General features: G+C 35.5%; 64 protein-coding genes and 1 other annotated feature (1 of these 65 running past the window's edge). Of the genes, 27 read left to right on the top strand and 37 right to left on the bottom strand.

The annotated features are described in order from the left end of the window. On the top strand, positions 1–273 hold the end of the coding sequence (locus GH741_RS12050; protein WP_153737041.1) for a YetF domain-containing protein. Its footprint begins 399 nt before the window's first position; the window shows 273 of its 672 coding nt (coding positions 400–672); its start codon lies beyond the left edge, outside the window; the stop codon is at positions 271–273. Positions 274–286: 13 nt separating this feature from the next. Here the strand turns inward: GH741_RS12050 and GH741_RS12045 are convergent, their stop codons facing one another. The 4 genes from GH741_RS12045 to GH741_RS12030 form a co-directional block, all read right to left on the bottom strand. Continuing rightward, the gene (locus tag GH741_RS12045; protein WP_153737040.1) at positions 287–1183 is read right to left on the bottom strand and encodes an MBL fold metallo-hydrolase; all 897 of its coding nucleotides are present in this window, start codon (positions 1181–1183) and stop codon (positions 287–289) included. Between the two features lie 28 nt (positions 1184–1211). Further along, complete coding sequence (locus GH741_RS12040; protein WP_153737039.1) at positions 1212–1469, bottom strand: hypothetical protein; 258 nt, start codon at positions 1467–1469, stop codon at positions 1212–1214. Between the two features lie 68 nt (positions 1470–1537). Next, positions 1538–1750: a hypothetical protein gene (locus GH741_RS12035; protein WP_240795485.1), complete on the bottom strand. Its 213-nt coding sequence runs from the start codon at positions 1748–1750 to the stop codon at positions 1538–1540. A 116-nt stretch (positions 1751–1866) separates the two neighbouring features. Further along, positions 1867–2085: a hypothetical protein gene (locus GH741_RS12030; RefSeq protein WP_153737038.1), complete on the bottom strand. Its 219-nt coding sequence runs from the start codon at positions 2083–2085 to the stop codon at positions 1867–1869. A 213-nt stretch (positions 2086–2298) separates the two neighbouring features. Here GH741_RS12030 and GH741_RS12025 point away from each other — a divergent pair, with 213 nt between their 5' ends. Then, the gene (locus GH741_RS12025; RefSeq protein ID WP_153737037.1) at positions 2299–2763 is read left to right on the top strand and encodes a CotY/CotZ family spore coat protein; all 465 of its coding nucleotides are present in this window, start codon (positions 2299–2301) and stop codon (positions 2761–2763) included. Between the two features lie 65 nt (positions 2764–2828). Here the strand turns inward: GH741_RS12025 and GH741_RS12020 are convergent, their stop codons facing one another. After that, positions 2829–3407 carry a CotO family spore coat protein gene (locus GH741_RS12020; RefSeq protein ID WP_170287623.1) on the bottom strand — a complete coding sequence of 193 codons (579 nt, stop codon included), beginning with the start codon at positions 3405–3407 and terminating at the stop codon, positions 2829–2831. A gap of 183 nt (positions 3408–3590) precedes the next feature. Here GH741_RS12020 and GH741_RS12015 point away from each other — a divergent pair, with 183 nt between their 5' ends. Next, positions 3591–4040 (top strand): GNAT family N-acetyltransferase, encoded by a 450-nt coding sequence (locus GH741_RS12015; protein ID WP_153737035.1) that lies wholly within the window; start codon positions 3591–3593, stop codon positions 4038–4040. A 54-nt stretch (positions 4041–4094) separates the two neighbouring features. On the opposite strand, the gene fabI is transcribed toward GH741_RS12015, so the two are convergent. From fabI to mgtE, 3 genes are all read right to left on the bottom strand, one after another. Continuing rightward, entirely contained in the window at positions 4095–4874 is a 780-nt protein-coding gene (gene fabI, locus GH741_RS12010) for an enoyl-ACP reductase FabI (RefSeq protein WP_153737034.1), read from the bottom strand. 127 nt (positions 4875–5001) lie between these two features. Further along, positions 5002–6849, bottom strand: coding sequence for a monovalent cation:proton antiporter family protein (locus tag GH741_RS12005; RefSeq protein ID WP_153737033.1), 1848 nt, complete (start codon positions 6847–6849; stop codon positions 5002–5004). Positions 6850–6861: 12 nt separating this feature from the next. Next, positions 6862–8229 (bottom strand): magnesium transporter, encoded by a 1368-nt coding sequence (mgtE, locus tag GH741_RS12000; RefSeq protein ID WP_153737032.1) that lies wholly within the window; start codon positions 8227–8229, stop codon positions 6862–6864. A 419-nt stretch (positions 8230–8648) separates the two neighbouring features. Here mgtE and GH741_RS11995 point away from each other — a divergent pair, with 419 nt between their 5' ends. Together GH741_RS11995 and prpE are read left to right on the top strand one after the other, a co-directional pair. Then, on the top strand, positions 8649–9830 hold the full coding sequence (locus GH741_RS11995; RefSeq protein WP_153737031.1) for an FtsW/RodA/SpoVE family cell cycle protein: 1182 nt from the start codon (positions 8649–8651) through the stop codon (positions 9828–9830). Between the two features lie 101 nt (positions 9831–9931). After that, entirely contained in the window at positions 9932–10672 is a 741-nt protein-coding gene (gene prpE / locus GH741_RS11990) for a bis(5'-nucleosyl)-tetraphosphatase PrpE (protein ID WP_153737030.1), read from the top strand. Between the two features lie 634 nt (positions 10673–11306). Here prpE and GH741_RS11985 read toward each other — a convergent pair. From GH741_RS11985 to yjbM, 3 genes are read right to left on the bottom strand one after another with little or no spacing between them, the layout of a single operon-like run. Further along, complete coding sequence (locus tag GH741_RS11985) at positions 11307–12182, bottom strand: RluA family pseudouridine synthase (protein WP_338079399.1); 876 nt, start codon at positions 12180–12182, stop codon at positions 11307–11309. A 39-nt stretch (positions 12183–12221) separates the two neighbouring features. Beyond that, positions 12222–13025 carry an NAD kinase gene (locus GH741_RS11980; RefSeq protein ID WP_153737029.1) on the bottom strand — a complete coding sequence of 268 codons (804 nt, stop codon included), beginning with the start codon at positions 13023–13025 and terminating at the stop codon, positions 12222–12224. A 14-nt stretch (positions 13026–13039) separates the two neighbouring features. Beyond that, positions 13040–13660: a GTP diphosphokinase gene (gene yjbM, locus GH741_RS11975; protein ID WP_338079398.1), complete on the bottom strand. Its 621-nt coding sequence runs from the start codon at positions 13658–13660 to the stop codon at positions 13040–13042. 241 nt (positions 13661–13901) lie between these two features. On the opposite strand from yjbM, the gene GH741_RS11970 reads away from it, so the two are divergent. From GH741_RS11970 to GH741_RS11960, 3 genes are all read left to right on the top strand, one after another. Then, positions 13902–14471: a CYTH domain-containing protein gene (locus GH741_RS11970; protein ID WP_153737028.1), complete on the top strand. Its 570-nt coding sequence runs from the start codon at positions 13902–13904 to the stop codon at positions 14469–14471. Between the two features lie 179 nt (positions 14472–14650). After that, complete coding sequence (locus GH741_RS11965) at positions 14651–15055, top strand: globin domain-containing protein (protein ID WP_153737027.1); 405 nt, start codon at positions 14651–14653, stop codon at positions 15053–15055. Next, a complete protein-coding gene (locus GH741_RS11960) occupies positions 15052–15960 on the top strand; it encodes a ClpXP adapter SpxH family protein (protein WP_338079397.1) in 909 nt (302 codons plus the stop codon). Before GH741_RS11965 ends, GH741_RS11960 begins: the two co-directional genes overlap by 4 nt. 662 nt (positions 15961–16622) lie before the next feature. Here the strand turns inward: GH741_RS11960 and pepF are convergent. The 11 genes from pepF to GH741_RS11905 all read right to left on the bottom strand — a co-directional run bounded on the left by pepF (position 16623) and on the right by GH741_RS11905 (position 29757). Next, on the bottom strand, positions 16623–18437 hold the full coding sequence (gene pepF, locus GH741_RS11955; protein ID WP_153737026.1) for an oligoendopeptidase F: 1815 nt from the start codon (positions 18435–18437) through the stop codon (positions 16623–16625). Positions 18438–18571: 134 nt separating this feature from the next. Further along, a complete protein-coding gene (locus GH741_RS11950) occupies positions 18572–19765 on the bottom strand; it encodes a competence protein CoiA (protein WP_153737025.1) in 1194 nt (397 codons plus the stop codon). A gap of 110 nt (positions 19766–19875) precedes the next feature. Further along, positions 19876–20565, bottom strand: coding sequence for an adaptor protein MecA (mecA, locus tag GH741_RS11945; RefSeq protein ID WP_153737024.1), 690 nt, complete (start codon positions 20563–20565; stop codon positions 19876–19878). A gap of 313 nt (positions 20566–20878) precedes the next feature. Then, the gene (gene spxA, locus GH741_RS11940) at positions 20879–21274 is read right to left on the bottom strand and encodes a transcriptional regulator SpxA (RefSeq protein ID WP_153737023.1); all 396 of its coding nucleotides are present in this window, start codon (positions 21272–21274) and stop codon (positions 20879–20881) included. Between the two features lie 307 nt (positions 21275–21581). Then, on the bottom strand, positions 21582–22187 hold the full coding sequence (locus GH741_RS11935) for a GNAT family N-acetyltransferase (RefSeq protein WP_153737022.1): 606 nt from the start codon (positions 22185–22187) through the stop codon (positions 21582–21584). Between the two features lie 212 nt (positions 22188–22399). After that, a complete protein-coding gene (locus GH741_RS11930; RefSeq protein WP_153737021.1) occupies positions 22400–23620 on the bottom strand; it encodes a putative glycoside hydrolase in 1221 nt (406 codons plus the stop codon). Positions 23621–23809: 189 nt separating this feature from the next. Beyond that, a complete protein-coding gene (locus tag GH741_RS11925) occupies positions 23810–24742 on the bottom strand; it encodes an ABC transporter ATP-binding protein (RefSeq protein WP_153737020.1) in 933 nt (310 codons plus the stop codon). Then, the gene (locus GH741_RS11920; protein WP_153737019.1) at positions 24739–25794 is read right to left on the bottom strand and encodes an ABC transporter ATP-binding protein; all 1056 of its coding nucleotides are present in this window, start codon (positions 25792–25794) and stop codon (positions 24739–24741) included. Before GH741_RS11920 ends, GH741_RS11925 begins: the two co-directional genes overlap by 4 nt. Positions 25795–25809: 15 nt before the next feature. Continuing rightward, the gene (gene opp3C / locus GH741_RS11915) at positions 25810–26958 is read right to left on the bottom strand and encodes an oligopeptide ABC transporter permease (RefSeq protein ID WP_153737018.1); all 1149 of its coding nucleotides are present in this window, start codon (positions 26956–26958) and stop codon (positions 25810–25812) included. Then, positions 26958–27887 (bottom strand): oligopeptide ABC transporter permease, encoded by a 930-nt coding sequence (gene opp3b, locus GH741_RS11910; protein ID WP_153737017.1) that lies wholly within the window; start codon positions 27885–27887, stop codon positions 26958–26960. The genes opp3C and opp3b overlap by 1 nt, the downstream gene beginning before the upstream one ends. A 160-nt stretch (positions 27888–28047) precedes the next feature. Then, positions 28048–29757 (bottom strand): peptide ABC transporter substrate-binding protein, encoded by a 1710-nt coding sequence (locus GH741_RS11905; protein ID WP_153737016.1) that lies wholly within the window; start codon positions 29755–29757, stop codon positions 28048–28050. A 398-nt stretch (positions 29758–30155) separates the two neighbouring features. Here GH741_RS11905 and GH741_RS11900 point away from each other — a divergent pair, with 398 nt between their 5' ends. Both GH741_RS11900 and trpS read left to right on the top strand, forming a co-directional pair. After that, positions 30156–30464 carry a DUF3899 domain-containing protein gene (locus GH741_RS11900; protein ID WP_170287622.1) on the top strand — a complete coding sequence of 103 codons (309 nt, stop codon included), beginning with the start codon at positions 30156–30158 and terminating at the stop codon, positions 30462–30464. 48 nt (positions 30465–30512) lie between these two features. Next, positions 30513–30809, top strand: a binding site (T-box leader). 87 nt (positions 30810–30896) lie between these two features. After that, a complete protein-coding gene (gene trpS / locus GH741_RS11895) occupies positions 30897–31892 on the top strand; it encodes a tryptophan--tRNA ligase (protein ID WP_153737014.1) in 996 nt (331 codons plus the stop codon). Positions 31893–31967: 75 nt separating this feature from the next. On the opposite strand, the gene GH741_RS11890 is transcribed toward trpS, so the two are convergent. The 4 genes from GH741_RS11890 to GH741_RS11880 all read right to left on the bottom strand — a co-directional run bounded on the left by GH741_RS11890 (position 31968) and on the right by GH741_RS11880 (position 35574). Continuing rightward, the gene (locus GH741_RS11890) at positions 31968–32735 is read right to left on the bottom strand and encodes a YjbA family protein (protein WP_153737013.1); all 768 of its coding nucleotides are present in this window, start codon (positions 32733–32735) and stop codon (positions 31968–31970) included. Positions 32736–32941: 206 nt separating this feature from the next. Further along, positions 32942–33163, bottom strand: coding sequence for a YuzI family membrane protein (locus GH741_RS22510; protein ID WP_476693045.1), 222 nt, complete (start codon positions 33161–33163; stop codon positions 32942–32944). A gap of 159 nt (positions 33164–33322) precedes the next feature. After that, complete coding sequence (gene fabF / locus GH741_RS11885) at positions 33323–34567, bottom strand: beta-ketoacyl-ACP synthase II (RefSeq protein WP_338079396.1); 1245 nt, start codon at positions 34565–34567, stop codon at positions 33323–33325. 71 nt (positions 34568–34638) lie between these two features. Continuing rightward, positions 34639–35574, bottom strand: a complete 936-nt coding sequence (locus GH741_RS11880) for a beta-ketoacyl-ACP synthase III (protein ID WP_153737011.1) — start codon at positions 35572–35574, stop codon at positions 34639–34641. 170 nt (positions 35575–35744) lie between these two features. Here GH741_RS11880 and GH741_RS11875 point away from each other — a divergent pair, with 170 nt between their 5' ends. Then, positions 35745–36056, top strand: coding sequence for a hypothetical protein (locus GH741_RS11875; RefSeq protein WP_153737010.1), 312 nt, complete (start codon positions 35745–35747; stop codon positions 36054–36056). A gap of 41 nt (positions 36057–36097) precedes the next feature. Here the strand turns inward: GH741_RS11875 and GH741_RS11870 are convergent, their stop codons facing one another. Together GH741_RS11870 and GH741_RS11865 are read right to left on the bottom strand one after the other, a co-directional pair. Beyond that, entirely contained in the window at positions 36098–37066 is a 969-nt protein-coding gene (locus tag GH741_RS11870) for a BMP family ABC transporter substrate-binding protein (RefSeq protein WP_240795483.1), read from the bottom strand. A 102-nt stretch (positions 37067–37168) separates the two neighbouring features. Then, positions 37169–37807: a hypothetical protein gene (locus tag GH741_RS11865; protein WP_153737009.1), complete on the bottom strand. Its 639-nt coding sequence runs from the start codon at positions 37805–37807 to the stop codon at positions 37169–37171. A gap of 266 nt (positions 37808–38073) precedes the next feature. Here GH741_RS11865 and GH741_RS11860 point away from each other — a divergent pair, with 266 nt between their 5' ends. Further along, a complete protein-coding gene (locus tag GH741_RS11860; RefSeq protein ID WP_338079395.1) occupies positions 38074–38250 on the top strand; it encodes a DUF2929 family protein in 177 nt (58 codons plus the stop codon). A 94-nt stretch (positions 38251–38344) separates the two neighbouring features. Here the strand turns inward: GH741_RS11860 and GH741_RS11855 are convergent, their stop codons facing one another. Beyond that, positions 38345–38671, bottom strand: coding sequence for a hypothetical protein (locus GH741_RS11855; protein ID WP_153737007.1), 327 nt, complete (start codon positions 38669–38671; stop codon positions 38345–38347). A gap of 104 nt (positions 38672–38775) precedes the next feature. On the opposite strand from GH741_RS11855, the gene GH741_RS11850 reads away from it, so the two are divergent. Beyond that, positions 38776–39597 carry an undecaprenyl-diphosphate phosphatase gene (locus GH741_RS11850; protein ID WP_153737006.1) on the top strand — a complete coding sequence of 274 codons (822 nt, stop codon included), beginning with the start codon at positions 38776–38778 and terminating at the stop codon, positions 39595–39597. A gap of 70 nt (positions 39598–39667) precedes the next feature. Then, the gene (locus GH741_RS11845) at positions 39668–40369 is read left to right on the top strand and encodes a Crp/Fnr family transcriptional regulator (RefSeq protein ID WP_153737005.1); all 702 of its coding nucleotides are present in this window, start codon (positions 39668–39670) and stop codon (positions 40367–40369) included. 170 nt (positions 40370–40539) lie between these two features. On the opposite strand, the gene GH741_RS11840 is transcribed toward GH741_RS11845, so the two are convergent. Together GH741_RS11840 and GH741_RS11835 are read right to left on the bottom strand one after the other, a co-directional pair. After that, positions 40540–41670, bottom strand: coding sequence for a TIGR04053 family radical SAM/SPASM domain-containing protein (locus tag GH741_RS11840; RefSeq protein ID WP_153737004.1), 1131 nt, complete (start codon positions 41668–41670; stop codon positions 40540–40542). A gap of 134 nt (positions 41671–41804) precedes the next feature. Beyond that, entirely contained in the window at positions 41805–42044 is a 240-nt protein-coding gene (locus GH741_RS11835) for a DUF2249 domain-containing protein (protein WP_153737003.1), read from the bottom strand. A 190-nt stretch (positions 42045–42234) separates the two neighbouring features. Between GH741_RS11835 and GH741_RS11830 the strand changes: the two genes are divergently transcribed. The 6 genes from GH741_RS11830 to GH741_RS11805 all read left to right on the top strand — a co-directional run bounded on the left by GH741_RS11830 (position 42235) and on the right by GH741_RS11805 (position 45743). Continuing rightward, entirely contained in the window at positions 42235–42927 is a 693-nt protein-coding gene (locus tag GH741_RS11830) for a Crp/Fnr family transcriptional regulator (RefSeq protein ID WP_153737002.1), read from the top strand. 153 nt (positions 42928–43080) lie between these two features. After that, complete coding sequence (locus tag GH741_RS11825) at positions 43081–43332, top strand: DUF2249 domain-containing protein (RefSeq protein ID WP_153737001.1); 252 nt, start codon at positions 43081–43083, stop codon at positions 43330–43332. After that, positions 43329–43544 carry a DUF2249 domain-containing protein gene (locus tag GH741_RS11820; protein ID WP_153737000.1) on the top strand — a complete coding sequence of 72 codons (216 nt, stop codon included), beginning with the start codon at positions 43329–43331 and terminating at the stop codon, positions 43542–43544. Before GH741_RS11825 ends, GH741_RS11820 begins: the two co-directional genes overlap by 4 nt. A 2-nt stretch (positions 43545–43546) precedes the next feature. After that, entirely contained in the window at positions 43547–44800 is a 1254-nt protein-coding gene (locus GH741_RS11815; protein ID WP_153736999.1) for a hypothetical protein, read from the top strand. 14 nt (positions 44801–44814) lie between these two features. Further along, the gene (locus GH741_RS11810; RefSeq protein WP_153736998.1) at positions 44815–45114 is read left to right on the top strand and encodes a metal-sulfur cluster assembly factor; all 300 of its coding nucleotides are present in this window, start codon (positions 44815–44817) and stop codon (positions 45112–45114) included. 419 nt (positions 45115–45533) lie between these two features. Further along, positions 45534–45743 (top strand): hypothetical protein, encoded by a 210-nt coding sequence (locus GH741_RS11805; RefSeq protein WP_170287621.1) that lies wholly within the window; start codon positions 45534–45536, stop codon positions 45741–45743. A gap of 66 nt (positions 45744–45809) precedes the next feature. Here GH741_RS11805 and GH741_RS11800 read toward each other — a convergent pair whose 3' ends face one another. Together GH741_RS11800 and GH741_RS11795 are read right to left on the bottom strand one after the other, a co-directional pair. Continuing rightward, on the bottom strand, positions 45810–46121 hold the full coding sequence (locus GH741_RS11800; protein ID WP_153736996.1) for a metal-sulfur cluster assembly factor: 312 nt from the start codon (positions 46119–46121) through the stop codon (positions 45810–45812). Positions 46122–46192: 71 nt separating this feature from the next. Next, positions 46193–46957: a prolyl oligopeptidase family serine peptidase gene (locus tag GH741_RS11795; RefSeq protein ID WP_153736995.1), complete on the bottom strand. Its 765-nt coding sequence runs from the start codon at positions 46955–46957 to the stop codon at positions 46193–46195. Between the two features lie 188 nt (positions 46958–47145). Between GH741_RS11795 and GH741_RS11790 the strand changes: the two genes are divergently transcribed. The 3 genes from GH741_RS11790 to GH741_RS11785 all read left to right on the top strand — a co-directional run bounded on the left by GH741_RS11790 (position 47146) and on the right by GH741_RS11785 (position 48448). Then, complete coding sequence (locus GH741_RS11790) at positions 47146–47982, top strand: Cof-type HAD-IIB family hydrolase (RefSeq protein ID WP_153736994.1); 837 nt, start codon at positions 47146–47148, stop codon at positions 47980–47982. A gap of 113 nt (positions 47983–48095) precedes the next feature. Further along, positions 48096–48245: a hypothetical protein gene (locus tag GH741_RS21615; RefSeq protein ID WP_170287620.1), complete on the top strand. Its 150-nt coding sequence runs from the start codon at positions 48096–48098 to the stop codon at positions 48243–48245. Positions 48246–48256: 11 nt separating this feature from the next. After that, the gene (locus tag GH741_RS11785) at positions 48257–48448 is read left to right on the top strand and encodes a DUF3813 domain-containing protein (protein ID WP_153737109.1); all 192 of its coding nucleotides are present in this window, start codon (positions 48257–48259) and stop codon (positions 48446–48448) included. Between the two features lie 30 nt (positions 48449–48478). On the opposite strand, the gene GH741_RS11780 is transcribed toward GH741_RS11785, so the two are convergent. The 3 genes from GH741_RS11780 to GH741_RS11770 are packed head-to-tail and all read right to left on the bottom strand — an operon-like array spanning position 48479 to position 53702. Next, positions 48479–51709: an ATP-binding protein gene (locus GH741_RS11780; protein ID WP_153736993.1), complete on the bottom strand. Its 3231-nt coding sequence runs from the start codon at positions 51707–51709 to the stop codon at positions 48479–48481. Continuing rightward, positions 51702–52064 (bottom strand): response regulator transcription factor, encoded by a 363-nt coding sequence (locus tag GH741_RS11775; protein ID WP_153736992.1) that lies wholly within the window; start codon positions 52062–52064, stop codon positions 51702–51704. The genes GH741_RS11780 and GH741_RS11775 overlap by 8 nt, the downstream gene beginning before the upstream one ends. Positions 52065–52079: 15 nt before the next feature. Continuing rightward, entirely contained in the window at positions 52080–53702 is a 1623-nt protein-coding gene (locus GH741_RS11770) for a diguanylate cyclase (protein WP_153736991.1), read from the bottom strand. A gap of 106 nt (positions 53703–53808) precedes the next feature. Here GH741_RS11770 and GH741_RS11765 point away from each other — a divergent pair, with 106 nt between their 5' ends. From GH741_RS11765 to GH741_RS11750, 4 genes are all read left to right on the top strand, one after another. Beyond that, a complete protein-coding gene (locus GH741_RS11765; protein WP_153736990.1) occupies positions 53809–54939 on the top strand; it encodes a hypothetical protein in 1131 nt (376 codons plus the stop codon). Positions 54940–55018: 79 nt separating this feature from the next. Further along, the gene (locus tag GH741_RS11760) at positions 55019–55186 is read left to right on the top strand and encodes a hypothetical protein (protein WP_153736989.1); all 168 of its coding nucleotides are present in this window, start codon (positions 55019–55021) and stop codon (positions 55184–55186) included. Between the two features lie 38 nt (positions 55187–55224). After that, positions 55225–56718, top strand: coding sequence for a hypothetical protein (locus GH741_RS11755; protein ID WP_153736988.1), 1494 nt, complete (start codon positions 55225–55227; stop codon positions 56716–56718). 55 nt (positions 56719–56773) lie between these two features. Beyond that, positions 56774–57007, top strand: coding sequence for a hypothetical protein (locus tag GH741_RS11750; RefSeq protein WP_153736987.1), 234 nt, complete (start codon positions 56774–56776; stop codon positions 57005–57007). Positions 57008–57109: 102 nt separating this feature from the next. Here GH741_RS11750 and GH741_RS22135 read toward each other — a convergent pair whose 3' ends face one another. Further along, positions 57110–57244, bottom strand: a complete 135-nt coding sequence (locus GH741_RS22135) for a hypothetical protein (RefSeq protein ID WP_276608231.1) — start codon at positions 57242–57244, stop codon at positions 57110–57112. Between the last annotated feature and the right edge of the window lie 427 nt (positions 57245–57671).

Genomic DNA, 57671 nt, shown 5'->3' with positions numbered 1-57671 from the left:
GCTATACTAGAAACCGATGGGTCCATTTCTGTTTTAAAGAAAACACTTGATCAATCTCCTAAGAGAAAAGATTTAAATCTAATGGCTGAAGACGTCATGCTTCCGATGATACTTGTTAATGACGGAGAACTCATTTGGGACAACTTGAGAGAAGCAAACCTTGATGAGAATTGGCTTGAAGCAGAGTTGAAGATGCAAAACATAACTTCATATAAAGATGTTCTTTATGCCGAATATAAAAAAGGAGAAGCTTTGTTTGTGCAAAAATACTAAGCTTCTCTTTTTTCTAGCATGCTTTGAACACCCAACGGGCTCGTTCAATTGTGTTTTTGACCATGTTGCGTTTTATTAATGCTAATAAATAACTCGTAATAGCTGTTCGGAACAATAAAAATTGAGATAGCTGAGGAGGATTCACCTGATAATGAGCACACATATCAGCTACTATTGTCTCATGAGTAATGCCTTCAGGTTTCGAAGAAATCTTATCATGCAACCAATCAATTAGCTCTTCATGGTATTCAATGTTATCGTCGACTGTTTGATGGAAACCTTCTTGGTACACTCCATGTCCAGGAATAGCGCCTTTACAGGGGATTTCTTTTAGTCTCTTTAAACTCAGAATTGCTTGATCGGCATCAGTCAAAAACGGTATTTTGTGTTTTTTCAATTGTTCCTCACTAAAATAGGCATCACCTGCATACAGTATGTCATTTATTCGAATTGCCAGTTGGTAATAGCTATGGCCTGGCAATAAATAGGTATCAAACAGAAAGTTATCAATTTTGTGCAATCCTTCTTTTACCACCTTATCTATTTGTATTGGGTTACCTTCTAAAAATTTATTTCGTAATTCGGGTAATGGATCATTCCCACCAAACAAATAGAGAGGCTCAAGGATTGGATACCGCATAATTGCTTCTTCTAAATAAGGAGCTATTGTAAATACACGATGTTGTTCCTGTAAATATTGAGCCCCGCCAAAATGATCGGAATGCGCATGGCTAATAAACAAATGTGTAACGGGTAGATTTTTGGCCAGTAGATGCTTCAATATCTTCTTCATAGTTGACTTATCAATGCCCGCATCAATTAGCATTCCTAATTCTCCATGATGTACATATCCAATATTGACTGGACCCCGAAAAGCATAACAAGATTCCTTTAACTGTTGAAATTCCATGATTATTCTTCTCCTTATTTTAGCTTACCTATATCTTTTCGTTAAAGTACCTTCCTAATCCTGTTAAATCCGCGTAAATTTTATCTGTAGCTGATTTGTGAATATTGCTGGGAACATACAAGTTCCTTCCACTGCTTTGCTGTTCTTGTTGCTTCATGCTATTGTACATCATACTTAGTTGAGTTTTATGCAATCTTTCAATTGGGAATGGATCCTGTTCTTGTTTAACCGAGCGTGTATGATACTGCTCATATTGATAGGTTGAGACTGGAAGTATGTAACCCATAAACCACCCCTCCTAATTTTACTTAATGGTTACCTATACCCCTTTTCAATTAAGACTAAGCGCTCGCACTATTTGTCTACTAGTTTATCAAATTCAATCATGGTTTTTTCTAATTCTTTGATACTATTAACAAATCCTTTATCCCACCGCTTCATTTCTTGTTCAAAGTGCCTCATCTTTTTTTCTGGACGTTGAAACCATTTTTCGTTTTTTCCTAGATGCTTCTCAATATCTCCTAAATGTTTCATCATTGATTGATTAGTTGCCTTTCTATTATTCATGTTAATATCACCCCTTTATTTCTTAAATTCAATACAATTATTATTCCTTTCCAACAGAAAGAAAAACGAGACAACCCTGGGAGCTGCCTCGTATCATTTCAAAAGTTGACTATTGTTTATTTATGTCCTTTATGATGATCATCAGAAGATGATTCAATATCTTCTATTTTTTCTTTATGATCAACGGATTCTTCAAATACTGGTTCTCTTCTAGGTCCGAAGAATGGATCGAAAGGACGTGGACGTGGCTGTGGTGCAGGTTGCTCAATCCGCACATTCTCTGCTTTTATTACTAGGTCTTTCACGTAAATCACTTTTCTCTTTTTTTCAGACATAAAGATTTTCACTCCCTTATTATGAGAACTTCATCGCTATATTCTATGTAAATGTCCTATGAAAGTTATGGACATCCGCCCGTTTTTCTGTTAATTTACATGATATTTATCTCAATTTTGCTCAAGAATGGTATCTGCCCACACAATGATTGCAGTAAAACATACTCTAGTAGAGACTAATAAGTCAACAAATACTGAAAGGGGTTAGATACAATGGCATGTGGAACTAAGAACGATTCAGGAAACTGTGTAGCAGATATCCTAAGAGAGATAGCCGATGCACAAACAGATATCATTGAAAATGGTTGTGTAACTAGCTGTGAACAATCAATCGCTGATTTACTAGGAGATACTTCACCTACAGCTAACAATTTAGACACTGTACCAGTACTACTTTACTGCAAAGGTAACTGTGAACCATTCAAGGGATTTGGTATTCCGGTCGATGACCTTGGAAACGCACAAGCAAGCTATTACTTCCGTGTTAAGTCTGTAGATGAAGACAACTGTGCAGTAGTAGAATTACTACGTGAAGAAAATGATGAAGCTAATCCAGACTCTCCAGTCGACCAAGATACTAGTGATTTAATGGTAACTGGGATCTGTATAACTGTAGATCTAGATTGTTTCTGTCACGTAACTTGTTTACCAGCAATTAGTGCTCTAGCTAACAGATAATTCATCTTAATCAAAAAGGTCTGCCTATCTTATGGGCAGACCTTTTTTGATTAATTAATTTGTTATTAAAAACTAATTAATCTTATATTACTAATTTGATTTATATCAACCTTTTTATTTCTAGGCCTTTTTACTGTTTCCATGTACACGAAGCCATCTCGATAATCAGTGATTACACCCCGATGGCGTTCTTCTTCAGTAACCACTTCACACCTCATCCTAGGTACCTGAGATGGTAGTCCAACGAAATAATTCACCTTTTCTTCATTACTCATATCCGCAAATTTTTTACGTTTGACTCTTGGTCCAGCCAATACATCCTGATTTTCCGATTCGATAACGTCCTCTAATTCATCATTTTTCTTTTCAGATTCATCATAGTGAGTACCATCAACTAGTTCCTCAATAATATCTTCTTGACTTCCATACACAATATCTTTTTCTTCTTTCTGTACTGGTTTTGATTTAGGTATTCTCTTTTTTATTTTGTTTGGTCTTTCTGTTAAATCCGGAATCACTTCGTTTTTTGTTTTTTTCTTTTTAGGTGTTCTATAATTTGATTGCATGGAAGCTTTTGGTCTTTTCAATTCGGGTTGTTGAATATAGAGCATTGGATTCTCGGCATCCGTTTTCCTTTTTTTCATAAATTGCATTCTCCCCTTTACTCAAAACTCTTCAAAACATTATATGTAACAGAATATGAATTGTGCCCATTGTTTCAATGTTTTCGAAGCCAAAAAATTCAGTTAATTTCTTATTTTTATTTCAAAATTTTAGTTTAAAACATAAGCTATCTTATCAACAATAAGCATGGTGGGGGAGATTTAATGATTTCAAAAGCAACAAGTAAAGAAATGAGCTTTATTTACTCTAAGATTGCTGAATCAGCTAGTGAAGGAGCTGCGATATTCAATTCGATAAGTATTGATAAGGCATATCAAATAGTTTTACCTGTATTAAACAACGGTGGCTATTATGTTGTTTATCGTAATCCAGAAAACTACATTCTTGGATGGATATTAATTGGAGAAAACTTTGATCTGTTGGAGGAGCAATGGCATGGTTTTATTTACGAGCTTTACGTTCTTCCCGAATATCGAAAAAGGGGTATCGGAAAGTTGTTATTACAACATAGTATTAAAAATTTAAAGCAACAAGGCTATCGTGAGGTTCGTCTAAACGTATATTCTGCAAATACGGCAAAACAAATATACGAAGGTCTAGGCTTTAAATATTTACAATCGGTCATGCAAATTAAAACAAAGGATATTGATTGAGAGGGAGAAAAAAACGCATAAAACGATTAATCGTTTTATGCGTCTTTCTGATTATTAAGACAAGCCTAAAATATTATACCCAGAATCTACATGGATAATTTCTCCTGTTACCCCACGAGATAAATCACTTAGTAGGTAGTAAGCTGTGTCTCCAACCTCTTCCTGGGAAACCGTACGACGAAGAGGTGCCTTTTCTTCAATTTGTTTAAGGACTGAATTAAAATCCCCAATACCTTTTGCAGAAAGAGTACGAATCGGTCCAGCTGAAATGGCATTTACTCGGATAGCGTGCTTGCCTAAGTCGTTAGCCAAGTATCTCATACTAGCATCTAAACTTGCCTTCGCAACACCCATCACATTATAGTTTTGCACAACCCGCTCACCACCAAGGTAAGTCAAGGTAACAATACCCCCGCCTTCTGTCATTAAAGGCTGTGCGGCTCTGGATACAGCAACAAGCGAGAATGCGCTTATGTTGTGGGCTAATAAATAACCATCACGACTTGTATCTTTAAACTCACCTTGCAGATCCTCTTTTTGTGCAAATGCTATACAATGAGCTAAACCATGAATTGTTCCTACATCTTGTTTTATTTGATCAAAAGTTGCTTGTACACCTTCATCACTTGTTACATCACATTCATAAAACAATGCATCCTGTCCATCCAATGTGCTAACTAAATCTTTTACTGGTTTTTCGAAACGTTCGGTTGCATAGGTGAAGATAAGACGTGCTCCCGCTTCATGTAATGAACGAGCTATTCCCCAAGCAATACTACGTTTATTTGCAACGCCCATAATCACATATGTACGACCTTCCAATGAAAAATTCATTTTTTCATCCTCCTAAGGTAAAAAGTTTATACTTGTTATTAGTACCTGATACTATTTTAGCCGATAAGTTAAATAAACTCAATTATTTAAAAAAATAATCCTGCAAATGAGCAGGATTATTATCTTATTAACTATATTCAAGTATAATTTGTAGTTCTTCCACGTACTCATGTGAACCAGTCACAATCAAGCGATCGTCTAGTTTTAATTCTGTATCGCCATGAGGAACAATTGAATCTTTACCTCTGAAAATCCTTACCATAATTACATCACCAGTAAATGGAAATTCTCGTAACATAATTCCGTCATAGCTCGCATTGTTCATATTAATTTCATATAATGCACTTTCTTGTTTCGTCAAAATGTCGACAACACTTGGCGCTTCTATTAGTGCTTTAAGTAGAGTTTTCGTTGAAAGTAGAACTGAGAAAACCTCTATTCCTTTTTCCTTCAATTCCAGATCAAGCTTTGGCGACTCTATTCGGGCTATTACTCGTTCGACACCTATTTGCTTGGCATAGGTTGCGATTTCAGCATTTTGAGACTCATCACCAGTAGATACTACAATTAAATCTACATCAAATACTCCAATTTCTACCATTTTCTCTAGATTGTAATCATTCAATTGGGTAATATCAAATACAGATCGAGTGATTTTCTCATCTATTTTATCCAACTTAGTATGGTAAAGATGTGACTCAAAAGACGAAGAGTCCAATTCACGGACAACTGGTAATGTCGCTTGATTCGAGCCTACAAACGAAACAATTTGCTTATGTCCCTCTTCCACTTGCTTTACATATAGCTTCTTAAAGAATGGTGGAGTTATTAAACAAGTTAAAACAGCAACTAAAATTAATGCACCTTCCATCTGGCTGTTGATTACGCCGATTCGTTCTCCAATCGTCGCAGCAGCAATAACCAGAGAGAGTGTAGACGTTAGAATCATCCCAGAAGCGATGACTGTTTTCCAGTCGTACCATTTTTTAAGTATTACAACTGGAACGAGTTTAGATAGTAATAGGGCAACAAATAATAAAGGAATAAGCGCTATTACCTTCGGATCGTCAAATAACGACCAGAGATCGATTTCCACCCCAACCATTACAAAGAAGATCGGGATTAAGAAACCATAACCAAAGCTATCCATCTTTTGAACAAGTTCTTGATTAGGTGATAGTAAGGATACTAATGCACCTGCTAAAAATGCTCCTAAGATGTTTTCGGCACCAACAGTTTCAGACAAAGCAACCAAGAAAATGATTAAAGTAAATACCGCTCGTGTGCCAATTTGAATCGTACCTTTAGACATTGTTTCAATAAACGTTTGATTTCTGTAGTACTTTCCAACGAAATAAAGTAATATCCCTGCACCAAACAAAATAAGTAGGAGCCACATGTTGCCTGATCCATCTCCATAAAATGAAACAAACACAGCTAGGAGAATCATCGTTGCAAGGTCAGCGATTACTGCAATTAATAATATTGTTTGCCCAATAGCAGTTTTCATTGCATGTGCTTCTTTAAGAGTTGGCACCACGACACCAAGAGAAATCGTTGAAATGATTAATGTCATCAAAAATACATTATCGATGAAGCCTACAAAAACAAAGAAATATGATAAAGCTAATGACAGTATAAAAATTCCTATAAAAACTACCGAGGCCAGTATTACCGGATTAGGAATTCCATTGCTTTTTGGTTTCCTATTTTTCTTTTTATTGGCAAATATAGAAAAGTCTATTTCAAGACCACTTAAAAACATTAAAAATATGAAGCCCAAGGTTGACAGTGTTTCCAACCAGTTACTTTCATCGACCAGGTTAAACCCGCTTTGTCCGATGATAAGACCGACAATAATTTCAGCTACTACAACTGGAATCATCTTTAGCCTAAAACGGTGCATCAATATTGGTGTAATAAAAGCTGCTAGTATAACTATTACTAGTGAGCTGACAGATTCTGCGTGCTCCATCATGTACCTCCTTTATTGGATTAGCAAATTCATAAATGCTGTTGCCATACCAAAATATATTAAAATAGAGAAAATATCATTAATTGTTGTAATAAAGGGCCCAGAAGCTACGGCTGGGTCAATGTTAAGACGATGCATGATTAATGGTATCATTGCGCCAGCGATGGTTGCGACAATTAAGGTTGCCATTGTAGAGAGTCCTACTAACAGTCCTAAATAAAAATCTTCTTTCCATACATAAACGACAATTGTTATTAATATTCCACAAGCTATACCATTTATTAAACCTGTAAATGCCTCGCGTACTAAAATTTTTGATTTCCCTTGTTTCGCTATCTCTCCAGTAGCAATTCCCCTTACAGCTACCGCTAATGCTTGTGTACCTGTATTACCAGCCATACCAGCAATCAATGGAATAAAAATAGCAAGAATCGCCACTTGGTCCAATGTTTCTTCAAATCTCCCAATAATACTTGCTGTAAACATTCCTAAAAATAGTAAGATCACTAACCAAGGCAATCTTTTCTTAGCAGAAGTAAAAGCAGTATCATCTGGTCGATCCATATCTGAGATACCGGCTAGCTTGGAGTAGTCATCACTTGCCTCTTCTTCCATAACGTCCATAATATCATCAACAGTTATAATTCCTAATAAGTAGTTTTGAAACCCTACTACAGGAAGAGCTAAGAAATCGTAGTCGCGCATCATCTGTGCAATTTCTTCCTGATCATCAGTAACCCCAACAGAGACAACTCGATCGCTCATCACATCTGAAATTAACCAATCGCCCTCAGCAATGATCAAATCTCGTAGGGATAGAACACCAACAAGACACTTCTGTTCATCCACCACAAATAAATAGTAAATGGTCTCAGCATCAGGAGCTTCTTTTCTTAAGTGTCTCATTGCTTCTTTGACCGTTTGATTCAAATGGATAGAAACAAACTCAGTAGTCATAATACTACCAGCGGTTTTTTCTTCGTAATGAAGTAGTTCCTTTATTTCACCTGCAGACTCCTTATCCATAATGCTAAGGAAGCTAGCTACTTTATTTTTGTCGAATTCATTTAAAATATCAACAGCGTCATCGGTTGACATCTCTGCCAGCACCCCTGCAGCATATCGAGGGTTCATCTCGTTAAAAAACGGCTCAACATCCTCACTATCGATATTCTCCATCACATCTGCCATTTCCTCAGGTGATAGATAGGTATATATAAGAGAACGTATTTCTTCAGGTTGCTCTTCGAATATTTTTGCTTGATCATACGGGTGTATCTCTAAGAATTCTGCCCGAAATTGATCAATCTGTTCATTTATAAGTGCCTCGTGTATCTTTTCCCAATGCTCTTCTCTTTCGGATTCATCTAAATATTCCATTTTAAGTACCTCCTATCACCGTGACCGTATAATACTAATTGCCTTATTATTTTTTGTCAATAAAGGAAGTGCAGAAAGCTAAATTTTTCCCATATTAATTCTAACCATAAAATCCTGCGGTTCCTTTTTTTTGTAAATCCTAATATTAATTTTCAAATTGTATAGAAACAATACTTATAATATGTAGAATTATAATGTAAACTTAATCTATAATTGTTAAGTTGAGATATCTTAGTTACAACACAGTTCATTATCTGTTATTCTGTTATTTTACATTAGATTAGTAAAATGTAATAAATAATACGTACTATTTTATATTAAAAGATACACTCCAGACAATTATCTGATTTTACTGCGAATAATTTTATTAACATAAAAGCCTATTCTGTTGCAGAATAACTAGAAAGAAAGGTAAACATATGAGTTCAAAAAATACAAATTCTAACATAGATTATTCATTAATATTTATTGTATTGCTTTTAGCAATTGTAAGTTGTTTTACTTTATATACACTCGGCAATTATTTACCCGAAAAATATTCTAATACTAATTTCATGCTGCAACAAATAAAATGGTACATTGTAGGATCAATGGCAATCGTCGTGATCATGTTTATCGACTACGATCGTTTAAGGCAAGTTGTGTGGATTTTATATGGAATTGGAATCATATTATTAACAATGTTGTTCTTCCATTTTCCACCTGGAATCGCCAAAGAAGTCAACGGGGCTTGGGGTTGGTTTAATATTCCTGGACTTGGTACCATGCAACCGGCTGAATTTATGAAGATTTTTCTTATTATTGCTTTGGCGCAAATACTAGTAAGTCATGAAGAAAGGTTTAAGAACCGGACAAACAAAAGCGATATTTGGTTACTTGCAAAAATAATGATAATTTCATTACCTCCCATGGGGTTAATAGCTGTTCAACCGGACTTAGGGAGCTTTCTTGTCCTAGCATTTATTACTTTTTGTATGATTCTTGTTTCTGGAATTAGATGGAGAGTTATTCTAACACTTGTTGGCTTCAGTATCATAATGGTTGGAACAGTCGTCCTGTTATATGTCTATAATCCTGAGGTTGTTGATAATTTTACCGAGGACTTTGGGTTCGAACATGTTGAGAGTCGTTTCCAGGGGTGGTTAGATCCTTATGAGTATGGAAAATCAGGCGGATACCAGTTAATCCGTGCAATGATGTCAATTGGTTCCGGCCAATTATTCGGAAAAGGGATTCAAGGCTTTGAAGTACCTAACATTCCTGAACGTCATACAGACATGATTTTTACAGCTATTGCAGAACAATTTGGATTTATCGGCGCTAGCTTTGTGATCACGCTTCTATTTTTACTTATCTATAGGTTGATTCACATCGCGCTTAGAAGTAATGACCAATTTGGTAGCTTTTTAGTTAGTGGGATGATAGGTATGTTCACTTTTCAAATTTTTCAAAACATTGGAATGTCCGTCCAATTACTTCCGATTACAGGGTTACCTCTACCATTTGTTAGCTATGGAGGGAGTTCCATATTGACCTATCTAATTGCAATTGGAATTGTACTAAATATTAATTATCGCACAAAAGAATATATGTTTGACTAGAAATTATAAGGGTGGAAATGCTATTTATGGGGCATTCACCCTTATAATTTTTTTACTATACTTTCTAAATCTAGATAAGGCACTATTGGAGGGAGAACAATATGCGCATTGATGTAATCGGTGACATACATGGTTGTATAGATGAATTAGAGCATTTATTCAATAAACTTGGATATACATGGAACAACAATCTACCAAGCCATCCAGACAGCAGGGTTCCTATTTTTATCGGGGACTTAACAGATCGGGGCCCAAGCTCGGTTGCTGTCATTCTTTTAGTATATAAAATGGTGATTGAGGAAGAAATTGCACTTTATGTACCTGGTAATCATTGTAATAAACTTTATCGATATTTTCTAGGAAATAACGTAAAGGAACAGCATGGTTTAGAAACTACTGTTGCTGAATACAAAGCATTAGATAGTAAAATGCAAAAAAAAGTCCGTCACGCCTTTATCTCATTATATGAGAAAGCAGATTTATATTTAGAATTACCTGAGGTAAATGCCGTTATCGCCCACGCTGGTATACGTGAAGATTTGATAGGTAAAACGGGGAAAAAGGTTAAAACCTTTGTACTCTATGGAGATATAACCGGAGAGTCACATTTGGATGGAAGACCGATTAGGAGAGATTGGGCAAAGTCTTATGAAGGAAATCGTTGGATTGTCTATGGTCATACACCTGTAAAGGAGCCAAGAATCGTTAATCGAACCATTAATATTGATACTGGGTGCGTTTTTGGAAATGGACTGACTGCTTTTCGATTACCAGAAGAAAAGACAATCACCGTTCCATCTCAACAACCGCTAGTCGAAGAAAAGTTTAAGTATCATGAATAGATAATAATGCTCAGCCTTGTAAAGCCTTTTAACACAATAAAACTCCCCCACTCTTGGAGGAGTTTTATTGTGTTTTAGGCTGTCTTCTAAAAAATAGTTGTTTTGACGCAAAATCTATAAACTGCGACGTAACCTCTTATTAATTTTATTTCTTTTCCTTAATCAACTGCTATGCAAGCCGCTTAAGGCAGAATACTTCGCTTTCCATGGGCACGGCCTCAGCCTCCTTAGAATCAAAGAGCGATTCTTCCGGGGTCTTCGGACACGCGCTGTTCCCATAGGAGTCTACGTATTCTGCCTTAAGCTAGTAATAGTGTTATGATTATCGAGAAATATAACCAATGGTTCTACGTGAAGTAGATTTTCTCCTCTTTAATACAAAGCTAATCTAAGATGACGGAACACACTACCCTAAGATTTTGGCTTTCACCTCTTCTATAATAAGATGATGATTGGAGCGTAGGGCAGTCGACTCCAGCGGGAAAAGCGACGGCTGAAAATCCCGGAGGAAGTGGTTTTCTTCCGAGGAAGTTGAAGCGTTGCCCGCGGAAAGCGACTGCCTGGAGCGTAAATCAACTAGTAGCTACGCTACGCCGCATTTTTCATCAATAGTAAAACTATGCGAATATGTGCCTTATTTTAAAAGACTTCTCATTTCTAAAGGCAGTTGAGATTTAAAATGTAAACGTTGCTTTGTTATTGGTTGAGTAAATTCTAATGATTTACAGTGGAGTGCTTGACGATCCAAGTGGTTAATACTTCCTCCATATAAATCATCTCCTACTAGAGGGTGACCTATATGAGAAAAATGAACCCGAATTTGGTGTGTACGACCCGTCTCTAATCTAACATCTACCAATGAATACAAGTCTGTCTCTTCTAGCACTTGATAATGTGTTATCGCGTGTTGACCACCATCTTTAACCATTCTTTCAATAATTGAGTCATCTTTTCTTGCAATCGGCGCATCAATGGTACCTTGTTTTTGATTCATTGTTCCTTCAACAATTGCAAAATAACTACGATTAACAGACCCCAGTTTTTGCTCTTTAGAAAGAATTGAATGACTAAAACGGTGTTTAGCTACTAATAATAATCCAGATGTATCTCTGTCTAGTCTTGTTACAATATGCACAGTGTAGGTCAAATTATGCTTTTCATAATATCCGAGTAATCCATTGGCAATCGTTCCTGATGTGTGATGAAGTGATGGAATTGTTGCGATATGCGCAGGCTTATTAATTACCATCACGTCAGCGTCCTCATAAACAATGTCTAAAGGGATATGCTCTGGATGCATAAACGAACCTTTAGTTTCTTGGGGAAATGTAACAATTAATTCGTCTCCAATAGTTAGCTTTTTACGAACTGTCGAAAATTCTCCGTTAATTGTTAGATTACCACCTTGAAATTTTACTGCTTTCACAAGGCGACGAGACAAACCTCCCACTACTCGCAGGTATTCTTTTACCATCATGCCATCATGTTCTTCGTTTATCTTCCACTTCACCCTGTTGACACCTTTCTCTTCTTTACGATTTAAGTACTATTAGCGTTCTCCCGAAACAAATGAATCATGCACTCGTTTCCAAAACGGAAAGGAACGAAATCTTGCAAAACGGATTTTTTCATCAGCTACCCTACATTCAATCGTTTTTACATTTGTATATTGTTTTGTTATATGGTCAATAGTCAATAAAAAACTTCGATCATCATGGATCGGTTTTAATTCGCAGACATGGTGCTTAGGCAAGATTAATGGAGAACCTATCGTACGAAACACCCTATTGTTAATAGACGCCATCTCTGTAATCTGAATTGATTCCAAGGAAGGATGAATGATTCCTCCACCTAACGCTTTGTTGTAAGCTGTACTACCCGATGGAGTAGATATACATAACCCATCACCTCTAAAACGCTCAAAATGTTCTCCTTTAATACTTAAATCTAAAACCACCGATCCCTCAGGCGTTTTCACAGAACACTCATTTAAGGCTAGAAACCTATCTATGTGTGTACCACTTTTAGGGTGAATCTTTATTTCAAGTAGAGGATATTCAACGACCTGAAAAGGGTTTTTGGCAATCTCAATAACTAGTTTTTCCACTTCTTCAGGTACCCAATCGGCATAGAATCCTAAATGTCCAGTATGAACCCCAATAAAAGCTGTTTCCTCCAACCGGTGATTGTATGTATGAAAGGCTTCTAGAAAAGTTCCATCTCCACCGACTGAGATGACTAAGTCGGGCTCTTCTTTATTGTAAGACAGCTGAAAGTCCTCTAAATATTGTGTTATTACTGCTTTTAGTTGATTCGATTTAGCGTCACCTTTTGAAGTTACAGCAAAATTCATGTTTAAAACGCCCCTTAGTGTTTATTTTTGTTTTTATAAAATAGACGTTGAGCCTCTTGTACTTCATCCTTTATCTTGGACATTTCTTCATCTAATCTAAAGGCTGCTTCCGCTGCTCTTTTTAACCTAGACTTCACTTCTGAAGGTATTTGACCTTCATACTTATAATTTAAGGAATGCTCGTTTGTCGCCCAGAAATTCATTGCTAATGTTCTAATCTGAACTTCTGCGATAACTTGTTTGACACCATGAATAGTTTCCACTGGATATTTAATTATAATATGATAGGATCGATACCCACTGTTCTTTTTTTCTGATATGTAATCTTTTTCTTCGATAATTTCAAAATCTTTTCTATTCCGCATCATTCTAATTATTGCATGGATATCATCAACAAACTGACAAACCACTCGTAGTCCCGCTATATCTTGTATTTCTTCCTCTATCCTATCCATTGGAATGTTTTTTTTGTGTGCTTTTTCTAAGATACTAGGTACTGGTTTCACACGTCCTGTGACGAATTCAATAGGAGAGTGACTCGATTCATGCTCAAACTGGGCTCTCATGCCCTTTAATTTAACTTTAAGCTCCTCTACGACTTGAACGTATGGCGCAAGGAAAGCTTCCCAATTCACATAAAGCACCACCTTATACTATCAACTTAATATGAGTATAATACATTAACATAATTGTATCATAAAGTGAAACTTGCACCAGTGGAACGTCTTTTCCCACTAGGGTTAGGTATCTATTTAATCCGGAAAAATCGTTAAAAATATGTTTTACCAGATAATGTAAATGGCTTAACTTTTGCAATTTGACCAAAAATTTAACACAATAATACTAATAATTAAAACATTGGAGGGTTTTTAAAATATGTCCCAGGAAATTGAAATAGAATTCAAAAATTTACTATCAAAAAACGAATACGAACTTCTTTTGCAATATTTCAGTCTAGAAAATGTAGTACCAACAATCCAAACCAATCACTACTTCGAGACAAGCGATTTCCAGCTAAAGGAGAAGGGTGCTGCTTTAAGGATTAGAGAAAAGAATAATATGTGGCAATTGACACTTAAGGAACCTCATCCTGAAGGGCTGTTAGAAACACATGACACATTAACACCTGATGAAGCCCAATCATGGATCAACGGGAATATTATTCCTAAACCACATGTTGCTAAACAACTAAATCAATTAGATATTGATTTCGCCCTCTTATTCTATGGTGGGAAGCTCCAAACTCACCGCCTTGAGACAACTTATAAAGAAACAACTGTTGTATTAGATTACAGTACTTACAACAATCAGTTTGATTATGAATTGGAAATCGAAGCGCAAAATAAACTACACGGAATAAATATATTACACGAATTATTGGATAAACATAACATTTCCAAGAAAGAAACACCGAACAAGATTGAACGTTTCTACTCTTCCATTTAATCATAAAAGTTGCCCAACCTTCTTTTCCACTGTTACAATATATTACAAATAAACAATAAAGTAGGTATTGATTGTTTTGTCCAGTATGTTTACAGTCACTATCCATTTTTTTGGTAGGGATAAGGTTTGTTATAAAGATAAAAAATAAAACTACTGAAAAGTGAAAGGTTTTGGTATCCATGTCAGAGCTTCCAGGAACAATCTACGAAGCAATTGGTGGGCAAACAAAAATTGAAGAATTAGTAACAGCATTTTATAATCGAGTAGCTGTTCATCCGGAATTAATTCCTATCTTCCCTAATGATTTAACCGAAACCGCAAGGAAACAAACGCAATTTCTAACCCAATTTTTTGGCGGTCCACCACTATATATGGAAGAACACGGTCATCCAATGTTAAGAAAAAGACATTTTGATTTCCCTATTACCCCAACAAGGAAAAATGCTTGGCTTGAATGTATGGATAAAGCTCTTGAAGAAGTTGGTATAAAAGAACCATACCGAACAGTTATTTTTGAACGGCTAACTATAACTGCACAACACATGATGAATACACCTGATGAACAGAAAGGAGAATCGATGTGAGTTGGAATCCATCTGGGCCATCAAACAATCAGAAGTCAAAACCTAAGGCACAGTATGGTTTTTTTGATTTACTTAAGAAACCTGTTGAGATCTATGTTTTTATCGATCCATTATGTCCCGAATGTTGGTCTTTGGAGCCATATTTAAAAAAATTAACAATTGAATATGGTAGATTTTTTACTATCCGTCCTATTTTAAGTGGGCAGCTCACGACGCTAAACAAAGATAAATTCGATAAACCAAAACAGTTAAAAGAAATTTGGGAAAAAACAGCCAGTCGAACAGGGATGAGTTGTGATGGTGATTTATGGATAGATAATCCCATTTCGTTTCCTTGGATTGCATCGTTAGCAATAAAAGCTGCCGAACTACAGGGAAAAAAGGCTGGCAGAAGATTCTTAAGAAAAATCCAAGAGTACCTTTTCTTAAGTAAAAAAGATATATCTAAAGAAGAAATTCTCTTTGAATGTGCAGTAGACGCTAAACTAGATCTAGACGAATTTAAAAACGATCTATATTCTAATTCTGCTAAAAAAGCACTCCAATGTGATTTAAAGCTAACTAAAGAAATGGATGTTGAATATATTCCCGCAATGGTTTTTTTCAATGAATCAGAAGAAGAAGAAGGTTTAAAGTTATCGGGACTCTATCCTTACGATATTTATGTGAAAGTTTTAAAACAAATGCTTCAAAAGGAACTAGCACCAGCCAATAAGCCTCCTATTGAAGATTTTCTTTCTCACTATGACTTTGTTGGAACGAAGGAAGTTTCTGTGGTCTATGAATGGTCACTGGAAAAAACAGAGAAGGAAATGAAAAAATTGCGTTTGAAACAAACAGTTGAGAAAGTTCCCGTTAAATATGGTTCGTTCTGGAAATATATTAAACCAATTGAAAGAGAATAGAAAATTCTTTAACCCCTTATAAGTCAAAATTCCTTGGGAAGGCTATTGTTGGCACATAGGGGGCTTTTTATAAAAATTGCTTATTAATTGATCCAAAAAGGAATTTTACTCTCATTTTCATATCGCCTGCTGCATTTTGTTGCACAAAAAAAGATATGTCCGTCGACATATCTTTTTTACCTGGTCTATTTCAAGACAAGGGGGGATGGGAGAAAGCTTCAGATCAAACAAAGGGGTTTTGTTTGTTTAACATCTCACAACTAAAATATAACAGGATTTTTCTTTATCCGCAATAACCTTGTGTATTATTTCACAAAAATGTCACACTTCTATAAAAAATAAAACGAGCATATATTAGTAGTAACATTAACTGTAATAGTGATGAGGTTACACCTTTTGTTAAGTTTGGGGGTGTGAAATGATGAATCGCTTTCTTCCTTGGTTTTTCCTATTGTTAACTTTTGTTTCTTTTTTCTTTAATTTATTTGGATTAATGAGATTAATACCATGGATTATAACAGTCCCCATGCTATTAATTTCGATCTACTTAACCGTCTTTTCATTCACTCATCGCAGGACATTTCGTGGATTCAAGTAAGTTATCGTTAAATGAAACTACTAATGCCACTCTTTTTTAGTGGCATTAGTTAGTTCTCCTCTATCTACATGTCTGCTAACAATTGCTCCATTTCTGATAGTTTTTCTTCGAATACATCCAATGCAGAAAGGATTGGTTCTTTACCAGTCATGTCGACACCTGCTTGTTTTAGCACTTCAATTGGATAATCACTATTCCCAGCTTTTAAGAATGTTAGATAACGATCTACAGCAGGTTCTTTTTCCTTCAATATTTGCGATGCTAAAGCAGTAGCTGCTGCATACCCAGTTGCATACTGGTACACATAGTAATTGTAATAAAAGTGGGGAATTCGAGCCCATTCCACACCAATTTCTTCATCAACCATAATTTCATCACCAAAGTATTTTTGGTTTAAATCATAATAGAGCACTGACAGCTTATCAGCAGTTAATGCTTCACCATTTTGTGCTAAGACATGGATATTATGTTCAAACTCTGCAAACATTGTCTGCCTAAAGACAGTACCTCGGAAACCTTCTAAGAAATGATTTAGTAAAAACAACTTCTCTTTTTGGTCTTTTGTGTTATTTATCATATACTCGTTTAGTAACGCCTCGTTACAAGTAGAAGCAACTTCTGCTACAAAAATCGAATAATTACCATAACGAAAAGGTTGATTTTTCCTTGTATAATAGCTGTGTAGTGAATGACCGAGCTCATGTGCCAGGGTAAACAAATTATTGATATTGTTTTGCCAATTCATAAGAATATATGGATTGGTTCCGTAGGCTCCTGAAGAATAGGCACCACTTCTCTTCCCTTTATTTTCCTCTACGTCAATCCAACGATTTTCAAAACCTTCTTCTAACATACTTGCATATTCATCACCAAGAGGAGCCAATCCTTTGACGATATAATCCTTAGCGTCCTCATAAGGAATTTTCATCTCCACATCCTTAACTAGTGGCGTGTAGAGATCGTACATATGAATATTATCAAGCTCTAATACCTTTTTACGTAATGATACATAACGCTGTAATAAAGGTAGACGTTCATTAACCGCTTCTACTAAATTGTCATATACTTGCTCTGGTATATTATTGTTATTTAGAGCAGCTTGCCTTGCCGTATCATATTTGCGAACCTTAGCATTAAAGTTATTTTTCTTAACTGCCCCGGAAAGCGTTGATGAAAAAGTGTTTTTAAATTTACCAAACGTATCATACATTGCCTTAAAAGCACTTTCACGGACGTTTCGATCAGCTGACTCTAGAAAATTTAAATAGCGACCATGTGTAAGCTCAATTTCTTCTCCTTCCTCATTCTTTACCTCAGGAAAAGTAAGGTCCGCGTTGTTTAACATCCCAAATGTTTGTGACGCATTGTCAGTTACTTCTGAAACTTCAGCTAGTAATTCTTCCTCTTTTTCACTAAGAATATGAGGGCGTTGTCTAGTTATTTCATTTAGAGTATGTTTATAGAGCTTTAATTCATCCTTTTCTTCAAGAAAAGAATTTAATGTCTTCTCTTCAATTGTTAATATCTCAGGTACAATAAAACTCATCGCACTAGATACCTGTGTAATCATATTCTCAGCTTTTGCATTCAAGGCCTGGTAGGATGAATTTGTTGTATCTTGATCATATCTCATATGTGCATATGTATATAACTTTCCAATACGTTCGGACACTTCATCCTGTAAGGTTAACAATTCAAATAAATTTTGAGCTGAATCTTGTAATTTACCTTGGTATTGCTTAAAAGATGGAATTTGTTCTTTTATCGCATCGAGCTCTTTCTCCCATTCTTCATCGGTGGGAAAAATATCTTCTAGTTTCCAAGTTTTTTCTACCGGAACTTCCTCTCGCTTTTTCAACTGCTTTGTTGATTGTGTCAAGCTAACATCCTCCTTATTTCCTTTTAAAATCTTATTTCCCTACTATGAGAAACAATCTCCGTCCAGTAATAGACACAGACAAATTCGTTTTTGTATATATCATGCTGCTCTTACTATTATATCTTAATAGCTTGTTAATCATGCGTATAATTACTTGGGACAACATAATCTATTAATAAATTAATAACCTGCTCATCTTCGTTTATTGCAGAATCAACACTACGATGAAATATTGGTCGTTCAATTACCCGAAAAGTTGTGGTGGTATCTACAACCTTAATGACTTTTAATTGGCATAGAAGGGTTAAATATTCTGCAATTGGATCGTTATCGCCATGAACTAGAGGATAGAATGTTTGAGGCTTTATATCGTTTTTTAAAAGAGAGTAACATATTTTCAAATCGAAATAGATGTAGCTACTTAAAATTTCAATGCATAGTTTACTCTGCCAAATGGCTGGAGGGGTATTCATCAGAAACTGACTCGGAACTGGTAAATGTACAATTGAAGGTAGCAAACTCGGATGTGTATGATTTATATAGAGCCACTGCCTCCAGTACTTTTCTATCTTTGTTACGTGTGGAGAAGTTCGCGTTCTGAAGTTGACTTTGTCTGATTTCCAATCAATTAGCAACTGCTTACTATCTGCTTTATTTTTTTTAAACAATTGATAAAAACTAATTTGGTGAAGCTTGGTAAAGTACAAATTACCATAGGTTTTTTTCTTACCTGTTGTCATAACGTTTTGAAATATAGAAAATTGATTTGAATTAGGACAATAGAAGAACATCGTTAGAGGATAGTTATTGTGGAATTGGTGGAGAAAAAGTAATTCAAAACTACTCATTGAAAGGGCACGTGCTCCCCTTCGCTTCATGCGATTACCACCGAGGATCCAAATAGGGGTTATATTTATGCTACGATACCCATGAGACCTGTTTTTGAACTCACTATTTGATATGGTTGCACATTGAAACTCAATCGCAATCAACCTTCCCTTTAATTCAATTAAAATGTCCGCTCTTTGCTGTATTTCGTCGATAAATACTTCTAAATATGCCGTGATTTTTTGTTGTAGTAGCCACTGATATAATTTAAATTTGCCCCGTTCATGATATTCGCCTTCACCTCCTTGTTTAAGTGGACATTGGCTCTTTGCATGATGCGCAAAATGAGGAATAACTTTCTCTCCTGCTTTAATTAACACTGGTTCCTTGCAGTTTGGACAATAGAAGTTAGACTGTATTCTGTGAAAAGCAATCTCACTAGGTGCTAATAAAGCCAGGGTCTGAAGAATACCCTGTTGTTGATTTATTGCTTGAAGCATATAGGCAACACCTCCATTTTCATTAATTCTCCCTTGGATTTTAAAATACCTCTTTTTTACAAACAGTATCTTTTGAAGCCATAAAAAAAGACACTCACATAACGGAGTGCCTACTGCTGTAGTGGGAAATACTTTTTAGTTTCGGATAAAGCATCAGTACTAAAGATTGTTTTGCCATATTCCTCTAAGCGAAAGATGGTCATACTAGATTCATGTCCAAATTCTAACATTTGACTCAGAATATTCTCTTGTTCCTCATCAGTTAACTGCTCCTCATCAAATTGTAATAATAACAAGTATTTATTTTCAAAATGATATAAGCTATCTGTCAAACCTTCAATTTTAGGAAAATAATGACTTAACTGAATAACGTCCTCGAAATCTGCAAAGCTTAAAATAAAGGATAAATCAATTTCATCTTCGTTATCGTTTTCCTCTTCATCTTTATGATCAGAACCGAATTTATCTTCTAATAGTGACTCAATTTTCTCGTCCACTGGCATATCGATTGTTTTTCCATTTTCGGTTGGTAACTCCAAATTCTGACCGTCTTTAGAGATTTGAGCTTTCGTAACAACGATTTCCAATCCTTTATCTAGTGCTTGTACTTGAATCCATAATGGTCCATCTATATTAAAATCATCTTCATTATAATTAACTTCATCCATTACTTGCCAAAAGAGTTGTTCACTTTTCTCTCGGTTATACCATATCTCTTCTCGGTCGAATCCTCGATCCTCGATATCTAAATAAGAAATATAGAATTTCACTGTGTTCTCATTAATTCTCTCTATTTCCATAACCATTCTCTCCCTTCTAAGATAATTAGGTGGAAGGGATATAACTTCACCTAGTTTTATTTCTTATTCTACTCATACCCTATTTGAATCAAAATCAACCATGCAGAAATAAGAAATATTACCTTACAATCATTTTATGACACAATTTAATAATTTGAAACAATATAGCTCATAGAAATTAAAAAAAGGTGTCTGTCATGGTTTTTAAAATGATAATAAGTTTATTAAATATATATTTTAACTTATTTATACTAATTTGTCACCCATAAGATGAGGAAAACGCAGACCTCATAAACAGATCTGCGTTTTACTATTAATTTACCATTCGTTGTGCTTCTCGAAGTTGGAAAGTTCTTACTGTTCTTGGCAAAAAGCGTCTTATTTCATCTTCATTATAGCCAACTTGTAGACGTTTTTCATCTAATATTATCGGTCTACGAAGAAGTCCAGGATTTTCTTGAATAAGATTAAACAAATCCTTTAAAGGTAGTTGGTCTAGATTCATATCTAGCTTTTGAAAAACCTTTGACCTAGTAGAAATAATCTCATCCGTACCGTCTTCCGTCATTCTCAATATCTCTTTAATCTCATCTAATGAAAGTGAGTCTGAGAAAATATTTCTTTCACGGAATGGTATATCATGTTCTTCTAGCCACGCTTTAGCTTTCCTACACGATGTACAACTTGGTGAGGTATAAAGTGTTACCATGAAACTTCACTCCTCAATATACAAATTTAATTTATGGACATTTCATGAACATTGAAGAATTTATTATATTACAATCATTTTAAATAAGCTCTTCTATGTACAAGTATACTACATCTGTCAAATCTAAGGTAGGTCTAATTTAAAATTTATCATAAATTCTTTCATGAAATGTTATGTTATAACTTAACTTACCCTGACACTATCCAAACTAAACATTAAATATAAATTAATTTAGCATTATCTTTAGTAAATTAAATTTATCATATAGAAATCCTTTGTTACTTAAACAGTACCAAAGGATTTCTTGCTACTTCTTATACAACTCGTTCTCTTCTTCTTTTAGTGCAGCATAAATATTTTCCGCTTTTCTTTTATCATCATATGAGAGTACTTCTTCAACTGGTTGATACGATCTACCATACAGTTGTTCATCTTTATAAGTATGGATATCCTCATACATTTTTTTCATTTTTTTATAGATTGTTTCTTCATCTTCATCTTCAGGTGTCCAGAACAAAATTTCCATAGGGTTATCTTTATTTGTTGCTAATGACCGTCTATTGTACCCAATTGATTCTGCGTGAATAAAGCCTTCTCTTTGATAGAAACGTAACCTTTTTTCAGTGTCTGTTTCTTCATAATCTACAGGCTCTACTTCCAATATAATTGGTTTTTTCTTTTGCTTTAATTTCTCCATGAGTTTATGTCCTAAACCTTGACCTCTAGATTTAGCCGACACATATACATAATCGATGAAAATAAATGAATCAAACTCAGCATACATAAGAACATGATGAGGTCCTTCGTCCTTATAGTATACATCACCTTTTTCTTTTAAAAGCATTTCCATGTGTTCTCTAGACTTCATTTCTTCAACTGGAAAGTACTTATTTAACTTCTCATACCAATTCATAAATCTACTCCCTTATTTTCGTCTTCATTCTTATTATAACGAAGATTGGTTGTTTTGTTAAACCTATTTCTTATTTTATCTATACCCTGTTTAATGATATTAATTCTTTATTCCCACCTGTCACTATACTCGGATTTTATTTGTGTCATGGATTGTTTTAATAGGAATAGCCTCTCACCTTATTGGCTAAGAGGCTACTCCTATTTAAAAAATTAATTCAAAGGTGTAAAATCTACATTTTCTGTATAAGTGTTCCCAGCATTCCATAATAGAAACTCATTAATATTATGTTCATTTAAAGCCCTGATTTGAGCCTCTACCTCTGCTTTACCATATTGCTTCGTTGCTCCACTATATAACCAAGGTGCCTCGAAGTCTTGAATCCACGGTCGGGATGTTGGTTTGTTTTCTAATTTTCCAAGTACTTCATTTTCTACTTTAGCGTACTCACTCACTAATCGGTAGGGTTCCATATCAGGTACAGCAATACCAAAATAAGAAGTCCAATGACTTGGATAAATCATTGATGAGATAACATCTACATTTTCTGATATTTTAGAGAAGTTCTGCCCAATTCCAGGTGTTTCCTCTATTGTTGCAGCATATCCAAAAATATCAACTGAAACATCTACATCGTAGAAATCCAATTCTTCTTTAGCATATTTAACAAAATCTGTAACTGCTTCAACCCGTTTTTTTACATCATCTAACTCTAAATCTTTGTATTCTCCAAGATCATAGCCTAACTCTTTATCTCTTTTTTCAAAGCCTTCAGGGAATCTTACGTAATCAAACTGAATTTCCTTAAATCCAAGCTCGGCAGCCATTTTAGCAATACCAACGTTGTATTCCCAAACTTCCTTTTGAAATGGACTTACAAACGAATCCCCTTTGTTATTTGCCCAAACATTTCCATTCTCAGTAAAAGAAAGATCAGGTCTCTTTTCAGCAAGAATGGTGTCCTTAAAAACAACGATTCTAGCAATTGGATATATTCCTTTTTCCTCTAATGTCTCAAGCACTTTACGTGGATCCTTTATAAAGTTCCGGCTAATATCAGCATATGGAGAACTATCATCAACTTTATAGGTTAAGTATCCATAATCATCCTTGATATCAATAACCATCGCATTAAGTTCTGTTGAATCAACCAGATTAAGTAGTGTTTCAAAACGACTACCGCCTGCCGAGTGTCCTGTTAAATAAATTCCTCTGACTGCGTCCGGATACTCAAAATCCAATCCAGAATCATAGCCAAATCTTTTCAAAGTATCTTCAGGCAGTTGATACTGTGTTAGCTGCATTACCCGTTTTTCATGCATATTGGCTGTCATTACTTCAGTTTCTGCTGCTTCAAAGGTACTAGCCGGAAAGACTAGGCTAAGAAGTAAAATTGTAACGAAGATGACGATGCTAAGTTGTTTTTTCTTCATTATTAATCAGGCTCCTAAATCTTTATTTCTCTCTATTATATAAGAGTTTGTCCCTGAATAGTAATATAATTTATAAACTTTTTATGTATTTATTTGGTTAATATCTATTGACAATTTTCTTAGCACTAGAATAAACCCTCTCCTGGATAGGCGAGGGTTTATTAGGTATTTATCTTAGAAAATGCACTATTAATCGTTCAGTTCTAATTTATATGCTTCAAATTCTTTAGTTGTACACAGCACCCAATGTTTTGGCCTGATTTCTCTAAATTCAGGTTCTTCACTAGAATCATGTTGAGCTGGGTCATAAGATGTACGTACACGGTTTCTCTCATAATCAGGGTCCGGTAATGGAATTGCTGATAAAAGAGATTTCGTATAAGGATGAACTGGATTTTTGTATAATTCATCACTATCCGCTAACTCTACCATTTTGCCAAAATACATTACGCCTATGCGATCACTAATATATTTAACCATGGAAAGGTCATGCGCGATAAACAGGTACGTGTACCCGTGTTCTCTTTGTAGATCTTTTAAGAGGTTGACTACCTGAGCTTGAATAGAAACATCAAGTGCTGAAATTGGCTCATCAGCGATAATAAACTCGGGATCAACTGCTAATGCACGAGCAATACCAATTCTTTGGCGCTGTCCACCACTAAATTCATGAGGATAACGATTCGCGTGCTCTTTATTTAGTCCTACTCTTTCTAATAGATCTTCCACTCGTGCCTTGCGTTCAGCGTTATTTGATGTTAGACCATGTACATCAAGGCCTTCTGCAATAATATCTAGCACTGTCATTCTCGGATTCAACGATGCATACGGATCTTGGAAAATCATTTGCATTTTTTGGTTAAACTTTTTAAGCTCTGCTTTAGATTTTTTTCCGTGTACATCCTCACCTTTAAATTTAACATCACCGTCTGTAGCATTGTATAAGCGGATGATACTGCGCCCAGTTGTTGATTTCCCACAACCAGACTCACCTACTAGGCCAAAGGTCTCTCCTTGATAAATATCAAAGGTGATGCCATCTACTGCTTTAACGACACTATGTCTGCCAGTTTTAAAATGTTGTTTTAGATTAGTAACTTCTAATAATTTTTCTTGGCTCATCGCTTATCACCTTTCTTATCCGATGAAGCAGCAAAACCCTTCATCCGTCTTTTAACGGCTGCAGGTGGCTCCATTTTCGGTGCATTTTCATGTAATAGCCATGTAGCCGCATAATGAGTATCAGAAACCTTAAACATAGGAGGCTCCATCTCATTATCAATTTCAAGTGCATATTCATTTCTTGGAGCAAAAGCATCACCTTTTGGTGGATTTAACATATCCGGTGGTGATCCAGGGATAGCAACTAAGCTTTCTTCATCATTATCAAGTGTAGGCATCGATCCTAAAAGCCCCCAAGTATATGGGTGCTTAGGGTTATAGAAGATTTCATCTACTGTTCCAATCTCAACAATTTTCCCAGCGTACATTACAGCTACACGATCTGCTACGTTGGCTACAACTCCTAAATCGTGTGTAATAAATATAATTGAGCTATCTGTTTTCTTTTGGATATCCTTCATAAGTTCAAGGATTTGAGCTTGAATGGTTACATCTAATGCTGTTGTTGGCTCATCGGCAATTAAGACTTTGGGGTTACAAGCTAACGCTATAGCAATAACAACACGTTGGCGTTGTCCACCTGAAAACTGGTGTGGATATTGATCCACTCTATCTTTTGCATTTGGAAGTCCTACTAAATCTAGTAGTTCTATCGTACGTTCTTTTGCTTTAGAACGACTCATTTTTTGGTGTTTAATAAGACCTTCCATGATCTGTGCTCCAATTTTCATAGTTGGATTTAGTGAAGTCATTGGGTCCTGGAAAATTGTTGATATTTCCTTACCACGAATTTGTTGCATTTGTTTCTCTTTTAATTTTGCTAAATCTTTTCCATCTAAAAGTATTTCTCCTTCTTTGATTCGTCCAGGAGGTGAAGGTATTAGACGTGCAATAGCTCTTGTTGTTACTGATTTACCAGAACCAGATTCTCCAACAATGGCAAGTGTTTCTCCTTTTTTAAGATCAAAGGAAACACCTCGAACAGCCTTTACTTCTCCTCCATACGTATCAAAGGAAACGTGCAAATCCTTTACTTCCAATATATTATCCATCTTGTCACCTACCTCCTATTCACGCATCTTCGGATCTAAAGCATCTCGAAGACCATCGGCTAAAATATTAAATCCAATCATGATTAAAGAAATAACGATTGCAGGAAAAATCATAATGTGCGGATTTATTTGTAGTGATTTAAATCCGTCATTAATTAATGTCCCTAGTGATGCATCAGGTGCTTGAAGTCCTAAACCGATAAAGCTTAAGAATGCTTCAAAGAATATAGCTGATGGAATTGTAAACATAGTATTTATAATAATCATCCCTAATGTGTTAGGAATAAGATGTTTCGTCAAAATTCGAGAATTGGATGAACCAAGCGTGCGTGATGCTAATACAAATTCCTGATTTTTCAATTTTAGAACTTGACCACGGACAATACGTGCCATGCCGGTCCAACCTGTTATAGTTAATGCAATAATAATCGACAGAATACCCGGTTCTAAAATCATTATCATTAAAATTACAACAACCAGATTCGGAATACCTACTAGGATTTCTATAATACGTTGCATGATATTATCTACTCGTCCACCATAATAGGCTGAGATACCACCATAGGCAACACCGACAACCATGTCAATTGCAGCAGCAACTAATGCAATTAGTAATGAAATTTGTGTACCAATCCACACACGAGTAAATAAATCACGACCTAATGTGTCGGTACCGAACCAATAATAAATGTCATTCATGTCTTTTTCAGCATAAACATCAAAATTTCCTTCAACTCTTGCTGAATTTTCAGTACCATTACCTTCACTTATAACATCAAACGTAACGTACTCATAATCTGTTTGTGTCCATCTTGAAAGTGCTCTTTCTTTGGCTTCTTCTACAGTTGCAGCTTCAAATATTTCAGATTTATTCCCATTTAAACCTAGCCACGAAATCTCTTCTAAGCCTTGTACACGAGGCGGCATTCTCGAATGCCCTAAGTCCTGATCATCTAATCCGTATTGATTAAAATGTGGACCAGCAAGGGATAGAACTCCAATTAATATAAGCGTAACAATCCCGAATATGGCGCCAGCATTTTTCCTTAATCGGATCCATGCATCCTGCCAGTAAGAAAGACTAGGTCTTCGAATATCTTCACTTGTATCTTTTCCTTTTTTTGCAGGAACAAATAGATCTTTATTTAGCTTTTCTTTATCCATTAATCTTTACCTCCAGCCAGTCGAATCCGCGGGTCAATAATACCATATAGCAAATCGACAATCAGTATGATCAGAACGAAGAAAAAGGCGAAAAATAGGGTTGTTCCCATAATAATCGCGAAGTCATCAGTCATTACAGATGACACAAATTGTTCCCCTATTCCAGGTATAGAAAATATTTGTTCAATAACCAGTGTACCAGTCATTAAGCTTACTGCCATCGGCCCCATTACTGTTACTAAAGGGATTAGTGCATTACGAAGTCCATGTTTAAATAGTATTCCAGTATTATTCAAACCTTTTGCCCTTGCAGTAACAATGAAGTCTGATCCTAACACTTCAATCATTTCAGTTCTCATAAATCTTGCACCAATTGCCATTGGGAATATTGCTAATGCAATGGTTGGCATAACAGCTTGTTGCCAGGTACCCCAAAACGCAATTGGTAACAGACCTAGCTTCACCCCTACATAATATTGCATCAAACCTGCAAAGATAAATGATGGGATTGAAATACCAATAACTGAGACAATATTAGCAGAATAATCAACCCACGAGTTGTTCTTTATTGCAGCAATTAAGCCTAATAACATCCCTAATACAGTTCCTATTAATAAAGCATATAAACCTAGTTGTGCGGAAATCGGAATTCGACTTAACAGAATATCTGTAACTGGTTGATTCTTAAGTTGGAAAGAAACACCTAAATCCCCTTGTAACAAATTGCCCATATATCTAGCATATTGGACTGGTACAGGATCATTTAAGCCGTACTTTTCTAGGATGATTTCTCTTTGCGCTTCAGTTACCTTCTGCTCAGATGAGAGTGGAGAACCTGGAAGCATTTTCATGAGGAAAAACGAAAATGTAGCTATCAAAAATAATGTGAGAATCATATAGCCAAGACGTTGTAAAATATATCTTGCCATCCCTTTACCCTCCTATTCGTGTTTGTGTATTTTTTAGCCGTCTTATAAATCTTCAAACTATTCAAAAATTACGCTTAAATGGAAAAAGAGAGTATATGCCATGAGACGGCAGTACACTCTCTTCCCAAGAGCAATCCCTTGGTTAATCCAATGTTGTCAATTATTCAATATGAGCCCATTTGTAGTTAAAGTCTGCACCCATCGGGTTGAATACAACGCCTTCAACACCTGGTCTCCACAGGTATGCACGAGAACGTTGGTATAATGGAGCGATAGCAGCATCTTCCATCATTACTTTCTCAGCCTCTAGGAAAGTTTCAAAGCGCTCAACTGGTTGTGTTAACAACTCATTGTTAGCTTGCTCGATTAAAGAGTTAAACTCTTCATTATTATAGTTCATAGTCATGTATGGACTTGAAGTAGTCCACATTTCTAACCATGTGTTTGGATCTAGATAGTCAGGACCCCAACCAGAGTTTTGAATATCATAATCACTTGCTTCATCTCTAGCAATACGCTCTTCAAAAGGTACAGAAGAAATAGTAACTGTTAATCCTTCTAGATTACCTTCTAATTGGTTTTTAATGTAGGCATCCATTTCTTGTGCAACTTCACTGTCTCCACCTAGGTATCTAAGTTCAACTGTGTCAGTTCCTAAAGCTTCAAGACCTGCAGCCCAATGTTCTTTAGCGGTTTCTTTATTTTCAACGATTAAATCTCCATTTAATTCACGGAAGTCTTCGCCAGTTTCTGGGTGTGCACTAAAGTTTTGTGGTACTGCACCAGTAGAAACTACAGATCCGTTAGCAAGAATAACATCAACTAGATCTTGTTTACCAATAGACATCGCGATTGCTTTACGGATATCTTGGTTTGCAAGAGCTTCGTTAGACTGATTCATTTTCAGGTAGAAAAGAACAGCTTCTGGCATTGTACGGAAATCTTCAGTACCAGCATATTGTTCAACGTACTCAGCACTTAGACCAGCACGGTCAGTATCACCAGTTTCATATAAGTTAACAGCAGTGCTTGTTTCTTTAACAACACTAACATTAATTTGTTCTAGAGTTACAGTTTCTGCATCCCAGTAATCAGGGTTTTTAACTAGAGACCACTGATCTGGATTGTCACCTGTTGGATTCCAGTCTTGTAATAAGAATGGTCCATTATATATAAGGTTATCTGAACTTAAAGCATAATCAGCACCTTGTTCTGTTACGAAAGCTTCATTAAGTGGTAAGAATGTACCGAAAGTTAAAAGTCCGTAGAAATAAGGAACTGGCTTAGCCAAAGTAATTACTAATTCAGTATCACTTGTAGCTTCTACTCCAAGTTCTTCAACTGCTACTTCACCTTCGTTAACTTCTTGTGCATTTGCAATTACTCCATTCATCATGAATGGACCATACTCAGAACCTGTGTCAGGATTAACTGCACGTCTCCAAGCAAATACGAAATCGTGAGCTGTTACAGGGTCACCGTTAGACCATACTGCATCTTCACGTAATTGAATAGTCCAAGTAAGACCATCTTCACTTATTTCTGGTTCGCCTGCTGCGATACCAGGAGTTGGTTGAGCATTTTCATCTAGACGATATAGACCTTCCATTGATTCACCTAAGAATTGGAAAGCAACAGCGTCAGTTGCATGTGAAGAATCCATTGTTGGAATCTGAGATCCTTCTAAAATATTAAGTACTTGTTCCGGAGCTTCTTCTTCAGCAGGCTCCTCTTCAGGTGTTTCTGTTTCTGTGTCTGTTGTATCTGTTCCTGTATCCTCTTCTTCTGTTGTATCATTACCAGAACAAGCAACTAGAACTGCACTTAGCATTAGAGCTAGTACGATTAAAAGCCAATTTGCCTTTCTCATGTAATAATGACCTCCCCTTATTTTTCTGAATATTGTTGCAGATGAAAACATCCACAAAATGAATTATACAAGTTTTCTCACAATTTTGCATTACTTTTTTTCTATAAAATTTTGGAAATCGCATTAAATCTAGTTTTCCACCCACAAGATAGGTCTATTTACCTATCTAATATTGTGAAATTAAACGGTTATCTGTCATATTACCTCACATAAATTGTACGGAAATATATCACAAGTTATAAAATACCTATGACTGTCAGTCTACCTCCTTCTCCTATTATATCTTCCTATTATTGTGCTATAATAATTTCTATATTATTCAAAGGTAGGTTATGTGTTTGTTAAAGGTTATTAAGAATAGATGGTTATTTTTGTTAATAAATATATTTCTAAGTTTGATGATCTTTCTATTTTCTGCACCTGATCTGAATCTTCATCATTATATTAATGTTATTTTCTACATTAGTTTCTCCTATTTAGTGGTTTGGTTATTATCATACATAATAAAAGGACGTTTTTTCGATGGAGTTGTGTATGGTTTTAGAAGATTTGGTGGACGGATAACTAATAAAGATTTATTGGATGAGTGGGCAGATAAGCCCAACCCCTCTGATAGGATATCTACTAGTTTTCTAGCACTAATTCTTTTTCAGGGGCTCGTATTAACACTAGTAATGATTAGTTTATTATTTTTTTACTACATGTAATCTTGCAAAGCCCATTTTTTTTATATATAATCCAAATCAACAAGTTAAATTAAAGCGATGATAAGGATAGTACATTTTCCAATTGGTTTTAAGAGAGTCTGTGGGTGGTGAGAACAGATACCAAGGAATAATGGAATTGGATCTTTGGAGCTGTGTTTTATCAAACTATCTTCATTAGTATTTTTCCTGATGATAGATACCTACTTATGGCCTTTCAAAAAAACGATTAGCCTAAGTTTGTATGAAAACACCGTATTCAGGCGTTAACTGATACCAGTTTGGTACAAAGTGATCTCTAGCTATTAGAGATAATAAGGGTGGCACCGCGGTTCATTCGTCCCTTTTTTCAGGGATTGGAATGGGCTTTTTTTGTGCGCTAATATAAGTGACTAGCATCAGTTTAGCAATAAAATATAATCAAGAGGTGTAAAAATGAAAACAATTTTTTCAGGAATTCAACCAAGCGGTACATTAACAATCGGAAATTATTTAGGGGCGATGAAACACTTTGTTGATCTACAGGATGAAAACAATTGCTATTTCTGTATCGTAGATGAACATGCAATTACTGTACCACAAGATCGATTAAAACTAAGAGAAAATATACGCTCGCTTGCAGCGCTATACCTAGCTTCTGGAATTGACTCTGACAAATCAACGTTGTTTATTCAATCTGAGGTTTCAGCACATACACAATTGGGATGGATGATGCAATCGATTAGCTATATCGGTGAACTAGAGCGAATGACTCAATTTAAAGATAAGACAAACGGGAAGGAAGCAGTTTCTTCCTCTTTGCTAACATACCCACCTTTGATGGCAGCTGATATTCTTTTATACAGTACCGATATTGTACCGGTAGGTGATGATCAGAAGCAACATTTGGAGCTAACTCGTAATTTAGCTCAGCGTTTTAATAATAAGTTTAATGACATCTTTACAATTCCAGAAGTAAGCATCCCAGAAGTAGGGGCAAGAATAATGTCTCTTCAAGAACCAACTAAAAAAATGAGTAAATCTGATGTAAATGTAAAAGCTTCTATATTTATGTTAGATGATGAGAAAAAAATAGAAAAGAAAATAAAAAGTGCTGTTACAGATTCTGAGGGTATTGTCACATTTGATAAAGAAAATAAACCGGGAATAAGTAATTTGCTAACAATTCACGCGATCTGCACAGGGCAATCAATTAAACAACTTGTAGAAAGATATGATGGAAAAGGATATGGTGAATTCAAACAAGACACCGCCGACGCTGTTATTAAAACTCTTAAACCAATACAGGATCGGTATTATCAATTAGTTGAATCGCAAGAACTAGATGATATTTTAGACAAAGGAGCGGAAAAAGCTAACTTTGCTGCAACAAAAATGCTAGTAAAAGCTAAAAAAGCAATGGGACTTGGAAGAGTTAAGAAGAAAAAATAGTTTTGTCTTTAAAAACTAAATATCAACTAAAAAATGACCAAAAAGCAGGAGAATTTGCTTCTTGGTCATTTTTTGTTAGAGAATTCTTTTGAATGTATTATATTGTTCATGATCCTGCTCTAGCTCCCACATTTTTTCGAAGAAGGGCTGACCCTTTATCATTTTCTCACACAGCTCCTCGTGTGGTTTGCTCCATCCCGTCATTACACCTTGATATAAAGTTTCCCATGCTTCTTCAAAATTCATTTTTCGTATCGCAGGATATTGACTGGGGTCCCATTCTGTTAACCAGTACCTTACCTGTTCATGGTTTTTAGTACCTTCTAATTGGTCCATTGCCATCATTAATAATTGCTTAAGCTGTCTTTCTTTTCTAGTAAGTCCTAACATCGAAGTAGGTGGTAAAGAAAGGATATGATATTCCTTATCTTGGTGCCCTTGTGTAAATGAAATTTCCTGTTGTTTGGTCCCTTCAATCATTTCATAGACAAGCCGCTCTTGTCTTGGAATCAACCTGCTTTTCCGAACTGGAAGCGTGTATCCCATTGTGTCGATAACAATAATAGATTTTCCATTTGTCACGATACATGCATACTCTAATGAAATACGTTCTTGATTTTTCCGTAAATAAGCACGTTTATATATGCTATCCAACAAGGGCTTTGGTAAATCTTGAAGATCATTCTCTATATAATGATAAAGCAACTCACTTATGTACAGAATAGGTACTTGATCCAATAATTCAATCCCATCCTCTTTTCGCCATTCATGGAAATCACAAACATTGTAACCATTTTCTTCTCCCTCAAACCAATTCACCCATACATCGTGCAAATATAACATATGCTGAACCCTCGCTTTATCTATTGAATCATTTTCGAATAAAAAAAGGTACAAAATCTTACGAGAATGTTAAAGTAGCAATTTTTATTAATACTAATTTTCACAATGTCTCATAGACAATGCTATAGAAGATTCTCGATATTTTTTTGACCTTCTTTTTAAGATATATTATGACCAATAAAGGAAAATTTATTCTTTCAATCCTATTATTTAACAAGTATTTGAGGTAATTTAGGAATAGCTATGGAAATAAGGATAATTCCTATTGGGAAAAAGTAACATTCAATCCGACCCTGGATAAATAAAAAGAAATCAACCCATGATAAACCAGCGGGTATAAAATTTAAATATGTAATTATAGTAACACCACCCGACACTGTTAACCCGAAGCCTATTAAAAATAATAAAATATATCCCAACTCTACCACCCAGCCTGTCCATTCTTTTACTATAGATATATGATAGAAACCACTCGAACATGTCTATTAAATATATTCATTACAATACTAGTTAGAGTTTTTATAAGGATAAAAAAAAGCCTTGACCTAAAATTATTCAGGCAAGGCTTTATACTTTATTTAATTAGATTATACTTCTTGGTATTTCTTAAAAACTAGTGCTGCGTTATGTCCACCAAACCCTAAGGAGTTACTTAATGTGTAGATAACGTCCTTTTTTTTCGCTTTGTTTGGTACATAATCAAGATCACAAATTGGATCAGGTGTATCATAATTAATCGTCGGAGGCATAATTCCATCTTCAATTGATTTTATACAAGCTATCGCTTCCACTGCACCAGCCGCTCCAAGTAAATGACCAGTCATAGATTTTGTTGATGACACACTCAATTTATATGCGTGTTCACCAAATACTTGTTTAATAGCTTGGGTTTCAAAAGAATCATTTAATTCGGTACTTGTACCATGTGCATTGATGTAGTCAATTGCGTTCACTTCAATTCCAGCATCATTAATTGCTTGATTCATAGCACGTGAAGCACCTTCACCTTCAGGAGCAGGAGAAGTAATATGGTAAGCATCTCCTGCTGATCCATACCCCACAAGCTCCGCATAAATTTTAGCACCGCGCTTTTGAGCGGATTCTAACGTCTCCAGGATAAGAATCCCTGAGCCCTCTCCCATTATAAATCCATCACGATTTTTATCAAATGGTCGGCTAGCTTTTGTAGGATCATCATTAAAAGATAGTGCTTTGGCAGTTGAGAAGCCTGCAACTGACATATTTGTAATTGGTGCTTCTGCCCCGCCAGTAATCATTACATCAGCATCTCCACGTTGGATGACTTTAAAAGCATCACCTATTGAGTTAGCACCTGACGCACATGCGGTAACTGTACAAGAATTTATCCCTTTAGCACCTAATTGAATCGAAACTTGGCCTGCAGCCATGTCCGGAATCAACATCGGAACAAAGAATGGACTTACACGGCGATAGCCTTTCTCATTGAATTTTTTGAACTGCTCCTCAAATGTGGTCATACCACCAATTCCTGAACCAATCCATACTCCAACTCTAGGGGCAATTTCATCGGTTATTTCTAAATTTGCATCTTCCACAGCCATATGAGCAGCTGCTACAGCATACTGAGTAAACAGATCCATTCGCTTGGCATCTTTCTTTTCCATATATATAGTCGGATCCCAGTCTTTAATTTCAGCTGAAACCTTCGCAGGAAAATCGTCCTTATTTACTCTAGTCATATAATCAATACCTGATTTACCATTAACTAGATTATTCCAAAAAAGGTCTACAGTATTTCCAACAGGAGTTACTGCTCCTAATCCAGTTATAACTACTCTTCTACTTTCCACAGGATTTTCCTCCTTCTGTATTAAATCCAATTTTCATTTGATACGTTAAAGAATTCATTATTTCTTAAACCTTATTTCCCCCATCGCAGAGCAATTGCTCCCCACGTAAGTCCTCCACCAAATCCAACAAGAACCAGTAGATCATTTTCTTTTATTTTACCGTTTTTAACGTCTTCTGATAACGCAATTGCAATCGAAGCTGCAGAGGTATTACCATATTTTTTAACGGAAGTCGCCATTTTGTCTTCTGAAATTCCCAATCTTTCTCTGGCCGCTTCCATAATTCTTATATTCGCTTGGTGTGGAATTAAATAATCGACATCTTCTTTTTTGTACCCTGCTTTTTCAACTACATTCACCGATGATTCAGGCATTTGTCTTACTGCAAATTTAAACACCTCTCGGCCATTCATGCTTAAGTAATCCATGTCCTGAAAGAGGTGTTTACCTCCGCTTCCGTCAGCGCCTAACTCAAATGAAAGTATGCCTTTCCCTTCGCTTACCGGTCCAAGGATTGATGCTCCTGCACCATCACCAAAAAGAACGCAAGTGTTTCGGTCAGACCAATCAGTTATTTTAGATAACTTTTCAACTCCGACAACGAGAACATTCTTATAGACTCCGGTCTCAATAAACTGTTTAGCAGTTACCATACCATACATATACCCAGAACACGCAGCACTTAAATCCATTGCGGCCGCTTTTTTAGCACCAAGCCTATCTTGAATCATGCAAGAAACTGATGGAAAAGGGGTATCAGGTGTCACGGTTGCAACCAGAATCAAGTCTAAATCCTCCGCTTTGATTCCAGCATCTTCTAATGCATTAACCGAGGCTAGATATGCCATATCCGAAGTATCCATCGTATCCTCAGCTATTCTTCTTTCCTCTATTCCAGTCCTTGTTCTTATCCATTCATCATTTGTATCAACAATTTTTTCTAGATCAAAGTTCGTTACCACTTTCTCTGGGACATAATGACCTGTTCCGATAATTCCAACACTCATGTATTTTCATCCTCTCAAAGGCTTGTAATCAAATACTAAGACTTGGTACTAATTTTAATGTATATGTAAATTATAATCAAGTATCTGACTTAAAGTTTTTAAACACCAAGACAATAGCCTTATCTTTTTTTATTACACTAAATAAACTAAATAACAAGGAGGTGTTAACTATGGTTGAAGAAAACAAAGTGGAGGAAGGGAATCACCAGCAATCTGCTGATCAGGATAAAAGCAATCAACAACCAACTAATACGAATTCGATAAACAGACCAATTCCACAACAAGGGAATTTTTTTGACTCAATGATGTTTGGGCAACGCTCAAATAGACCCCCATCAACGGAATCCAAACAGACTACGGAGAATAGTAAGGAAGAATCTTTTGATATCATGAACACTGCGCAAACAATGATGGAAACCTATAATCAGCTGTCGCCATATGTAAAAGGAGTATCCAATATGGTTAAAAAATTTAAAAAATAGCATTAAAAAGGACTAGAATGGATTGATTCTAGTCCTTTTTTTTAACGCTCGTTAGGCAGCAAACCCGTTTCTATATACGCATCTACTTCATTTTCTAACTCTTTAACGAAATCATTAGGTAGATCTGGACTAAATTTCCCGAGTGAAATGACTTCATCCTGAAAGTCATAGGTGAAGACGCCACCAGTTAATTCACCGTCATTAAACTTCTCAGCTGCATTTAAATATAGTTTGTCCACATGTTGAACAGTACTTGTCAGCACCTTTTGCTCATTTAAATTAGATTGGTCAGAAACAAACCCTATTGCATACTTATCTAATTCTTCGATTTTATTTATTATCGAAACACTAAATGAATCACCTGCTGGATAATAGACATCCACATTTTTTTCGTTCATTTGTTCAAATAGTTGAAGAGCCCTTTCCTCATCATCCCAATTGTTAACGAAATTCATTTGGACGTTTGCATCTGGGTTTTGATAACTAACCCCTTCATAGAAACCTTCTATCTCCGGTTGCCATTCATAAGCAGCAATAATCCCTACCTGATTCGTCGTTGTCATTTTACCTGCCACCATACCCCCAAAAAAACCCATTGCATGAGAATTGAAATTTAGACTGGTTAGATTGCTGTCTTGATAGCCACCATTGAAATAAACAAAGTGAATGTCAGGATAAGCTGAGCTAATATTTTCAAACATCTTACCGTATAAACTACTGTGTCCAAAAATTAAATTAACTCCTTTGTTAGCAAACTCTTCTACTGATTGATTGACCTCTTGCTGTGTTTGGATTTCCTCTTTAAAATATACATCTACATCAAATTCTTCCTTTATTGACAATAACCCATTGTATCCAGAGGTACCCCAGGCTTGATCATGTATGGTATTCTCTACAAGCATACCAACTTTTTGGATATTTCCCTGTTTAAAGTAAGAATCACAGCCTGTTAGTGAGAATAAGAAAAAAAATAAAATGATAGCATTAATGTAACTAAATCGTTTTCCCAAAAATACGCACTCCTATTCAGATACGTGACGTGACTTGTCTATAACTATTCTACCTTCTATCTAGAAGCGCGTAAATGTATTTTGGGTTACATCTTTGTTAAATTAATAAAATTTTGAGAATTGTTCAAAGTGGTTGTTCAAATTTAATAGCCTAGTTTCCATCCTTTCTTTTTCTCTAATATATAGGACCTGAGCCGGATCTTTCTCATCCCTTCCTTCTTTTCTCAGAGATTTAAATTTAATTTTTTCTGGCTTTTTTCTCGAAGATAAAATTTGCCACATCGCATCTACAAAATCATCAATATATATCGCTTCATTCTCAAATGTTTCCGAATCAAATTTAATATAGTTTCTTGTATGAAAGATCCCATTGTTATCTCTTGGCATCCATTCTCCATATAAGAGAGGTAGTTCAACATGAATCAAATTATTAGTATTATCCTTAGCTATTTCGTTCTTAAATTGAACCCAATTATCAGCGTGAAATTCTTCATCAGCTAGAAGTTCATCGCTATCCATTAAGTCAAAAACGACATCAACCTGCTTTGAGTTTATTTCTTTCTTCAAATCTCTTTTGCTTGTCACATGAGTAAACAGACTGTTTCTGCCCACCGATAAGTAGAGGTTCTCTTCCTTATCTGTAGATATTTGATCTAATCCGACTACTTCCTCGCTGTTATTTAGTATCTTTTGAAGAAAATGAAAACCAATCCAATTAAAACAATTAGATACTACATACATAATTTTAATCCTCCTTTCTATTTCCTTCTACTATCTATCTGCAACTAAAATTCATCTTAATCAACCATCAAGTAGTATTGGTATAGTAATTTTATTGTCTTTAGAATACTTATCACATTCCTAAATTCATACCACGAAATGGTAGGTACTATCTATAATTATTACGTCATAAAAATTTACTATATAAGGTTATATCAATTTTTATTTATTTTCTTGCAAACTTTTGGTAAACTATAATAAGAATGTGGAAAAATGAGGTGAATATTGTGCGCTATTTTTGGACTATTTTTTGGGCTATAGTAATTAGCTCCTTGATTTCTTATGTATTGACTAGTATGGCTGGTGAAGCCTTAACGCTTCTTCCAATCTTCGTGCTAGCTGTAATATTTTCTGCTGCAGTTATCATCATTGGTGACGGAATTTTAAGAGAAGATACAGAATAAGGATATACTTATTAGGAGTAAACCCTTGCCAATAAGGAATGGCAAGGGTTTACTTTTATTAACGAAGCTCTTTTTAAGTTAGGATAGATATCATTTAATACCAAGGTAGTAAGGATAATGCTGTCAATGCAGTTAACGGGAGAACTAAACGTCTAAACCGTCCTGCTGGAGGGACATAACCTGGGTATCCATAACCATATCCTGGATATCCGTAACCCGGAAAGCCATAACCAAATCCTGGAGCGAAACGTTCATCTGAGCGCTGGACATGATTTGGCACAGCCATATATACGTATTCTTCATCTACCCCTGTAATAATACCGTCGACTTTATTACCATCAACAGTTTCAGCAAGAACATAGGAATGCATATGTTTTTTGCATAAATCATACATATGATGTGTATTATGTGGTCGATTCATATATAACCTCCTCCTTTTCACTAATAGCCTATTCATTTTTTTGTGATATTGTGACAGGAGTGTAGTAAATAACCAACATTAATAAATGTACTAGGAGGAAACAAATGGATTTTATTTCAGAACTATGGATACTTTTAAAATACACTCTGCTTGGTCTTTTTCAGGGATTCACTGAACCAATACCAATATCATCAAGTGGTCACCTCGTTATAGTAAGAAACTTATTTCAATTAGATCTATCCGGTCTAAACTTTGAAATTTTAGTCAATTTTGGTTCATTAATCGCTGTACTACTTATTTACCGCAATGACATATTACACTTAATTCAAAATGGTTTATCCTATATCACAAAGAAAAATCCAGAAGGAAAGTCAGATTTCAATTTTATTTTCTATTTGATTGTCGGTACTGTACCCGCCGGTATTATAGGCATTTTATTTGAGGATCAAATTTCATCTACATTTTCCGCTCCAAAAATGGTTGGAATTACACTAATAATAACTGGTCTAGCACTATGGATAATTCGAAATCTGAAGGGAAGAAAAAGTGATGGAGAGCTAACAATAAAGGATGCAATAATTGTTGGTATGGCACAGGCTGTTGCCTTAATTCCTGGGATTAGTCGTTCAGGTGCTACTATTGTAGCAGCGATGCTATTAGGCATGAAGCAGGAAACAGCCTTACGATTCTCTTTCCTTTTATATATTCCGGTAAGCCTTGGAACTTTGCTTCTATCAATCGAAGAATTAATCGCCGACGAACATTTAGCAACAATGTGGGTTCCTTATTCATTAGCGTTTCTTGCTGCCATTATTGCTACTTATTTTTCTCTAAAATGGTTTATGAATATTATGGCAAAAGGTAATCTGAAATATTTTGCTTTCTATTGCTTTGTTGTAGGTTTTCTAGCATTTTTACTATTATAAATTCAAGCTCTAAGAAAGATAAATTTGAGGTCAGACTAGTAGTTTCACTTTAAGAAGGAGGCTTCAATAGATGGAAAACTTCATGAAAAATCGTGGAATATCTAAGGAATTGAGTGAACTATTAACTAATATTGATCATACGATAAAGGTTAAAAAAAATAGTTTTCTATTCCAACAAGGCGAAGATGCTTCTGAGTTATACGTGATCCTATCAGGTAGAATTCAAATTGGAAAAATTTCTCCTGACGGTAGAGAGTTAACACTTCGCATTTGTTCGAAAGGGGATATTGTTGGTGAACTTGCTTTGTACACGGACAATATCAAATATTTGCTTAATGCCAAAGTACTTGAAGATAGTGAATTAGCTGTTATTAAAAAAAGTCAACTAGAAAAACGTCTTATGGAAAACAACGAATTAGCTATGGAGTACATGAAATATATGGGAGAAAGCTTCCGTCGGGATCAGACTAAATTTCGCGACCTAGTTCTTCATGGTAAAAAGGGTGCCCTGTACTCAACATTAATTCGGTTAAGCAATAGCTATGGATTAAAAAAACAAAACGGAATATTGATTGATATCGTTCTAACAAATCAGGAGCTTGCCAACTTCTGCGGAACCTCTAGAGAAAGTGTAAATCGGCTTCTAAATGATTTAGTACGAAGTGACATAATATCGATGGAAAAGAGCAAAATCTTTATTCAGGATTTGCAACACTTAAAAAATGAAATAAATTGTGAAAACTGTCCAATCGTACTCTGCAGTATAGACTAACTCCTACTTAGTTAGAATTCATGTTCCATTTCATTTGATTAGAGTTCTTATTATAATCGTCAACATTTTTATTAGTCATAGTATAATTTGGAGCCTAACAAAATCGGCCGATTATTCTCAGTCCAATTCGGTACATAATGATTGCCTAGGCTCCATCTGATTAACATAATTCATGTTGCTTTAGACTTTTTCTTTCTCATTGCTTTAGGGGTATAAACGCAGAAAGGCTCACTTTCCATGTAATCACCTGTCATCGCATAGGCCCTCGACCTTGAACCACCGCAAACATGACGAAATTCACAGACACCACATTTCCCTTTGTATTTATCTGGATCCCTCAAGTTCCTTAGAACATCAGACTCACGGTATATTTCTTTTAATGATTGTTCTCTTACATTACCTACTTTAATTGGAAGTAGCCCACTCGGATAAACATCTCCTATATGTGAGACGAAGATGAATCCATTACCGTCATTTACTCCTTTTGGTGCACGTCCTAATCCATCAATACTTCCTGTTGCACCTTTCATTAAAGCATCTTCATAGTGAATAGATAATTTTTCATCCTTACCTTTATTTTCTCGCATTTTATTTTGAATTACTACTCTTCGATAATGCTGTGCTGCAGTAGTTTTAATGTCAAAAGGAACTCGAGTCGAAAGCTGATATAACCATCTAAATACTCGCTCGTGTTCGACAGGAGTGATCATATCTTTCTCTTGTCCTCTACCAATTGGAACTAGGAAAAACACACTCCACAGTACACAACCCAATTCTTCAATCATTGCAGCCATTTCGTCTAGGTAATCAACATTATACCGAGAGATAACTGTGTTAATCTGAAGTGGCATTCCTAATTCATGCAAATGTTTAATCGCGTTCATCGTTAAATCAAATGAACCACTTGTACCTCGAAAATGATCATGAACTTCTGCGCAGTGACCATCCAAGCTAAACGCCCAGCGTGATAAACCAACTTCTTTGGCTTTATTCATCGCCTCCTTCGTTACATTAGGTGTTGCTGATGGTGTCATTGAAACTCGTACACCTTTTTTCACAGCATATTCAGCTATATCAAACACATCGGGTCTCATTAATGGATCACCGCCAGTGAAGACCAACATTGGGTTGTTCATATCATGTATTTGATCGATTAACTTCTTTCCTTCTTCAAAATTTAATTCTCTAGGATCCCGAAGATATTGTGCATCAGCTCTGCAGTGCAAGCATTTTAATTCGCATGCTCGAGTTAGTTCCCATATAACAATAAAAGGATCTTTGTTGTAGTCCCTTTGTTGCATAAGTATCCCTCCAATGATAATAGTTACTATATGATGTTATCCATTCTAAATGAGTTATCGTTTTTTTGATGTGACATATTTCACACCATTTTTTAAAGGCTTTTGCTATCACACAAGCAAAAGCCTTTATCATTCTATTTCTTAAGTATCGATGCGCGCCAAACTAGTGGACCCTTTTCTAAGAATTCCCACTCAAACAAACCATCTCTTTCGATCATGAACTGATAAAAGAGTGGTGTGGGATCATGATCATTCTTTAATTCCATAAACTCTCCTACATTTAACCCATCAAAGATTTCAAAAATTCTTGGGTGACGAAACCTAGGTTCTATATCTGGGGCGTTTACCTTAACAGTGAATTGTGCTTCACTCATCACTATACCTCCTAATACTTTTATTTGTTCTAGCATAGATGATTTTCTAAGATAGTTTTGTGAGTTAAATCAATAGGATAATATGATATTTATCACATTGACTTAAAAAAACGATAAAAATGTCCAAGAGGATTAAAAACTTAATCCCAACGTGATAATATAGTGAGGGGAGATAGAAAGGAAGATTATGATGAATTCACAATCCGTAAAGGAACTATTACAAAAATTCACTATTTTCAAAGACCTAACAAATGATGAAATGTTACCAATTGTCGAACTTGCAAAGTCTCGACGTTATAGAAAAGGTACACATATATTTATGCAAGGTGACCCATTAACTAATGTTTATTTCATAGATGAAGGTGCAGTGAAGATTTACAAAACAGACTTTCATGGAAAGGAACAGATAGTAAATGTCCTTAAACCCGGCCAAATGTTCCCCCATCAAGGCTTTTTTCGTCAGGACAATTGTCCCGCACATGCTGAGGTTGCAGAAGATGCCATTCTAATTTATATCCCTATTAGTTCATTTGAAAATTTCTTATACAATAATCCTGGAATCAGTGTAAAGTTATTTAAGGTATTAGGTGATTTGATTGTCGATCTACAAAAAAGATTAGAAGAGCAAATTTTGCATAATACTTATGAACAAATCATTATGTTATTGTTACGTCTACTTGATAATCATGGTACCGAGTTAAATAGTAATTCATACAAATTAGATACAAATTTTACGAACCAAGAACTTGCTAACATGATAGGTTCTAGTAGAGAAACTGTTAGTCGTACAATTAGCCAACTCAAAAAGAAAAATTTGATAACTGTAAATGCTAAAGGTGACTTTATAGTAAACAAAGATGGATTAGAGGAAGAATTATTTTAATAATATATTACCTTTTAAACATTTAAAACCTGAGCGTGTGTTTTTATCACCCGCTCAGGTTTTTCATTTTTTCTTATTATTGTGATACAAATCACTACACCGTTAATTGATAATGATTATCATAGTGATATCGAAAACAATGGAGGTTAATTTATGAATACAGATAACATGATTGTAGAGATTGATGTACGGGAAGATATTAAACAAAAAATTGAACCCTTCAGCAAAATTATGAATGCAGTTAAAAGCTTAGAGGCTAATCAGCAGCTTGTATTACACGCCCCCTTCAATCCATTTCCATTATTTAAGGTGATGAAAAAGAAAGGATTCACTCATCACTCTGAACAAATAGATAAGAAGCACTGGAAAATAACGTTTTCACCAATGAAGGGAGAATTCCTATGAAACTAGACAATAGAGGATTACAGCCTCCACAGCCTATGATGCGGACCTTGGAAGCATTAGAAGAACTTGGATCAGGAGAGCAATTAACAATTATTAACGACAGAAGACCTATGTTCCTCTTTCCAGAATTAGATGAACAAGGTCATAAATATGAAGTACATGAGCAAAAAGATGGCAGTTTTTCGATAACAATTACAAAGAATGGTGATTAACGATGGTTAGTAACCCTGGTCTAGCTAAAAAATCAGAAACAAACATCAAATTGCCGCTTTCTTTTATTTTATTTGGCTTAGGAGCTTTCGTTCTATCACAACTAATCCTATTTCTAAATAGCGATGCTCTATCTAACGGAATATTTCGGTTGCCCGAGCTACTTATGGGGGCGCATTTTCTTCTATTAGGATGGGTGGTAATGGTTATTATGGGGGCAATGTACCAATTAGTGCCTGTTGCTTTTCTAACCCCTATTTGGAGTGAAAAATTAGGATTCATTCAGTTATTCATTACTGGAATCGGAATTGTTATGTTCTCTTTGTTACTTGGGTTCAATTTAAGTCATGCTGTGTATGGTGGGATTGTAGTAATCTGCGGAATTCTATTATTTCTTTGGCAAATGGTGATGACATTAATATCTCAAGAGCAAAAAAGCATCATGACATTATTTGTTACCACCGCACTCTTCTGCTTTCTAATTACAATAATTGCAGGGTTAATTTTAGCTTGGACAATCTCCTTTGGACTCTCATTAAATTATACTGCAATTTTACACTCGCATATTTTACTAGGTGTTGCAGGCTGGTTTACTCTATTAATCATTGGGTTTTCTTACAAAATGGTACCAATGTTCAGTCTATCGCATGGATTTTCAATGAAGTGGTCCAAACTAGCTTTTTTCTCTTATACAATTGGACTTTTATCGCTAATTGTTTCTTTTTGGTTAGAGACTTCAGTTCTTCAGACTATTGGCTGGCTATTTTCATGGATTGGTTTTACACTGTTCGCTTTAGACATGATTGAAATAATAAAAAAACGTTTAAAAAGAAAATTAGATCGGCCTTTTACTTTTTCTCTTATTGCGATTGGATACGGTTGGCTAGTTCATTCAACTACAGTTTTCCTAAGTATCTTTTCAATAGATCACCAGAATTTATGGAGTTGGCTCACTTTTATATATATTATTAGCTGGGTGATGTTTAGCATTTTAGGTTATTTATACAAAATCGTTCCGTTTCTATGGTGGACATATAAATACTCAGGGCAAGTTGGAAAAACAAAAGTACCTATGCTAAAAGATATGATCAATGAGAAAGCTGGTACACTCCTTTTTGTCCTTTTTACTGCAGGGGTTTTCGGACTAACGATTGCTGGACTCCTACAAAATAAAGTTGCTGTACAACTATTCCAAGGCACAATGCTCGTTACATCAATACTTTACGCATTATCTATATTAAGTGTCTTAAGAAAATAGGGAGGTTTATGGAAATGGATTTGACTAAACAAGTTGAAGAAGTCCTATACGGGGTAATCGATCCAGATCTTGGGATTAATATTGTTGACCTTGGGCTTATTTATAATATTGAAATAGATGAAAAAAACGGGGTTAAAGTGACCATGACCTTGACAACACCTGGTTGCCCTTTGCACGATAGTATTGTTGGTGGAGTAGAGAGTGCAATTTATTTCATTGATGGTATAGACAAAGTAGATGTGCAGCTTGTATGGCAACCAGCTTGGTCACCAGAAAAAATGAGTCCTAAAGCAAAAGAAATGCTGATGAGATAACATTAACTAACGTAGAGAAAGCATTTTTCTCTACGTTTTTTGATAGACTGTTTTATTAAAAATAACTGTTTTTGACAGAATATCCATAGACTCCGAAGTAACTATCTGACTTCCTTACGGTCTTTATGGGAATAGTGCTATCTCACCGCTGCGGAAAAACACTCCCTTTCCATGGGGAACGCCTCAGCCTCCTCGCTCGTAAAGAACACTCACTGCGGGGTCTTCAGACTGTTCCTTTCCCATAGGAGTGTCGTATTTTTCCTCCGCTTAAAGTAGCTTTCTATTCAAATGAGATGAACTCCAAAATACGTTTATTTCATTTAACATTACTACTCATTATTTTGTAGATTTCATTGCGTGGAGGTTTCTATTTTTTTTATGAGTCTTCGTGTATTTCCAACGCTAGTATAGTGTTGTATTTGATAACTACATTATATAATGGTGATTGGAGCGGAGGGCAGTCGACTCCTGCGGGAAAAGCAACAGCTGAAAATCCCACAGGAAGCGGGTTTCTTCCGAGGAAGTTGAAGCGTTGCCCGCGGAAAGCGACTGTCCGGAGCGCAAATCAACTAATAGCTACGCTACGACGCTTTCTTTTTATATCAAGTGTGAAGATTTTAAAACAATAAAGGTTTGAAAAATCCTTTTGAAATAAACAAAACCCTTGCTTTGAATAAGCAAGGGTTGTTTAAAAATCAATCTGGAATTCCTAGTGCAATCTTAGCATATCGAGACATGCGATCTTTCGTCCATGGTGGACTCCAAATAATATTTACTTTTGTATCCTTAACTTCAGGAAGATCCTCCAACACACGTTTTACATCTGCTTCAATGTGAGCGGCTAATGGACATCCCATTGCTGTTAGTGTCATTGTAACAGTAGCTAACCCTTCATCATCAAGGTCAACACCATAAACTAGACCCAGATTCACGATATCTATTCCAAGCTCTGGATCAATAACATTCTCCAAAGCACCCATCAAGTTTTCTTGTAAAGCTTCTTCCATGACATTCCCTCCTTATATTCCTACTCTTATTATAAACATAAACATAGAAAAATTTAAATGATTTACATCACTTACAATTGCATTTCTAACCAATCCACTGTTTCTAATACTGCAAACCGACTTACTTTGTGGTCACGTCCAACTTCTCTTAAAAATCGAATGCTTTCAGGATTTTTATAGTAACTAACCGCTTGACTATAAAAGTTGTAAGAATGATCGAATGGAACAACGGAATCCTTTTCACCATGCCAAAAAAAAAGTGGTCGACCATTTAATTTATCCATGTGCTTGGATAAATCTATTTTTTCTAACGACTTATATATTTTCTCAATTTCCTCATCAGAAATTTGAATGTAAGTATTCATTTGCCTCATGTGATCTACCAACTCTTTTGCATATTCCGAAATCTTGGGAGATCCCATAAGTACCGCCGCTACTTTTATCCAGTCATACTTCGTTAATGCCGCAGCAGTAGTAATACCACCCATACTCGTCCCTGCAACTCCTAGCCTGCGATCTAGTAACATTTTTTTGCTATCAAGTACGTCTTTGATTACTTGCATATCGATTAGATTTTGCTCGACAATATCAAAAAACTGAAGTTGTCGCTCATCATTACTAATAAACTTCTCTCTTTCACCATGTAACATACTGTCAGGTAATATAACTCGGTATCCTCTTTCTGCCAACAAGAATGCTAATGGTAAATTATGTTCTTTGGCACTAGTGTAGCCGTGGAAATAAGTAAGTACGGGTAGAGGCTTGTCCTTTTTTTCGTCCTGTACAACTACTAATACAGGTATGTCTTTCCAATATTCTTTGTATATTCCAATCATTGGTTTTGTTCCTTCCCTCATATAATAATGCTTATAAGCTTATCATATTATGGAAATAGCAATCGCACAAATGAAAATCCATATTTAACCAAAAAAATTTTGTAAGATAAATCAATATAAAATATACAAATTCTTTACAGATTAAGGATTCCCATTTAAACTATACTTACTATAAGAGGTGATTTCACATGAAAAAAAGCAGACATTTAATAGCATTGGACCTTGATGGAACTCTTTTAACCGATAACAAGGTCATTAGCCAACGTACAAAGCAAACAGTTCTAAAAGCAAAAGAAGCAGGGCATATTGTTGTCATAGCTACTGGAAGACCTCACCGCGCAAGTATAGATTATTATCACCAGCTCGGTCTAGACACTCCAATGGTTAACTTCAATGGTGCGCTGATCCACCACCCAACTGATAAAAAGTGGGATGCACTACATAGTCCATTACCTGTCCGTACAGCTAAAAAGATCATTCAAACCTGCTATGAATTAGAAGTTAAAAATATAATGGCTGAGGTTGAAGATTATATTTACTTGGACCGTTATGACGAGGAATTAATGGAAATTTTAAATTTTGAAAAACAAGACAGTCCAGTGACAATCGGAAGTCTAAAGAATGAACTTAATCAAGATCCAACTTCATTACTGATCCATCCTCGGGAGGACCACATTAAACAACTTAGACAGAGCCTTGATGATGAGCACGCTTCAGTAATTGAACACCGAAAATGGGGAGCACCATGGAACGTAATTGAAATTGTTAGAAAAGGTATGAATAAAGCTGTTGGATTAAATCGAATTGCTCATTATTATCATATCGACCAAGAAAACATCATTGCTTTTGGTGATGAGGATAATGATTTAGAAATGATTGAATTTGCTGGTGTTGGTGTTGCAATGGGAAATGGCATTGATGAATTAAAATCAATTGCTACACATGTAGCTGACACAAATGAACGGGATGGTATTGGAGTCTTTCTTGAAGAATACTTAAACTTAGATATTAAAGCAGTAAAATAATATTCCAATATTTTTCATTTATTAAAATGGAACAATCTATCCATACTAGGCTTGAACGTATACTTGCGTTCAAGCTTTTTTAGTTCAAAAAGTTCTAGTGGGAGGAATTTCACATGAGTAAAAAAAGTAAGTCAAAACGTTTTACTCAACAAGGTGCTGAGTCAGTGAAAAAACACGATGAACGCATTCCCTACCATGAGCGCTTTACAGATGTTGAGCGAAAGAAAGAAGAAGCTGACAACCATACTGTAGGAGGTTTTTGACGTTGGCAAACATGGCAAACAATCTATTCCAACAAGCTAGAAATGCTGTCAATCGTATGACTAATGGGCAGAACTTCAACGAACAAGATAAGGAAGCTGCAAGAAATGCTATCCAATCTGCCTATACAAATGCAACCCCAGAAGAACAACAGGAACTACAACAGCTGGAACAACAGTTGGAACAACAAAATGAAATAAAATAACTAACTTCTGTATGATTAATACCCCATCCATTAGGATGGGGTATTATCATCTTCAGTATTTGCATAAAGTATTTGCCCTTGTTTCTCATGTTGCAATAACGTTTGTAGTATTACAGTTGAGAGTTTATTTGGTGGATAAGGTTTAGTTAAATAATCATCCACTCCTAATTCTTGTGCTTTTTCCTTTTCCTCTAAAGCACTTGAAATAAATATTGGAGTATTAACTAAATGTGACTGGTTTTTAATATTTTTAATTACTTCCCAGCCAGTTTTTCCTTTACCTAACATAAGATCTACCACAAATGCATCCGGCTTTAACTCATGCAATTGATTCACAATTGTGTTACCTTCCGAGTATTTTCGAACAAAAAAACCAGCATCCTTTAGCTCATCCTCCAAAAGTCTCGATAAACTAAGATCATCTTCTACAAGAACTATTTCTGGTAGAAAATCGTCTTTTTTATCCTTTCGACTTGTTATCGACAATGGATGTAAAGGGAGGATAATTGTGAATACACTACCTTTATTTAGAGCAGACCGGACAGAGACTCTTCCATTATGAGCTTCCGCAATCTCTTTACATATTGCAAGCCCTAAACCAGTACCACCGATATTTTGCTTGCTAGAATTATCAACTCGATGAAATTTCGTGAATAAACGCTTTAATTCATAATCAGGAATTCCAATACCCTCATCAGAAATATGAATGTATAATTGGTCCTCATTATTATTTAAAGAAACAATAACATCCCCACCGTTTGGAGAAAATTTTATCGCGTTACTTATTAAATTGTTGAATAATTGTATCATGCTTTGTGGGTCAGCCTGTACAAATGGATTACTAGATTGATTTGAAACTTTGAGCGTATGAATTTGATTATTGACCTGAAATCCTTCGACAACTTCTTGAGCAATTTCGGCAATATTTACTTGTTCCTTATGATACTCCTGTCGCCCCGACTCCATGCGTTGTAGATCTAAAAAGTCATTTATTAAGTTAGTTAATCTCTTTGCTTCCTTATGGATTGTTTTTAAGTACCTTTCCTGTCGTTCGGGTTTGAGTTGTTTGTTAATCATTAATTCTGTGTATCCTAAAACACTTGCTAATGGCGTTCTCAGTTCATGGCTAACAGTACTGACAAGATTAGACTTCATTTGATCCACTTCATATTCTGCAGTAATATCTCGATAAACAAACAAAGTTCCAATTCTCTGTTCTTGTCTGTAAATTGCTTCTGAATATGCAACAATCATACTAGTTTCTGAATTTTCCATCTCAAATTGATAGGAAGTACGATTTTTCTCATCTGTAAATATAGCTTTGACCAAATAGTTGTTAAATGCCTCCGTTTTTTTTACGTTCTTGAATGATTGATTTAACCAGACAAGATAATCTTTATTAAATGAGTGACTATCATACTCTATCCCGAAAAGTTGTTTCCATTTTTCATTGTATTGAATAATATTACCTGTTAAGTCAACGAACTGAATTCCTTCATTGATATTATCTATAATATCTTGATTTAACTGCCGATTATTTTCTGTTTGATCAAAATAATTTATTTTTTCAATTGATAAAGTAACTCGTTTTAAAATACCTTCTACTTCTTCTATATCCTTATCAGAAAACTGATTACCAATTCTTGTACAAACAAGAATTGCCATTAACTCACCCTTCGAACTTAAAATAGGTACGTGTAAATCATGACTGACTAGTTGATCATGATATCCTCTTTCATCATCACTAGCCTTCCTTTCTACAACATAAGCAGAAGGATCATTACGGAGACGATTAATTACAGATACATAATGAACTTGAACACCATCAGTAAACTTATTTGATTCAATGCCTAAAGTGGAATAATTATTTGATTTTAACGAGAATATTACACCCTTATCAAAACGATAAATAAATGCCAAATCGCGTAAAACGGTATCAAGCAATTCTTGTTGGTTTTGGGCGATGGAAAGTGCATGGTTCATCTGATTATAGCGTTCTAGTGTCCGCTTGGTATTTTCTGTTACATCTAATGATTTTCGCAAGCGGTTTTCAGTTTCCTTGATTGGTGTAATATCCTTTTGAATAGAAACGTACTGCTGCACGTTCTCATTTTCATCAAAATAAGGGACAATCGTTGCATATACCCAATACGCAGACCCATCCTTCTTAATTAATTCTAGTTCACCGCTCCATACTCTTTTATTATAAATTTTAGAGCGAATATCTGATGAATATTCAGATTGTTTATGATGTGAAATGATACTCAAGAAGTGTTGATTTACTAATTCTTCTTCTCGGTACTGAGAAATATCACAAAAATTTTGGTTAACCTTTTTATAATTCCCATCCCCATCAATCACAGCAACAATGGAAGACTCATTTAAAGCAAAATTCAAGTTTTTTAAATCATTTAGGTAAATTTCCATCTGCGAGCGTTGTTCCTTCAATCGTTCATTTTGACTTGAAAGGTTATCTTCTCTATCTTTAATCTTGTTTGCCATATCCGCAAAGTTGTGTGATAGAACGCCTAACTGATCCAATCGATCTAATCTGTTTATCTTTACTTCCTCTCCCCTTGCTAGTGCTTCAGAAGCATTCGATAATTCAGTAATTGGTTCACTGATTGTCTTTGTTAAACTACGAGCAGCTAAACTTAAGGAAATAAAAATTAGAATTAGAAAAACAATTAAATAATATGAACTATAATCAATTGTGTTTAAAAAAGAATTATGACTATTTTCAAGCTCTGTTTTTATGTTTGATCTAATTTGGCCCATTTCATTTAATATATTGTTTACTTGACTAGTAGAATCAGTTTCCCTACTTTTATCCTTTAATTCCTGATAATTGTTCCCTTCAATTAAGGGCTGCATGGAAGGAAGTAGAACTTTCCAATAGTTATATTGAAATGCCTGTATGGTACCGATAATTTGACGCTCTTGTTCAGAGAGATTGAGATCCCCATATGTGGATAGCTGTTCAGTCAAATTTTGATTTAATCGCTCTGACTCAGCTAGTTCATATTCATTACCAAAAGCGGCATATCCTCGCATATGAACAACAACATTGCTAATAGTCCGTTCCATATCATGAATTAAATCATTTTTTTCTGAGAGTTCGCTTCGTTGCTCTAAATAATCAACCTTGGCGTTATTTTGAAAAACAAATATTCCAGTTATACCGACCAAAGCAATCAATGAAACTGCCATCATTAAAAACAAGACCTGCCGACGGATTGATCGTTTGAAGTAATCAACCATTGAGTATATCCTCCACTAGTAATACAAGCTGAGATGGACTAAATGGCTTTGCCATATAATATGGTATTCCTGCTTGTCGCGATTCCTCTAAATCAGACTTCTGAGTTTTGGCTGTCAGCATCAAAATTGGATTCTTCTTCTTCCATTCAGTGTCTAGTTGTCTGGCCACCTCAACGCCAGTATATTTAGGCATCATATAGTCTAAAATAATTAAGTCAAAAGAATGTTGTTGAATAGACTCAAGCGCCTCTTGACCGTCAGCTGCCTCAAAGATCTCATGTCCTTCATCTTCCAATGTATCTGTGATTAACATTCTCAATACTTCCTCATCATCTGCTACTAAAATTCGCGCCATGTGAAAACTCCCCCTCTAAAACAATCGATGAACTATTCGCTTTATTCTTGCTTCAAGCTCCTGTATGCTAAATGGCTTTGTGATATAATCATCTGCTCCAAGCTCTAACGCTCTAACAATATCTTTATCTTTTTGTCTGCCCGTCAGCATGACAATACCCATATCACTCTCGTTTTCTGTCTTTCTTAACTTAGCTAGAACTTCTAATCCATCCATTCTTGGCATAATTCCATCCAAAAGAATCACATATTTTCCAGGTTGTCGATACCAATCTGATTCTAAAAATGTTTCTCCTTCACGAAAAGATTTAACCTCTAATGAGTAATTTGCGAAATTCAACCTAGACAATTGATCACTGAGCATCTCTTGAATAACTCGATCATCATCAACAATAGCGATGCGCAATCTATTTACTTGTTTCTTCATTTGGTTAACGGAATTCATCTGATTATGATAAACTTGCACACACTTTTTCCCATTTTCCTTACCATAATATAAAGCTTGATCACTCCGTTCAATCAATTGATCCATTGTCTGGGAATCTTGTTCAATTTGGGCCACACCAGCAGTAAAACTCAAATAGATATTTTGATCATTTACTTTATTCTCCAATTGCATAAATGTATTTAATATACCTTCAACCAACGATTTAGCTTGAGCTTGAGTTACATTTGGCATGATTAAAATAAACTCTTCACCGCCATATCGAATCAAGTTGTCCTCTTGACGTTTTTCATTAAGCACTAGCTCTGCAAATTGAGATAGCACTTGATCTCCAACTGAATGTCCATATTGATCATTTACGAGCTTAAAGTTATCCAAATCTATTAATGCCATACTATATGGATTGGATGTCTCCTGAAACTTTTTAAGAAGGCGCTCCCAATTAGCTTTTAAAAATGATCGATTATATGCATTAGTAAGTGGGTCAATCATTATCTGATTGTTTAACGATTGTTTAAGCCTTAGTCGATTGGCAATCAAGCTTTGAAAAACGTCCAAATCTATTGGCCTAACAAGAAAATCTAGTGCCCCTAAATCATAAGCTTCTTTTCTGTTTTGAAGTTTATCTTCTTCACTAATAAAAAGAACCGGTGTAAACGAACCACCAACTGAATTGTAAATTTTATCCAATAATTCAGAGCTGTTTTCACTTCCAATATCATAATCAATAATTACTAAATCAGGATGATAGTCATAAAATAATTGAACAGCTCGATTCAATTGAGTGGCAACAAGAACTATATAATCATTTTCCAAATGTTGCTTCAAAGAATTTAATAACTCAATATCATCGTCCAATAACAAAATGATTTGTTGATTAGCTATTGTGTTTAACTCTAACTGATTTTGTTCTGCCGTCTTCACTACTTCCGCGTGGTTGTTTAATAGTAACGCCAAAGGTTGGACAAAATTGCCCCACTCTTCTTGCCTCCAAATTGAATCATCCTCTTTATCTAACCTCTCTATCAATTGGTGGGAGATTTCTGAAAGATTATCAAGCTCGATAGAAGAAGCTGTTCCTTTTATTGAATGCAAAAACCGATACAACTCTCCTGTTGATATTTCTTCCTTTTGCTTCCATTCATCAAGAATAGTCTTATATCGTTTTAAAAACATGTCTTGGTACTTCTGCAACTGATTCACCCCTGTAATTCGGCTATATTTATCGATACTTTATTAGTGTCGAAATATGATAATATATGCATTATATTGTAAATAATAAAAAATGAGTGTGATTCTAATGAAAAAAGTCTTAATAACGCTAATTATACTATCTACTATTGTAATACTACCCTATCTTTTTTGGAAGATAGATGATTCCAATTTACAAAAAGTAACAATTATTGATAAAACAGTACCGACAAATAATTACCGTGAACACCATGGATTAACATGGTACATGAATTATTTGCGCTATTCCCCAGGTGTTGGCAACAAACCCTTAATCAAGTCTAAAGACTACTATGGATATCATCCAAATCAAGAAACGATAAATGGTGTTAATAGGTTAGAAGAACTAACCAACGCTAGTGATATTATTTATGTAGCTGACACATATGGGGTTTACGAACAAGAAGATTTAAACGATCAAATTACTTCCAATAAAATTACCGGGGGATTTACCCAAGAAGAATTGGCAGTTATTGATCAAAAACTACGCACGTCAGAAACTAAGCTTTTCATGGAATTTAATAGCTTCGCTTCCCCTACTGAACCAGAAGTTAGGAATCAATTGACATCCATGCTTGGAATAGAATGGACTGGTTGGACTGGTCGATATTTCTCTTCTTTAAACATAGAGACAGATCATGAAATTCCGCAATGGGCGATTGCTTATTATGAAGAACAAAATAATCTAGATTGGAACTTTTTGGGAAGTGGCTATATTTTCACCCATGAAGATGGTCGTGTAATTGTAATGGAGAACTCTAGTAAATCAAATGGCATAAATTTCACTTTTACTGAAAAGGGACAACAAATTACCGGTATGACTCAAAGCCAGGAGTATTCCTATTGGTTTGATATCCATGTCCAAATCAACTCAGATAATGTCCTTGCCGAATATAATTTACAGTTAGAAGGCACGCAACTTGATCAGCTACGTTCAGAAGGAATTCCAAGTAGTTTCCCTGCAGTGATAAGTAGCTCATATTACCAGTCAAATCTCTACTATTTTGCGGGTGATTTTGCTGATATAAGTGATGTACCTTCCTTCTACCAATATAAAGGGCTACCATTCTTAAACAAAATCCTTACAACGCTTTCTTCGGATCAACAAAAAGCTTTTTTTTGGAGGACGTATATCCCTATGTTAAAACAATTACTAGAAGAACCACATGTTTCTACTCAATCGGAAGGAAATACCCATTGACACTGTAGAAGGGATTAACCGAACCGCAAAACTAACTAATAATGAAATGGAAGTTTATGTTGATGGTTCATGGGAGTGAATGACAATTAAAGGTGTCAATATTGGAATGGCAAAACCAGGTCATTTCCCTGGCGAAGTAGCCATTACAGAGGAAGAATATTATCGCTGGTTTAAACTGATTGGTGAAATGAATGCCAACACAATCCGTGTCTATACTATCCATCCCCCAGGATTCTATCGCCTCTAGAACGGTATAATCGGAAGTCCAAATCACCACTTTACCTTATGCATGGTGTTTGGGTGGATGAAGTGCCGTTGGAAGAGCATTTAAATGCTTTTAACGAAGAAAGTACAAATTCATTCACACAGAATATTGAAGATACGATTAATGTTATTCATGGAAACGATACAATTCCTGAGCAACTTGGGAACGCTAGTGGTGTTTACAGTGCCGACATTTCTCCCTATGTTATTAGCTATATTATTGGTATTGAGTGGTACCCACTAATGGTTGAGAATACAAATGAATTAAATAGTTATGTTGGGCAATATGACGGTTCATATATTTACACAGATAATGCGAGTCCATTTGAGTACTGGTTAGCAAAGATGATGGATCATACTGTAACTTATGAACAAGAAAATTATCAATGGCAGCGACCACTCCGCTTTACCAACTGGGTTAGCACCGACTTGTTAGACCATCCATACGAGCCTTTAGAAGAAGAGGACCTTGTTGCTGTCGATCCTAACCATATTTACAGTAAAGATAAATTCACACCTAGGTTATTTGCTTCCTATCATGTTTATTCATACTATCCAGACTTTTTTAATCACTCTGATGACTATCTAGCATTCATAGATCATCGTGGAGAGAAGAATAGTTATGCAGGCTATCTAAATGAGCTGGAGCAATCACATCAAATGCCAATTCTAGTTGCTGAGTTTGGTGTACCGGCAAGCAGAGGTAAAACACACACGAACCCATATGGTTGGGATCAAGGTGGGGTAACAGAAGAACAACAAGGACAGATTAACAAGCATCTTTATGAGGACATAGTTAATCAAAACTATATGGGAGGGCTTCTCTTTTCATGGCAGGATGAATGGTTTAAGAGAACTTGGAATACTATGGACCTTGATGATCCCGATCGCAGGCAATTTTGGTCAAATGTACAAACAAACGAGCAACGTTTTGGTATGCTAAGCTTTGATCAACTTAAAATAAATGTCGATGGGGAATTAACCGATTGGAATGAACTAACTGAAGTCACAACAATTGATAGTGAGCAATCAGGTATAGATCAGATTCAACTAACCCAGGATGAAACATACTTATACGCTGCTATTGAATTTGATTCTAAGATCGCAGGATATGATATGCCAAATAGTTATCTACTACTAAACACAAAACCTGATCAAGGGAATACTTCTGTCCCATTTGATAATCAACTGAGATTGAAAGAAGGTATTGATTTTATTGTTCAGTTTGCCAAAGAAAAAGCTAATATAGTAGTTGACGGCTACTACGATCCATTCTACTATCAATACAGAAATAAACTGAATGGCGATGCTGGGCCCATTGCCAATAACAGTGGCGTCTATCACCCAATACGGTATGCTTTAAACCAAGGTTTCACGATACCAGTAACAGGTGAAGTAATACCTTTTGAATATTATGAAACTGGCTCTTTATTAGAAGGAAATAGTAACCCTGATAGTGATAATTATAATTCCTTAGCTGATTATAATTTTAAATGGGGAAAGCGGAGTCCTTGAAATACGTTTACCTTGGTTGTTATTGAATTTCAAGGACCCTAGTCAACGGACTATCATGGGAGATATTTGGGCTAGTAATGGACTTAAAAGTGATCAATCCATTTCTGAAATTGGTGTTAGTTTCGTGAGTTATACCGAAGATGATCAAACAATACTATTACCTAGTCATAATGAAGAAGAAATAACCCCTACACTCTATAAACATACATGGGCAACGTGGAATGAACCACACTTTAAAGAACGTTTAAAACAATCTTATTTTATAATGAAAGACACATTTGCTGAATAGAAAAGGCTGTTTTCTAAAAGATTGTTGTTATTTACGGATAATCCATAGATTGAGGCGTAACTTTTTATTGGGTTTGTTTCTACACTTTTCATTAATCGGCTGCTATGTTGATTTGCGCTCCAGGCAGTCGCTTTCCGCCGGCACGGCTTCAGCCTCCTCGTGGAAAACCACCACTGCGGGGTCTTCAGACGCGTGCTGTTCCGGCAGGAGTCGACTGCCCTCCGCTTCAATCATCATAATAATAAGCGTAATTCTTAACAGCACACTAGCGTTGGAAATACACAAATACATAAAAAATACAAACCTCCACAAAATGAAATCTTCAGAGTAAGTGGTATTTCATGATATAAGTATCTTGGAGTTCATCTCAATTAAACAGAAGCTATTCTAAGCTGCGGATAAACACTCCTTTTCAATTGAAAAAAGCCCATGAAACTAAGACACATGGGTTTTATTCTTCGATAATCAGAACACTACTACTAGTGAAGGCAGAATACGTAGACTCCTCGAAAATAAAGTTCAATTTTCTTTGTATGAAAATCTTCACGTGAAAAGGCAATAAGAAATTAGACCCTACAATAATTATCTTTTTTGAAGAGCCAACATATCCTTAACTGATATTTGTTTTAGATTATGCTACTTCCGGATCAGTACTTGTTATCTC

The organism is Aquibacillus halophilus, from assembly GCF_009649745.1.
In the GTDB taxonomy this organism is placed as follows: Bacteria; Bacillota; Bacilli; order Bacillales; family Amphibacillaceae; genus Aquibacillus; species Aquibacillus halophilus.
This window is presented reverse-complemented; position numbering and strand designations above follow the sequence as displayed.

Bases quoted from the DNA above. Each gene is read 5' to 3' on its own strand.
- trpS (WP_153737014.1), top strand. From the start codon at position 30,897: ATGAAAACAATTTTTTCAGGAATTCAACCAAGCGGTACATTAACAATC.
- GH741_RS11785 (WP_153737109.1), top strand. From the start codon at position 48,257: ATGGCAAACAATCTATTCCAACAAGCTAGAAATGCTGTCAATCGTATG.
- GH741_RS11880 (WP_153737011.1), bottom strand. From the start codon at position 35,574: ATGAGTGTTGGAATTATCGGAACAGGTCATTATGTCCCAGAGAAAGTG.
- mecA (WP_153737024.1), bottom strand. From the start codon at position 20,565: ATGGAAATAGAGAGAATTAATGAGAACACAGTGAAATTCTATATTTCT.
- GH741_RS11750 (WP_153736987.1), top strand. From the start codon at position 56,774: ATGGGAGATATTTGGGCTAGTAATGGACTTAAAAGTGATCAATCCATT.
- GH741_RS12005 (WP_153737033.1), bottom strand. From the start codon at position 6,849: ATGGAGCACGCAGAATCTGTCAGCTCACTAGTAATAGTTATACTAGCA.
- GH741_RS12015 (WP_153737035.1), top strand. From the start codon at position 3,591: ATGATTTCAAAAGCAACAAGTAAAGAAATGAGCTTTATTTACTCTAAG.
- GH741_RS12020 (WP_170287623.1), bottom strand. From the start codon at position 3,407: ATGAAAAAAAGGAAAACGGATGCCGAGAATCCAATGCTCTATATTCAA.
- GH741_RS11790 (WP_153736994.1), top strand. From the start codon at position 47,146: ATGAAAAAAAGCAGACATTTAATAGCATTGGACCTTGATGGAACTCTT.
- GH741_RS12045 (WP_153737040.1), bottom strand. From the start codon at position 1,183: ATGGAATTTCAACAGTTAAAGGAATCTTGTTATGCTTTTCGGGGTCCA.
- opp3b (WP_153737017.1), bottom strand. From the start codon at position 27,887: ATGGCAAGATATATTTTACAACGTCTTGGCTATATGATTCTCACATTA.
- opp3C (WP_153737018.1), bottom strand. From the start codon at position 26,958: ATGGATAAAGAAAAGCTAAATAAAGATCTATTTGTTCCTGCAAAAAAA.
- GH741_RS11890 (WP_153737013.1), bottom strand. From the start codon at position 32,735: ATGTTATATTTGCACGATGTATGGGTGAATTGGTTTGAGGGAGAAGAA.
- GH741_RS11995 (WP_153737031.1), top strand. From the start codon at position 8,649: ATGAGTTCAAAAAATACAAATTCTAACATAGATTATTCATTAATATTT.
- GH741_RS11950 (WP_153737025.1), bottom strand. From the start codon at position 19,765: ATGCTTCAAGCAATAAATCAACAACAGGGTATTCTTCAGACCCTGGCT.
- GH741_RS11930 (WP_153737021.1), bottom strand. From the start codon at position 23,620: ATGAAGAAAAAACAACTTAGCATCGTCATCTTCGTTACAATTTTACTT.
- GH741_RS12035 (WP_240795485.1), bottom strand. From the start codon at position 1,750: ATGAATAATAGAAAGGCAACTAATCAATCAATGATGAAACATTTAGGA.
- prpE (WP_153737030.1), top strand. From the start codon at position 9,932: ATGCGCATTGATGTAATCGGTGACATACATGGTTGTATAGATGAATTA.
- GH741_RS11795 (WP_153736995.1), bottom strand. From the start codon at position 46,957: ATGATTGGAATATACAAAGAATATTGGAAAGACATACCTGTATTAGTA.
- fabI (WP_153737034.1), bottom strand. From the start codon at position 4,874: ATGAATTTTTCATTGGAAGGTCGTACATATGTGATTATGGGCGTTGCA.
- GH741_RS11935 (WP_153737022.1), bottom strand. From the start codon at position 22,187: ATGAATTGGTATGAGAAGTTAAATAAGTACTTTCCAGTTGAAGAAATG.
- GH741_RS11920 (WP_153737019.1), bottom strand. From the start codon at position 25,794: ATGGATAATATATTGGAAGTAAAGGATTTGCACGTTTCCTTTGATACG.
- spxA (WP_153737023.1), bottom strand. From the start codon at position 21,274: ATGGTAACACTTTATACCTCACCAAGTTGTACATCGTGTAGGAAAGCT.
- GH741_RS11800 (WP_153736996.1), bottom strand. From the start codon at position 46,121: ATGGAAGAAGCTTTACAAGAAAACTTGATGGGTGCTTTGGAGAATGTT.
- GH741_RS11780 (WP_153736993.1), bottom strand. From the start codon at position 51,709: ATGGTTGATTACTTCAAACGATCAATCCGTCGGCAGGTCTTGTTTTTA.
- GH741_RS11835 (WP_153737003.1), bottom strand. From the start codon at position 42,044: ATGAGTGAAGCACAATTCACTGTTAAGGTAAACGCCCCAGATATAGAA.
- GH741_RS11980 (WP_153737029.1), bottom strand. From the start codon at position 13,025: ATGAATTTTGCTGTAACTTCAAAAGGTGACGCTAAATCGAATCAACTA.
- GH741_RS11760 (WP_153736989.1), top strand. From the start codon at position 55,019: ATGACAATTAAAGGTGTCAATATTGGAATGGCAAAACCAGGTCATTTC.
- GH741_RS11825 (WP_153737001.1), top strand. From the start codon at position 43,081: ATGAATACAGATAACATGATTGTAGAGATTGATGTACGGGAAGATATT.
- GH741_RS11970 (WP_153737028.1), top strand. From the start codon at position 13,902: ATGTCCCAGGAAATTGAAATAGAATTCAAAAATTTACTATCAAAAAAC.
- GH741_RS11965 (WP_153737027.1), top strand. From the start codon at position 14,651: ATGTCAGAGCTTCCAGGAACAATCTACGAAGCAATTGGTGGGCAAACA.
- GH741_RS11875 (WP_153737010.1), top strand. From the start codon at position 35,745: ATGGTTGAAGAAAACAAAGTGGAGGAAGGGAATCACCAGCAATCTGCT.
- GH741_RS11810 (WP_153736998.1), top strand. From the start codon at position 44,815: ATGGATTTGACTAAACAAGTTGAAGAAGTCCTATACGGGGTAATCGAT.
- GH741_RS12030 (WP_153737038.1), bottom strand. From the start codon at position 2,085: ATGTCTGAAAAAAAGAGAAAAGTGATTTACGTGAAAGACCTAGTAATA.
- mgtE (WP_153737032.1), bottom strand. From the start codon at position 8,229: ATGGAATATTTAGATGAATCCGAAAGAGAAGAGCATTGGGAAAAGATA.
- GH741_RS11815 (WP_153736999.1), top strand. From the start codon at position 43,547: ATGGTTAGTAACCCTGGTCTAGCTAAAAAATCAGAAACAAACATCAAA.
- GH741_RS11865 (WP_153737009.1), bottom strand. From the start codon at position 37,807: ATGTATGTAGTATCTAATTGTTTTAATTGGATTGGTTTTCATTTTCTT.
- GH741_RS21615 (WP_170287620.1), top strand. From the start codon at position 48,096: ATGAGTAAAAAAAGTAAGTCAAAACGTTTTACTCAACAAGGTGCTGAG.
- GH741_RS11840 (WP_153737004.1), bottom strand. From the start codon at position 41,670: ATGCAACAAAGGGACTACAACAAAGATCCTTTTATTGTTATATGGGAA.
- GH741_RS11905 (WP_153737016.1), bottom strand. From the start codon at position 29,757: ATGAGAAAGGCAAATTGGCTTTTAATCGTACTAGCTCTAATGCTAAGT.
- GH741_RS11900 (WP_170287622.1), top strand. From the start codon at position 30,156: ATGATCTTTCTATTTTCTGCACCTGATCTGAATCTTCATCATTATATT.
- GH741_RS12025 (WP_153737037.1), top strand. From the start codon at position 2,299: ATGGCATGTGGAACTAAGAACGATTCAGGAAACTGTGTAGCAGATATC.
- GH741_RS11925 (WP_153737020.1), bottom strand. From the start codon at position 24,742: ATGAGCCAAGAAAAATTATTAGAAGTTACTAATCTAAAACAACATTTT.
- GH741_RS11820 (WP_153737000.1), top strand. From the start codon at position 43,329: ATGAAACTAGACAATAGAGGATTACAGCCTCCACAGCCTATGATGCGG.
- GH741_RS22135 (WP_276608231.1), bottom strand. From the start codon at position 57,244: ATGATGATTGAAGCGGAGGGCAGTCGACTCCTGCCGGAACAGCACGCG.
- GH741_RS12040 (WP_153737039.1), bottom strand. From the start codon at position 1,469: ATGGGTTACATACTTCCAGTCTCAACCTATCAATATGAGCAGTATCAT.
- GH741_RS11775 (WP_153736992.1), bottom strand. From the start codon at position 52,064: ATGGCGCGAATTTTAGTAGCAGATGATGAGGAAGTATTGAGAATGTTA.
- GH741_RS11765 (WP_153736990.1), top strand. From the start codon at position 53,809: ATGAAAAAAGTCTTAATAACGCTAATTATACTATCTACTATTGTAATA.
- GH741_RS11755 (WP_153736988.1), top strand. From the start codon at position 55,225: ATGCATGGTGTTTGGGTGGATGAAGTGCCGTTGGAAGAGCATTTAAAT.
- GH741_RS11830 (WP_153737002.1), top strand. From the start codon at position 42,235: ATGAATTCACAATCCGTAAAGGAACTATTACAAAAATTCACTATTTTC.
- GH741_RS11845 (WP_153737005.1), top strand. From the start codon at position 39,668: ATGGAAAACTTCATGAAAAATCGTGGAATATCTAAGGAATTGAGTGAA.
- GH741_RS11850 (WP_153737006.1), top strand. From the start codon at position 38,776: ATGGATTTTATTTCAGAACTATGGATACTTTTAAAATACACTCTGCTT.
- GH741_RS11855 (WP_153737007.1), bottom strand. From the start codon at position 38,671: ATGAATCGACCACATAATACACATCATATGTATGATTTATGCAAAAAA.